Source organism: Pseudomonas piscis, from assembly GCF_009380155.1.
GTDB lineage: Bacteria > Pseudomonadota > Gammaproteobacteria > Pseudomonadales > Pseudomonadaceae > Aquipseudomonas > Aquipseudomonas piscis.
In genome coordinates this window covers 53,132-109,432 of the sequence record NZ_WHUV01000009.1, presented here as the reverse complement: position 1 = coordinate 109,432, position 56,301 = coordinate 53,132, and the positions used below count along the sequence as shown (strand labels likewise).

Genomic DNA, 56,301 nt, shown 5'->3' with positions numbered 1-56,301 from the left:
GCCAACATCGGCAGCGGCGTGCTGGCCTTTCTCAGCACCAGCATGCAGAACGCCGCCGGGCGCCAGGTAGCCCTGGGCAGCTTGCTGTACAAGCTGATCGGCCTGCTGCTGATCATCCCGGTTCTCGATCCGCTGGCCCACTGGATGGACAGCCTGGATTTCAGTGCCCAGGAAGTGGTGATCGGCTTCCACCTGCTCTACAACACCGCCCGTTGCCTGCTGCTGTTGCCCAGTGTCAGCCCCATGGCGCGGCTCTGCGCCTGGCTGCTGCCCGAGCGCGCCCAGGAGAATGGCCGGGCACGGCCGCGCCACCTGGACCCCACTGCCCTGGTCACGCCCAGCCTTGCCCTGGCCAACGCCGCCCGGGAAACCCTGCGCATCGGCGACCTGGTGGACAGCATGCTCGAAGCCATGGGCGACGTATTGCGCGGCAAGCAGACCGCCATCACCCAGGAATTGCGGGCCTTGAGCGACGACGTCGAGGCGCTGTACAGCGCCATCAAGCTGTACCTGGCACAGATGCCCCGCGAAGACCTCAGCGACCAGGACAGCCGGCGCTGGGCGGAAATCATCGAACTGGCGATCAACCTCAAGCTGGCCAGCGACCTGATCGAGCGCATGTTGCGCAAGGTCCAGCAGCAGAAAACCTCCCAGCGCCGCTCGTTCTCCGAGGTCGGCCTGGAGGAACTGACCGGCCTGCACGCCCAGCTGATCGCCAACCTGCGCCTGGGGCTCTCGGTATTCCTCAGTGCCGATCCGGAGAGCGCCCGGCAACTGCTGCGCGAGAAGCGCCGTTTCCGCGCCCAGGAACGGCGCCTGGCCCACGCCCACGTCAGCCGCCTGCAACGCAAGATCGTCCAGAGCATCGAGACCAGCTCCCTGCACCTGGAACTGATCGCCGACATGAAGCGCCTCAACTCGCTGTTCTGCAGCAGCGCCTATGTCGTGCTGGAAACCTCGGATACCGGGGCCCTGGAAGTCGAGGACATGAGCGACATCACCCACTCGCCCTGAACGTCCAGGGTCATGTGCAGTCTCTACAACTTACGCACGCCGTAAGGAAGTTCTTGTTATGCGTTGTCTGTTACTCGCCTGCCTGCTGCTGGGCAGTGCACAAGGATGGGCCCTGGATCGCTTCCAGGTCGAAGACTACACCCTGCCCAATGGCTTGCAGGTGCTGCTCAAGCCTGGCAGCGAACGCGGCCACGTGGCGATCCGCCTGGTAGTCGGCGTGGGCCTGGATGACTTCCCCTGCACCGACAAGGAACTGCCGCACCTGCTCGAGCACCTGTTGTTCAGCGGCATCGACGCCAGCGGCGAGGGTGGCCTGGAAGAACGCATGCAAGCCCTGGGCGGCGAATGGAACGCCTATACCAGCAATGCCGATACCACCTTCGTGATCGAGGCCCCGGCGCGCAACCAGCGCAAGGTCCTCGACCTGCTGCTGTCGCTACTGACCCACACCCGCCTGGACGACAAGGCCCTGGCCAGCGCCAAGCGCGTGGTGGAGCGTGAAGACGGCGGCCATTACTCGCACCTGCAACGCTGGCTCGACCGCCAGGACCTGGGCCACAAGGCCAGCAACCAGCTGGCGGTGGAGCTGGGGCTCAAGTGCGCCGAGCGAGCCGAAGTCAGCCACCTGACCCTGGCCCGGCTGGAGCAGGTGCGCAAGGACTGGTACGCCCCCAACAACATGAGCCTGATCGTGGTGGGCGAACTGGATCGCCTGCTGCCCGCCTATCTGGAGCGCACCTACGGCGCCCTGGAGCCGGTGGAACCCAGTGAACACCCGCAGCTGCCACAAATGCAGGGCCATGCCGCAGCGGCGCGCAGCCTGATCCGTGGCTGGGTGGGCCAGAGTGCCCAATTGCACTGGCTGTTCCCCGAGCCGGTGCTGGAGCAACAGCACAGCGAAACCTTCGACCTGCTCAAGGACTACCTGGACTGGGCCCTGTACCGCCAGCTGCGCCTGGAGCATGAACTGTCCTACGGCCCCTGGAGCGATCGCGAAGTCTTCGGTGGTGTCGGGTTCCTCAGCCTCAACGCCGACCTGGAGCGCGATGACCTGGACGAAGCACGGCAGGTAGTCGAGCAGTTGCGGGCACATTTGCTGAAGGACGGCCTGGACCCCGCCGCCTTCGCCCGCCTGAAGCAGGCCGCCATCGATCGCCAGGCCTGGGCGGTGCAGGGCAATAGCGCCCTGGCGGACTACTACTGGAGCGCCCTGGGGGATCTCGACGATGGGCGTTTCAGCGATCCGGCCAAGGCCCTGCGCGCCGTGACCCTGGCCCAGGCCAACCAGGCCCTGCACCAACTGCTTGAACAGCCGGGCTACCTGCGGATCGAAAAACCCCTGTTGAGCGACGAGCAAGTGCTCTGGCTGCTGGGCGGGCTGCTGATCCTGGCGGTGCTGGGCGGCGTGGGCGCGGGCCTGCTGCGCCGGCGCACCAGCTGACCCTGGCAGGGCGCTGCATGACAGCCCGAAAACCGGTACCGCCATGCCCATCGGCCGGGCCGACCCGCTTCCCATCCGGGAGCGGGTGGACTCCCTCGCCACGGGCAGCCGCCAACGTTATCCTGTCGCGCTTTTTCCCACCCTGACCGTGACCTGCTGCCGATGCCCGACTGGAACCGACACATACAGCGCCTGCTGGAACTGATCAAGCGCTACCCCGGGGTCATCGCACTCGGCGGCTTCATCTCGGGGGTCTGCAGCTTCATCCTGGTGGACCGGCAACAGGGCCTGGCCTCATGGATCGCTATCATCATGCTGGTGAGCTGGGTCTGGCTGATGCTGGAAAACAGCCTGACCCAGCTGTTCGCCCAGGTTTTCAAGCGCGAGATCCCGCAGCCGCTGCTGCGCTATGCCACGCAGATGATCCACCAGGAAAGCCTGTTCTTCGTCCTGCCGTTCTTTTTCATCACCACCAGCTGGAACAGCGGCCAACTGGCGTTCACCGGGCTACTGGGCGCCGCGGCCCTGGTGTCCATCACCGACCCGCTGTACTACAAGTGGCTGGCCCCTCGCCGCTGGCTGTTCCTGGCCCTGCATACGCTGACGTTGTTCGCCGTGCTGCTGACGGCGCTGCCGCTGATCCTGCACCTGACCACCGCCCAGAGCTTCAAGCTGGCCCTGGGCACCGCCATGTTGCTGTCCTTCCCGAGCCTGGCCTCGATCCTGCCGATCCGCAGCGTACGCAGCGCCCTGACCGTGCTGTGCATCACCCTGGCCATCGGCGGCACCGGCTGGCTGCTGCGCTCCTGGGTGCCACCGGCCACCCTGTGGCTGACCGAGGACGCCATCAGTACCCAGCTCCAGGACCGTACTCCAGGCGCCAGCCTGGAAACCCTCAGCGCCAGCCAAGTGCGTGGCAATGGCCTGTACGCCTACACCGCGATCAACGCGCCGCGGGGCCTGGACGAGCGCATCTACCATGTCTGGCAGTTCAACGGCAGCGAGGTGGACCGCATCGCCCTGGACATCCACGGCGGGCGTAAGGAGGGTTACCGCGCCTGGTCCCACAAGCAGAACTTCCCGGCCAACCCCGCCGGCAAATGGCAGGTCCGGGTCGTCACCGAGGACGGCCAGGTGATCGGCGTGCTGCGCTTCCAGATCGACGATCCAGATCAACAGGCGGCCAAGCCCGGCGAGGCAAAGTAATGTGGATCGTGCTATTACGTAGCACTGCAAAATGGCCATACAAGCTTGGAGCTTATGACTACCAGCGTGACGCCCGGCACCGCTCAACTGGATCTTGCCCACTCTCCGGCGCAATTGCGCATCCACGGCGACTGGACGCTGGCGCACTACAGCGACCTGAAGCGCCTCAGCCAATCCCTGGCCGGGCGCTACGATAGCGACACCCACATCGACCTCAATGGCCTCGGCGCCCTGGACACCGCCGGCGCCTCGCTATTGGTGGAGCTGCTGGGTGCCGAGCGCCTGGGACGCAGCGCCGAGCATCCCGATTGCACCCTGTCCGCCGCCGACCGTGCCCTGCTGCAAACCGTCTACAGCTCGCTGAACGACTTCTGCGTGCCGGTCAAGCAACCGGAAATCCCGGTGGGCATACAACTGCTCTCGCGCATCGGCGGCTCGGTCTACACCGTCTGGCACGACACCTTGAAGGTCCTGGGCTTCATCGGCCTGATCCTCGAGACCCTGGCCCGCGGCCTGTTGCATCCCAGGCGCTGGCGCATCACCCCGGTGGTGGCGCATATCGAGCAGACCGGCCTGGACGCCGCGCCCATCGTCGCCTTGCTGACCTTCCTGGTGGGGGCGGTGGTGGCCTTCCTCGGCGCCACGGTGCTGGCTGGATTCGGCGCCAGCATCTTCACCGTGGACCTGGTGGCGTTTTCCTTCCTGCGCGAATTCGGCGTGCTGCTGACCGCCATCCTCATGGCCGGGCGTACCGCCAGCGCCTTCACCGCGCAGATCGGCTCGATGAAGGCCAACGAGGAAATCGACGCGATTCGCACCCTGGGCCTGGACCCCATGGAATTGCTGGTGCTGCCCCGGGTCCTGGCGCTACTGGTGGCGCTGCCGATGCTGACCTTCCTGGCGATGCTCTCGGGCATCATCGGCGGCGGGGTGGTCTGCGCGCTGTCGCTGGACATCTCACCGGCGATGTTCCTCTCGCTGTTGCATTCGGATATCGGCGTGAAACACTTTCTCCTGGGCCTGGTGAAGGCCCCGATATTCGCCTTCCTGATCGCCGCCATCGGCTGCCTGGAAGGCTTCAAGGTCAGTGGCAGCGCCGAGTCGGTAGGCGCACACACCACTTCCGCGGTGGTGCAGTCGATCTTCGTGGTGATCGTCATCGACGCCGTGGCCGCGCTGTTCTTCATGGAGATGGGCTGGTGAGCCGCCCGCCGCGCGCGCCCGCCGAGGCGGTGATCGAGGTTCGCGGGCTGTGCAACCGCTTCGGCCAGCAGAGCGTGCACGAGAACCTCGACCTGGACGTGTACAAGGGCGAGATCCTCGGCGTGGTCGGTGGCTCGGGCAGCGGCAAGTCGGTCTTGCTGCGCAGTATCGTCGGCCTGCGCCAGCCCAGCGAGGGTTCGGTACGGGTATTCGGCCAGGACCTGCCGAGCTTGCCGGAGCGACAGCGCTCGCTGGTGGAGCGACGTTTCGGCGTGCTGTTCCAGAAGGGCGCGCTGTTCACCTCGCTGACGGTGACCGAGAACGTCGCCCTGCCGCTGATCGAACATGCCGGCCTGTCACGCGCCGACGCCGAGCACCTGGCGGCGGTGAAGCTGGCCCTGGCCGGCCTGCCGCTGTCGGCGGCCGACAAGTACCCCGCGTCGCTGTCCGGCGGCATGATCAAGCGCGCGGCCCTGGCCCGCGCCCTGGCCCTGGACCCGGACATCCTGTTTCTCGACGAGCCCACCGCCGGCCTCGACCCGGTGGGCGCCGCCGCCTTCGACCAACTGATCCTGACCCTGCGCGATGCCCTGGGCCTGAGCGTGTTCCTGGTCACCCATGACCTGGATACCCTCTACACCATCACCGACCGGGTGGCGGTACTGGCGCAGAAGAAGGTGCTGGTGGCCGATGCCATCGATATCGTCGCCGAGACTGCGGACGCCTGGATCCACGAATACTTCCACGGCCCCCGGGGCCGCGCGGCGTACCAGGCCGCGACACCGACCAACGAGGGATGATATGGAAACCCGAGCCCATCACGTACTGATCGGCCTGTTCACGGTGATCTTGGTGGCCGGCGCCTTGCTGTTCGGCCTGTGGCTGGCCAAGTCCAGCGTCGACAGCGCCTTCCAGGACTACGAGATCGTCTTCAACGAAGCGGTCAGCGGCCTGTCCCGGGGCAGCTCGGTACAGTACAGCGGGATCAAGGTCGGCGACGTGGTCAACCTGCGCCTGGATCCCAAGGACCCGCGCCGGGTGCTGGCGCAGATCCGCCTGGGCGGCGACACGCCGATCAAGGAAGACACCCAAGCCAAACTGGCGCTGACCGGCATCACCGGCACCTCGATCATCCAGCTCAGCGGCGGCACCCCGCAAAGCCCGCCGCTCAAGGGCAAGAACGGCCACCTGCCGAGCATCACCGCCTCGCCATCGCCCATCGCCCGGCTGCTGAACAACAGCGACGACCTGATGACCGGGGTCAACCTGCTGCTGCACAACGCCAACCAGCTGTTCTCCCCGGAGAACGTGGACCGGGTCGGCAGTACCCTGGATAACCTGCAGAAGACCACCGCCAGCATCGCCGAGCAGCGCAACGACTTGCGCCAGCTGATGCAGCAACTGGGGATCATCACCAAGCAGACCAGCGCCATGCTCGAGCAGACCACCGCGCTGATGCGCAACGCCAACGGCCTGCTCAACGACCAGGGCCGGCAGATGTTCGGCAGCGCCCAGCAGGCCATGCGCTCCCTGGAGCAAAGCAGCGCCACCCTCAACCAGCTGCTGAACGACAACCAGGACTCGCTGAGCAACGGCATGCAGGGCCTCAATGGCCTGGCACCGGCCGTGCGCGAATTGCGCGAGACCATGAGCTCGCTGCGGGCCATCACCCGCCGCCTGGAAGCCAACCCCGGTGGTTACCTGCTGGGTAACGAGAAGAACAAGGAGTTCACGCCATGATGCGTGCCAGCCGCCTGTTTGCCCCCCTGGCCCTGGGGACCGTCCTGGCCCTTGGTGGCTGCTCGATCCTGCCCCAGAGCGAGCCGCTGGATATCTACCGCTTGCCGGTGGGCCAGGCCAGCACCCCGGGCAAGGCCCTGCCGTGGTCGCTGCAACTGCTCAAGCCCCAGGCCAGCGATGCCCTGAACAGTGCGCGGATCGCGGTGATCCCCCAGGGCGACCTGCTCAGCAGCTACAAGGCCTCCCGCTGGACCGACCCGGCGCCGATCCTGCTGCGCAACCGGCTGCTGGACGGGTTCCAGCGCGATGGCCGGGTCCAGCTGTTGAGCACCGACGACAGCAACTTGCAGACCGACCTGGCCCTGGGCGGCGACCTGCAAGCGTTCCAGACCGAATACCAGGGCAAGGCCGCCCAGGTGGTGATACGCCTGGATGCGCGGTTGATCCGTGGTGCTGACCAGAAGATCCTCGCCAGCCGACGCTTCGAGGTACGCCAGCCGCTGGCCGAGACCCAGGTGCCGGCAGTGGTGACCGGGTTCGGCCAGGCCAGCGACGTGCTGGCCCGCCAGGTGGTGGACTGGGCCGTGGGGCAGGGCAACCAGGTGGAGAAACGCTGAGGTCCGTTGCGCCGGCAGGCCGGCGCAGGATCAGCCGAAGAACCAGTAGCAGACAGCGATCGCCGCAACCACGCCGGCAAACTCCGCCAGCAGGGCGCAGCCCACGGCGTGCCGGACCCGCTGGATACCCACCGCACCGAAATACACCGCCAGCACATAGAAGGTGGTTTCGGTGCTGCCCTGGATAGTCGCCGCCGCCAGCGCCGGGAAGCTGTCCACACCCTGGCTCTTCATGGTTTCGATCAGCATCGCCCGGGCTGCACTGCCGGAGAACGGCTTGACCATGGCGGTGGGCAGGGCATCGACGAAGCGCGTATCCCAACCGGCCCAGGCCACCAGGTGGCGGATCCCGTCGAGACCGAAGTCCAGGGCGCCGGAAGCCCGCAGCACGCCGATGGCGCACAGCATGGCCACCAGGTACGGCAGCAGGTTCTTGGCGACGTCGAACCCCTCCTTGGCACCCTCGACGAAAGCCTCGTAGACCTTGACCTTGCGTAGCGCGCCGACCACCAGGAACAGCATGATCAGGCCGAACAGCGTCAGGTTGCCGAGGATCGACGACAGCGATGCCAGGGCCGCCGCCGACAAGCTCGCCAACAGCGCCATGAAGGCCCCCAGGGCCAGGGCACCGGGAACCAGGTAGGCCAGTACCACCGGATCCCACAACCGCAGGCGTTGCATCACCGCCACCGACAGCAGGCCCACCAGGGTCGAGGCGCTGGTGGCCAGCAGGATCGGCAGGAATACCAGGGTCGGGTCCGCCGCGCCTTGCTGGGCGCGGTACATGAAGATAGTTACCGGCAACAGGGTCAGGGACGATGCGTTGAGCACCAGGAACAGGATTTGCGCGTTGCTCGCGGTGGTGGCGCTGGGGTTGAGCTCTTGCAGGGCGCGCATGGCCTTGAGGCCGATGGGCGTGGCGGCATTGTCCAGGCCCAGGCCGTTGGCGGCGAAGTTCAGGGTGATCAGGCCCAGGGCCGGATGGCCCGGCGGCACTTCCGGCATCAGGCGCTTGAACAGCGGGCCGAGGACCTTGGCCAGCCATTCGACGATGCCGGCCTTCTCGGCGATCCGCAGGAAGCCCAGCCACAGGGTCAGGGTACCGAACAGCAGCACCATGACCTCCACCGACAGCTTGGCCATGGCGAAGATGCTTTCCACCATGGCGGCGAAGATCCCGGCGTTGCCCCCCACCAGCCACTGCGCCAGGGCGGAAACGGTTGCAACGATAAAGAAGCCAAGCCACAGGCCATTGAGCATCGGTCATATCCCTCGGAAGATGCCGCGAATGATAGCGGGGGCTGCAGAAACGACAAACCCCGGATCGACCGGGGTTTGTCTGTTGCGCGGGCCCACCAGGGTGGCGGGCGGGCGTCAGGCGGCTCAGCCCTTGGAGATCTCGCCGGCTGGCAGCTTCTCCTTGCTGCGCCAGTGCGGCAGGGAGTTCCAGTAGCGCTGGCCCTTGGCGTCGTCGTACATGCCTTCCCAGCGAGCAATCACCAGCACCGCCAGGGCGTTGCCGATCACGTTCAGGGCGGTACGCGCCATGTCCATCACGCGGTCGACACCGGCGATGAAGGCCAGGCCTTCCAGCGGGATGCCGACGCTGCCCAGGGTGGCCAGCAGGACCACGAAGGACACGCCCGGAACCCCGGCGATACCCTTGGAAGTGACCATCAGGGTCAGGACCAGCAGCAGTTGCTGGCTGATGGACAGGTCGATGCCGTACAGCTGGGCGATGAAGATCGCCGCGATGCTCTGGTACAGGGTCGAGCCGTCGAGGTTGAAGGAGTAGCCGGTAGGCACCACGAAGCTGCAGATCGCCTTCGGCGCGCCGTAGGCTTCCATCTTCTCGATCACTCGCGGCAGCACGGTTTCCGAACTGGCGGTGGAGTAGGCGAGCACCAGCTCATCCTTGAAGATGCGCATCAGCTTGATCACCGAGAAGCCGAACAGGCGTGCGACCAGCCCCAGGACCACGAAGGCGAAGAAAGCGATGGCCACGTAGACCAGGATCACCAGCTTGGCCAAAGGCAGCAGCGAGGCGAAACCGAAGTTGGCGACAGTCACCGCGATCAGTGCGAATACGCCGATGGGGGCGTAGTTCATGATCATGTGGGTGACTTTGAACATGGTTTCCGAAACGCCCTGGAACATCTTCACCAGCGGCTCGCGCAGGTCGGCCTGCAGGCTCGACAGGCCCAGGCCGAACAGCACCGAGAAGAAGATGATCGGCAGCATCTCGCCACGGGCCATGGCCGCGAAGATGTTCGACGGAATCAGGTTGAGGATGGTCTCGATGAAGGCGTGTTCATGCTGCACTTCGGCCGCGGTGGCCTGGTACTTGGAGATGTCCACGGTGCCCAGGGTGCTCATGTCGATGCCTGCGCCCGGATGGAACAGGTTGGCCAGCAGCAGGCCGACGACGATGGCGATGGTGGTCACGATCTCGAAGTAGATGATGGTCTTGAGGCCGATGCGGCCCAGCTTCTTGGCGTCGCCGACACCGGCGATGCCGACCACCAGCGAGGAGATGACGATCGGGATCACGATCATCTTGATCAAGCGGATAAAGATATCGCCCGCAGGTTGCAGGACGTTGCTGATCCACCAGGCTTTTTCAGCGCTGAAATGATTGAGCAGTGCGCCGATCGCAATACCCAGGACCAGACCGATGAGGATCTGCCAGGCGAGGCTTAATTTGGCCTTCTTCATATCATTACCCTTACTTCAGTTGGACTCGGGCAGATGCGCGAACTGCAACGCTCAATGGCGGAAAAGTCTGTGCATCGGCCCCCGTATAAGGTCATCCCGAGCGAGCAATGACGGCTCTCTGCAGGCGAAAAAAGGCGCAACTATTCCGATGCAAGGGTGGCGCGTCTAATGCCGTAAACGCCTACCCTATGCCGAATCGGCATGAGTTTTTCGAAACAAAACGAGCGTCCCAACCGGTTCGAATACGACATTTCGGCAGGCCAGAATGCCGTGAAACGGCCATTTCAGGCGGCGTGCAGGCTTGTCGGAAGGGTCAGGAAAAGGTCTAAAAAAATTTAGGAATGTTCTGTTTCGGGTGCCCTTGAACCTTCCGGATTTCCCGGAAAGTTTCTCGATATACGGTCGCAGAGAAACACCAGGTAACGTTTGACCGGAGTCAAAGGAAGATTTTTCAGTTCGCACTGTGGGTTTTCTTGCCAAGGGCTCTAGATCGGGTCTTTTTCCTGTCCAAGCACGCCGCAAGCTCATCAGGTCGATGCCGACCTGGGAGCTTGCGCCGTCGCTTTTTCCTGACCCGGCCCTCGCGGAGGCACTCCCTGTACCCCTAGGTCACTCCGATCTCTGGTGGATCAGAACGTCCCGGCCCCCTGGTCATGCACGTGCCCTCCTCGGGTCGTGCAACAGCCGAAAGCGCACCTGGCCCTTTCGTCTATTCGCCTGACCCGGACTCAATACCAGTTCGGGTCCTTTCTCAGCTGCTCTTTAAGCAATTCCTGCATACCGGGCTCGGGCTTGCCGAGAAACCGGTAGTTGGCATGCCGGGTGGGCGACTTGTCGGCGGGCAGCCCCGCAGGCACTTCCACCAGCAATGCATAGGCATGCTTTTTATCGAAACCGAAGGCCACGATCAGGCGCTGGTTGCGGCAACTCTGGGCGGTTTCGCACAGGGGGCCCACCAGGTACTTGTCGCCATCCTCCTGCACTGCATTCATTTGCTCGGCCTCGCCCGACAGGTTCATCACCCATTCGGGCAGGCGCTCTTCCTTCTGCACGACGTCTTGCCAGGTCTTGCGGAACTGTGGATCCGAGTTCAGCAGTTGGTTGGCGCGTGCCTGGCCGTCGTTGGCTGCGCTCGCCAGGGTACTGGCGCCCAGCAGCACGACAGCGGCCAGAGTCTTGTAGGAGAACCCCATGGTCAGCCCCGGCCGCGACGGCCAAAGAAGAACGAAGCGATGAACATCACCAGGAACACCACGAAGAGGATCTTGGCGATTCCGGTGGCCGTACCCGCGATACCACCGAAGCCCAACACGGCAGCGACGATGGCGATGATCAGGAATGTGATTGCCCAACTCAGCATGATGATTCTCCTTACTCTTCTTTATTGGAAACGCTACCTGCATGGACAGTCGACGCCGCCGCAAGGCCGGCACGACCGCGGTGCCCAGGCCGTCTAGAACACCCAGCGCTCCTCGCGGGGCGACTCAAGCACCGGTTGTGCCTGGTCGACGGTCATCAATTGTGCAAGGGGTGCTTCGGTGAACTGGCCGCTCACCGGGGCGAAATGGGTCTGGGTCATGTGCTGGACCGCTACACGGGGAGCGGGCGCTTCGCTGTCTTGCCAGCGCTGCAATTGCTGCCCGGCGATCAGGGTGACCAGCAGGGCAAGGCTGGCGAACAAGCCTTGTTGCAAGTGCAGCGGCGCGATACGCATTTGGGCGAGACGTTGGCGATTCATCCTGAAATACCTCCCACAGCGGTTGAGATGTTGTTATGCGATGTGGGAGAGGTATTGCAGGCTGCATGCCAGCTTTGTAACAAATAAAAAAACCAACAAAATCATATAGTTATGAAAACTCATCGAAACCTGACGAGACGCATCCTGCACGATGCCCGCTTGCCGGGCCGTGCGAAATGCACGATCGCCTTGTGCAGGATCGAACACCTTCTGACTTGTGGTGGGAACTTTGCCGAACGGCGAGCAGCCTGATACAGACCGGCATCTGAGCGGAACCGCCCCATTATTGAAAACATCATGTGTTTCAGTGGGTTAGCTATTCGTCTCGGAGAGATCTAACCTGCAAGCCGCAGAATGGATCAGAATCAACCTTGCAACTTGCCCGATTTTTCCGGGACTAAATAAGATCGTCTATATAAGGAGCCCAGGAAAAATGGAGTCAGCGCCGGAAAATCAAGGCCGCATCCTGTTGGTGGATGATGAATCCGCCATCCTTCGCACCTTCCGTTACTGCCTGGAAGATGAGGGTTATACCGTCGCCACCGCCAACAGCGCGGCCCAGGCGGATACCTTGTTGCAGCGCCAGGTGTTCGACCTGTGCTTCCTCGACCTGCGCCTGGGTGAAGACAACGGTCTCGACGTCCTGGCCCAGATGCGCGTCCAGGCTCCCTGGATGCGGGTGGTGATCGTCACCGCACACTCCGCCGTGGACACCGCAGTGGATGCGATCCAGGCCGGCGCCGCCGACTACCTGGTCAAGCCCTGCAGCCCCGATCAATTGCGCCTGGCCACCGCCAAGCAGCTGGAGGTACGCCAGCTCTCGGCGCGCCTGGAAGCCCTGGAAGGCGAAGTGCGCAAACCCAGCGACGGCCTGGACTCCCACAGCCCAGCCATGAAGGTGGTGTTGGAAACCGCACGCCAGGTGGCCAGCACCGACGCCAACATCCTCATCCTCGGCGAGTCCGGCACCGGCAAGGGCGAGCTGGCCCGGGCCATCCATGGCTGGAGCAAACGCGCGAAGAAGTCCTGCGTGACCATCAACTGCCCGTCGCTGACCGCCGAACTGATGGAAAGCGAGCTGTTCGGCCACAGCCGGGGCGCTTTCACCGGCGCCAGCGAAAGCACCCTGGGCCGGGTCAACCAGGCCGACGGCGGGACCTTGTTCCTCGACGAGATCGGCGACTTCCCGCTGACCCTGCAACCCAAGCTGCTGCGCTTCATCCAGGACAAGGAATACGAGCGTGTCGGCGATCCGGTGACCCGTCGGGCCGATGTTCGCATCCTCGCCGCCACCAACCTCAACCTGGAAGACATGGTGCGCGATGGGCGCTTTCGCGAAGACCTGCTGTACCGCCTGAACGTCATCACCTTGCACCTGCCGCCCCTGCGTGAACGCAGCGAGGACATCCTGACCCTGGCCGATCGTTTCCTCGCGCGCTTCGTCAAGGAGTACTCGCGGCCAGCCCGCGGCTTCAGCGACGAAGCCCGGGAAGCGCTGCTCAACTACCGCTGGCCGGGCAACATCCGCGAACTGCGCAACGTGGTGGAACGCGCGAGCATCATCTGTCCCCAGGAGCGGGTGGAAATCAGCCACCTGGGCATGGCCGAGCAGCCCACCAACAACGCCCCGCGGATCGGCGCCGCGCTGAGCCTGGATGAACTGGAGAAGGCCCACATCGGCGCGGTACTGGCCACCAGCGACACCCTGGACCAGGCCGCCAAGACCCTGGGCATCGATGCTTCGACGCTGTATCGCAAACGCAAGCAGTACAACCTGTGAACGGGACCCCATGAAGCTCGCGATAAAACTGCGGACCCGGCTGTTTCTCAGCATCTCCGCCCTGATCACCGTGGCCTTGCTCGGCCTGGTGCTGGGGCTGGTCAGCGTGATGCAGATGGCCAGTACCCAGGAATCGCTGATCCGCAACAACTTCATCACCCTGGACCTGGGGCTCAAGCTGCGCCAGACCCTCGGCGACCAGCTGATCCTCATGCTCAGCAACAAGCCCGATCCGGCGGCTCTGCAAGCCTCCCGGCAGCACTACCTGGAATTGCTCGACCAGGGCATCGCCCATGAACAGCAACAAAAGGGACAGAGTGGCTTCCAGCAGGCGCGCAGCGACTACGTCAGCTTCTTCGAGGCTTTCGAACACAGCACCTCCAGCCTGAGCAACAACAACGAGCTGACCGAGCGCTTCAATACCCTGCGCGGGGGCCTGATCAACGAACACAAGCGCGCCCTGGACAACATCAGCGAAGTGGAGCACCAGACCCGTGGCCGGGCGCTGCTGGTGGCCGGCCTGCTGGGGCTGGTAGGCCTGGCGGTGCTGATCATCGGTTTCATTACCGCCCACTCCATCGCCCGGCGCTTCGGCGGCCCGATCGAGGCCCTGGCCAAGGCGGCGGACAAGATCAGCCAAGGCAATTTCGACGTTACCCTGCCGATCTCCGGCCCGGCGGAAATGAACCTGCTGACCCGGCGCTTCGGGATCATGGCCGAAGTCCTGCGCCAGCATCAGGCAACCAATGTCGATGAACTGCTGGCCGGCCAGCAACGCCTGCAGGCCGTGCTCGACAGCATCGACGACGGCTTGCTGATGATCGACCGCCAGGGCCGGCTGGAGCACCTCAACCCGGTGGCCCAGCGCCAGCTCGGCTGGGACCAGGAGCGCCTTGGCCAAGGCCTGGGAAGCGCCTTGCAACGCCCGGAGCTGGACGAGCAGCTGCAACTGGTGCTGCGCGGCGGCAACCTGGAGCGGGCACCGGAGGACCTGGATATCGAGGTCGACGGCGAAGCCCGCCTGCTGACCTACAGCCTGACTCCGGTGTGCCATACCCAGGGGCATATCCTCGGAGCGGTGATGGTGCTGCACGATGTCACCGAGCAGCGAGCCTTCGAGCGTGTGCGCAGCGAGTTCGTGCTACGCGCCTCCCATGAGCTGCGTACCCCGGTCACCGGCATGCACATGGCCTTCGGACTGCTCCAGGAGCGCCTGCATTTTGCCGAGGAGTCCCGGGAAACCGACCTGCTCAATACCGTCAACGAAGAAATGCAGCGCCTGATGCAACTGATCAACGACCTGCTGAACTTCTCCCGCTACCAGAACGGCCTGCAAAAGCTGACCCTCGCGCCCTGCTCCCTGGACGAATTGCTGGAACAGACCCAGGGGCGCTTCAGCGAGCAGGCGCAACAACAGGACATCGCGCTGCTGCTGGAGATCCAGGCGCCGCTGCCGCGCCTGCATGCCGACCGCCCGCAACTGGAACGGGTACTGGACAACCTGGTGGACAACGCCTTGCGCCACACCGCCCGCGGTGGGCAGATCCGCCTGCAGGCCCGACGCCACGGCGAACGGGTGATCGTCAGCGTCGAGGACAACGGCGAAGGCATCGCCTATGGCCAGCAGGGGCGGATCTTCGAACCTTTCGTCCAGGTGGGACGCAAGAAGGGCGGCGCCGGCCTGGGGCTGGCGTTGTGCAAGGAAATCGTCCAGCTCCATGGCGGGCGCATGGGCGTTTACTCGCGGCCCGGGCAGGGCACCCAGTTCTACCTGGCCCTGCCGCTCTAGGGTTCAGGCTTCATCGTCCAGGCGCCTGGCCACCAGGCGTCGGCCACGGGTAATCAACTCGGTGAACTGCAAGGCGCTCAGGGCATGGGCGAACAGCCAGCCTTGGCCGAAGTTGACGCCTTCGCTGCTCAGCAACACGGCCTGGTCCTCGCATTCGATGCCTTCGGCGATCACCTTGAGCTTCAGGGCATGGGCCATGCGGATGATGTGCGGGGCCACGCCGCTGCTGGCGGCATCGTGACCGAGGGCGTCGACGAACGCCTTGTCGATCTTCAGGCAATCCACCGGCAAGTTCTGCAAGTAGGCCAGGCTGCAGTATCCCGTGCCGAAGTCATCGATCAGCACCTTGTGCCCGACATCCCGCAGGGCTTGCAGGTTGTTGCGCGCCACTACCACGTCGATCAGCCCACGCTCGGTCACCTCGAAGGCGATCTGCCGCGCCGCGACCCGGTGCAACGCCAGCAGCCTGGCCATGACCCGGCCGACACGCGGCACCATCACGTCACAGGCCGCCAGGTTGACCGAGATATACAGTTGCGGATTGGCCCGCAGCACATGTCCCAGTTGCTCCAGCAGGCGTTGCAGGACGAAATCGGTGATCTGGCGGATCTGCCCGGTGTTCTCCGCCAGGGGGATGAACAGTTCGGGACTGGTCAAGGTGCCGTCCGGACGCCGCCAGCGCAGCAGAGCCTCGGCCCCCACGCACAACCGGCTGTTGAGATCGAAGATCGGCTGGTACAGCACCTGCAGTTCGTTACGACGCAAGGCCCCCTGCAATTCGGCACCCAGGGACTGGCGCTGGCGCGCCAACTGATACACCAGGGCGCCGATGAACAGCGCCAGCAGCAGGCTGGTCGGCAGCAGCCACCACCAGCCATCGAGCAACTCGGCCTGCATGCTGGCCCGTGGCGTGATCAGCACCAGTTGGTATTCGGGATTGCGGGTCGGCATGCGGTACACCAACAAGTCGCGGGTCACCTGCAACGGCCGGCTGCGATCATCCTGCCAGGGTTGCTCCGGCGGCCAGGAACGGGCTTGGCCCAGTACCGGTATGGCCCGGGCGCCGTGGTCGACCACCACCATCAGGCTGCCGCCGGACGGCAGGTCGACCACGTCGCTCAGGTGCCCGCGCGAGGTGGCCACGCGGAAATTGCCCCGGCCGAGCATCAGCGCCGCCAGGTTTTCGTTGGGCTGGGCCGAGGTATTGAGCCAGTAGCTGTAGGTGGGCCCGCGGATATCCGCCGGTCGGGGAGAAGTCGCAAGGTTTTGCCGGGGCCAGTTGGAGCAGGTCTGGTCGGCATCCATGTAGGCCGCTTCATAGATGAAGCGATAGTTGAAGCTGACCTGTTGCAGCACCGCAACCATGTCCGCGCTGCACCCGCGCAGCGGCTGCCCCTCAAGAGTATCCAGGCCCTCGCGCAGTTGCCGGAAGAGCTGCTCCAGGCGCTCCAGGAAGCGCCGGCCCTGGGCGTTCATCTGCTCGCTTTCGCGCTGCTGGACCTCGTGCATGGCCACCCCAACGCTGCCCAGCATCAGCACCGCCGCGCTCAGGACAGCCGCCAGCATCGCCAGCAACCAGGGGCGATGGAACCAGGTGCGCGGGGTCTCGCGGGCGGCCGGCATCATGGAACATCCGAAGGATTACCAATGAGTTATAGCAACTGATTGGGCAATCGGCGCGGACCGTCCGGCGGCGTCATTATTTTGTCTGGTTGAGGACCTGCAAGATCGCCGCGCTCTCGGCGTCCGGGGTGCCATCGAAACGACCTGGCCGGTAGTGCATCTGGAAGGCCGCCAGGACATGCCGGGTGGCCACGTCCAGCTCGCCGGTCTGCGGGGTGGCGTAACCCAGGCGCGCCAACTGTTGCTGGAACCAGCTGATGCTCGGCAGGCTGGCTCCATAGAACGCTTGCTGGCGTGCCACGGCCTGGGCATCGGGCCACAGGCCCAGGCCCGCCTCGGCCAGGCGCTTCCAGGGAAACAGCGGGCCCGGGTCGAGCTTGCGCAGCGGCGCGATATCACTGTGGCCGATGATGTGCCGCGGGGAAATGTTGTTGCGCTTGCTGATGTCCTTGAGCAGCACGATCAGGTTCTGGATCTGCGCCTCGCTGTAGGGGTACCACAGGCGCCCATTGGGGCCATCGCGAAAGCCCGGGTTGACGATCTCGATGCCGATGGAGCTGGAGTTGAGCCAGGTCCGGCCTTGCCACTGGCTCTCGCCGGCATGCCAGGCGCGGTATTGCTCGTCCACCAGCTTGTAGATGGTGGCGGACTTGTCGTCGCCGATCAGGTAGTGGCTGCTGACCTGGCCATGGGTCAGCAGGGCCAGGGAGCGCTCCATGGACGCCGAGGTGTAGTGGACGATGATGAACTGGGCACGCTGGTCGTAGTTGACTGAGGGATGGCTGGTGTCGATACGCGGGCCGCTGGCGCAGCCGGCGAGCATCAACAGGGAGCAGAAGGCAAGGGCAAGGAATTTCATGGCTGGGAACAGTACGCTTGGGACATTAATGCAACAGTGTAACGTACTGCTCCGCCTATCATGGGCAAAACTGCGACGCCGGGGCCGGCAGGCAACTGGCGTCTCAGCCGGCCTCGACCCGGTTGCGACCGGCATCCTTGGCCCGGTACAACGCCTGATCGGCTCTTTTGATCACCAGATCGCTGCGATCTCCGGCCTTGAAGGCGCTCAAGCCAATGGAAACCGTGACCGTCACCGGCTCACCCTTGAAGTGAAACGGGCAGGCCTCGATCGCCGCACGCAGGGTTTCCACCAGACGCGTTCCCGCTGCCCATGGAGTGTCGGGCATCAGCAGGACAAACTCCTCGCCGCCGAAACGGGCGATGAAGTCGGTACCACGCAGGCGCTTGCGCAGCACGTTGGCGATGATCTTGAGCACCTTGTCGCCCGCCAGGTGGCCATAGCTGTCGTTGATCCGCTTGAAGTGATCCAGGTCGAGCATTGCCAGCAACAGGCTATTGCCATGGCGTTGCCATTGGCTCACCTCATGCTCCAGGCGCTCGCTCCAGGCCGCACGGTTGGGCAGGCCAGTCAGCGGGTCGACCAGGGCCTTCTGCCGCTGCTCTTCCAGGTGCTCGCGATAACCCTGGGCTTCCTGCTCCATGCTCGACACACGTGCCGCCAGGCTTTGCAGGCGGGTGGCCATGTCCTTCTCGCGCTCGTCGCGTTGCTTCTGGTGCTGGTCCATGGTGCCCAGCAGGCCTTCCAGATGGCTTTCCAGAACTTGCTTGAGGTCATCCAGGTCCGCCGCTTCCTGCATGCTGCTTTGCAGGCCATCGACTTGCTCGCGGATCTGCGAGTCCATGGCCCGTGCTGCCGAGCTGATGTCCGCATGCCCGTCGCTGGCAGCCTGCAGGTTGCTCTGGAAGGCCTCCAGGCGCTCGTTGAGCTGCTTGAGGTAATCCTCGAACTCATGCTGGCCGGAGTCGGTGATGGCCAGCATCAACACCGCCAGATCATCGAGGATCGGCAGCAGTTCGTACCAGTTCAACCCATGTTGCAGGCGATCACGCATGGCCTCGGCCTGGGGCCGGTGCCGCTCCGGCAGGCTCAGGTCATCGAGCAGGCCCAGCAGGGTGTGCTCGATGTGCTTGGCCACCGAGCTATAGGACGGCTCGGGGGAGTCCGGCAGGGCATAGAGCACGTCCTGCTCTGGCTGCTCGGGATCGATGGCCGCCAGGGCCTCGGCCATGGCCACCGGCAACGGCAGGCTGTCGAGCAACGCCGCTGCGGGAATGGGCAGCAGCTCATCGGGATTGCTGGCCTCGGGTATGCCGGCTTGAGCCTCGGCTACCGGCTCAGGCGCCACCTCGATTGCCGGTGCCACGGGTGCTGCATCCGCTTCAGGTTCCTGGGCCAGGGCCTGGGGTTCCACTGCTTGTTGTGGTGCGGCCTCTTCCCGAACCAGGACCGGAGGCACAAAGGCCGCCACCGCAGGCTGGGCCGCAACCTCGGCGTCAGTATCGGCAACTGGCTCTGGCTTGGACTCGACACTCGCGACAGGCTCGAAGGCAGGCTCGGGCAGGATATCTACCGGCGCCGGTTCCGCTGCCGCGACGGCGGGGACCTGGGTAGCGCTAATGGTTGCAGGTGCAGCAGAAGTGGGAGCTGGCGTTGGCTCATGCTCCGGAGCCATGTCATCCACAGCGTCTTGAAGCTGAGGCTGCTGCTCCGGTGCTGGAACGGGTAGCGGCGGCGCCACGGCTTCGCTCGCGGGAGCGGTTTCCCCATTGGCATCTCGCGTCCCGAACAAACGTTGCAACAGGCTCGGGCGCCCCGGCTCCACCGGGTTTTCCAACTGGCTCAGGGCCTTGCCCTGCAGGGCGCTCAACTCGCCCAGCAACAATGGGATCTCCCGCGCCTGGCCCACCCGGCCATCCAGTTGCTTGGCGAAAGCCTTGAGCGGGCGGCTGACTTCACGGGGCAGGGGCAGGGTCTGCAACTGGGCGACCAGGGCCGTCAGGGCGCTGCTCATCTGGTCGATGCGGGTTTCCCGGCGCTGCTCGGAATCCAGCACGGCTTTTTCCAGGCGCGGAATCAAGGCCGCAAGGCCGGCGTCCATGTCATCGGTGCGCACGACCTCGCGCATTTCCTTCATGCACTGGTCGACCGCGCGATCGGTGCCCTCAGCCGCCAGGGTGCTGCGCACCAGGCCACGGCGCAGCAAGTCGAGGCGGGCAGCCCAACGGCGCTCGAGCTTTTCCTGTTGCTCGATGCTCTTGAGGTATTTCTCTTTCCAGCGTTGGGCGTCGTCGCTCATTCATCGGTTCCGCGAGGGGCAGGACTCAACGCGGGCAATGCATCGGCCGTGAGCGAACCCGGCAGACGAATCTCTACCGCGACCGGCAGGTGATCGGAAATGGGTTGGGCCAGGACTTCGACACGCTCCAGCGCCAGGCCAGAGCTGAGCAGGATGTGGTCCAGGCAGCGTTGCGGACGCCAGCTAGGGAAGGTCGCCTGCAATTGCGGCGCCAGCAGGCCGAGGTCACGCAGCGGGGAATGTTCCAGCAGGTCGCTGGCGTGGGTATTCATGTCCCCCATCAGCACCTGGTGCTTGTAGCCACCGATCAACTCGCGGATATACGCCAGTTGCCGGGTCCTGGCCCGGGCGCCGAGCGCCAGGTGCATCATCACCACCACCAGCGCTTCCGGACCTTCGCCAAAACGCAGGAGGATCGCACCGCGACCCTTGGGGCCCGGCAGGGGGTGGTCTTCGATGGCCCAGGGACGCATGCGGCTGAGCACACCGTTGCTGTGCTGGGCCAGGCGTCCGAGGTTGCGATTGAGTTGTTGGTACCAGTAGGGAAAGGCACCCAGCTGGGCCAGGTGCTCCACCTGGTTGACGTAGCCCGAACGCAGGCTGCCGCCATCGACCTCCTGCAGGGCCACCAGGTCGAAATCCGCCAGCAGGCTGCCGATCTTCTGCAGGTTGTCCGCCCGGCCGTTGTGGGGCAGCAGGTGCTGCCAGCCGCGGGTGAGGTAATGCCGATAGCGTTCGGTACTGATGCCGACCTGGATGTTGAAACTGAGTAAGCGCAGGCGGCTGTCAGCCGGCAGGCCGGTCGACGCTAAATGGTGTTCGTTGACCTGCGGATCATGCAGGCCAACGATACGTTCCGAGCCCCAGCGCGGCATGGCGGCGGCGCTTACTTGGCTGCGCGCTCTTTGGCGATCAGCTGGTCGGCCACGCTCAGCGCGCCTTCAGGACCACCGGAGGTGCCCAGGTCGAAGCGATACTTGCCGTTGACCACCATGGTCGGTACGCCGCTGATCTGGTAGGCCTGGGCCTTCTTCTTGGCGTCCTCGACCTTGCCCTTCACGGCGAAGGAGTTGTAGGTGCTGAGGAACTTGTCCTTGTCGACGCCTTCGCCAGCCAGGAAGTCGGCCATCTCTTCAGGAGTCGCGAGTTTCTTGCCGCCGTGGATGGCCTCGAAAACGGCCTTGTGCACGTCGTGCTCGACACCCATGGCTTCCAGGGTGATGAACAGCTGGCCGTGAACGTTCCAGATGCCACCGAACATGGCCGGGATCCGTACGAAGTTGACGTCGGCCGGGAGCTTCTCGACCCATGGGTTGATGGTGGGTTCGAAGGCGTAGCAGTGTGGGCAGCCGTACCAGAACAGCTCCACCACTTCGATCTTGCCAGGCACGGCAACCGGAACGGCGCTGCTCAACTCGACATATTGTTTACCGGCTTCAAGCGGCTCGGCGGCTTGAGCGGTCACGCCAAACAGGCTGGCGGTAACGAGAGCGGCGCTGAGGATCAGATTACGCATGCTTTACTCCTGGACGATTTAGGCGCCTCGCGCGACCTGATTTCAGACAGATCATGGCGGGCTTGAGTTCGCTAGTGTAGCGGCTGGCACCATAAAAAAGGGCGGCCTGAGCCACCCTTTATGCTTGCACCGTCAGATTAATCGATCATTAACGTTGCCGTGGCCATGCACCTGCCGGCAACTGATCGCAGCGGCCTCAGTGCAGGCCCTGAATGTAGCTGGACACGGCTTCGATGTCCTTGTTGCTCAGCTTGCTGGCAATGCTGCGCATGACCATGGTGTCGCCGTCGTTGGTACGGGCGCCTTCACGGAAGTCGGTCAGCTGCTTGGCTACGTATTGAGCGTGCTGGCCGCCCAGGTGCGGGAAGCCGGCAGCTGCGTTACCCGCGCCATTGGGCGAGTGGCAACCGGTGCAGGCAGGCATGCCCTGGTCCAGCTTGCCGCCACGGAACAGCTCTTCGCCACGGGCCACGACCTTGGGATCGGCGGCGCCGACACTGCCTTTCTGGCTGGCGAAGTAGGCGGCGATGTCGGCCAGGTCCTGATCGCTCAGGTTGGTCAGCAGGCCGGTCATTTCCAGTACTTGGCGCTTGCCGGACTTGATATCGTGCAGCTGCTTGTCCAGGTACTTTTCCCCCTGACCCGCCAGCTTGGGAAAGTTTGGCGCCATGCTGTTCCCATCAGGACCGTGGCATGCGCCACAGACTGCGGCTTTCGCCTGACCGGCAGCAGCGTCGCCTGCGGCATGGGCAACACCAGTGATGCCCAGGGTCAACAGCAGACTCACGAGTAATTTGTTCATCAGCTAATCCAACTACGGCTAAGGGTTAAGAGTTATGGACCGGGATCACTCGCTCATCCAGTGGATGATGGCTCGGTAATCCTCGGCACTGCAGTCCATGCACAAACCACGCGGCGGCATCGCCTTGAAACCCTGGGTCACGTGTTGCACCAGCGTCTCCATACCTTGCGCCAGCCTCGGCGCCCAAGCTTCCTGGTCGCCCTTGCGGGGCGCCGTGGGTAGTTGGCCGGAATGACATGCCCCACAAACACGGTTGTACACAGCTTCCGGATCCTGTGTAGCCTGCACGCTGTAAAGCGGCATCAAGAGACCGGTAGCCAGCAGCCATTTCGTCATAAAACGACCTTTTCAGGGTTGAGAGCGTGCTGCGTTCTAATGCGCATACAAGGTTTATCGCTCTCGTGAGCTTCATCCTACGCTGGGACAAAGCGCACACAAAATCTGCGGCATTATATACTGGCGTTACTGAAACGGAAACGACACCGCTCGCCGCACCCACCCTCGGCATCGCCCCTATTCGGAAATCCCATGCAACTGAAGAACCCCATCCTCGGTCTGTGCCAACAGTCCACTTTCATGCTCAGCGCCGCCAAGGTCGACCAGTGTCCCGATGACGCCGGCTTCGAAGTGGCCTTCGCCGGGCGCTCCAACGCCGGCAAGTCCAGCGCCCTGAACACCCTGACCCACGCCAGCCTGGCACGCACCTCGAAGACCCCGGGGCGCACGCAGCTGTTGAACTTCTTCAAGCTAGACGACGATCGCCGCTTGGTCGACCTGCCGGGCTACGGCTACGCCAAGGTGCCGATCCCGCTCAAGCAGCACTGGCAGCGTCACCTCGAGGCCTACCTGGGCAGCCGCGAGAGCCTCAAGGGGCTGATCCTGATGATGGATATCCGGCACCCCATGACCGACTTCGACACCCTGATGCTGGATTGGGCCGTAGCCAGCGGCATGCCGATGCATATCCTGCTGACCAAGGCCGACAAGCTGACCTACGGCGCAGCCAAGAACACCCTGCTCAAGGTCCAGTCGCAGATCCGCAAGGGCTGGGGCGACGCCATCACCATCCAGTTGTTCTCCGCGCCCAAGCGCATGGGCCTGGAAGAGGCCTACACCGTGCTCGCCAGGTGGCTGGAGTTGGCCGACAAGGGTGCCGAGATCGAGGCCTGAGGGACGTAGGGGAAATTGCCTGGGGGATGATCAAGCAGGGCAAAAGTGCAGTGAAAAAGCGGAGTTTAGGGGCCTAAATGAGCATTTCCCGCCGCTTTTTAACGCAGCATGGTCGCCACACAGGCAATTTTCAGGCAAAAAAAACCCCGGACTTCATATGGGGAGGGGGAAGTTCGGGGTTCAAGTTCTAGACCGCTAGGGCGGGGTCCAGATATCTGCCAACACTTAACACAACATAGGAGCATTGAAGGGCTTCACCAGCCATTCAGTAACTCTGAGTGGGCGTTGCTCGATTTAGTTCCGGCCGCGAACAAAAACTATTGGCGATAAGTGCTGAAATTTTTCGTGCTAATGGCGTTTCAGGCATTTTTGCCGCGACACTATGCCGCGGCAAAAATCGGTGAAAAGTCCCCTTAATGGGCCTCATCCCAGTTATTTCCCACCCCGACCTCTACCAATAGCGGTACATCCAGGGTCGCGGCGCCACTCATGTAACCGCGAATTTCCTCACGCACCTGGTCCACCAGGTCCTCGCGGACTTCCAGGACCAGTTCGTCGTGCACCTGGAGGATGACCCTGGCATCCAGGCCAGAGGCCTGCAGCCAGTTGTCCACCGCCACCATGGCCTTCTTGATGATGTCCGCGGCGGTGCCTTGCATCGGCGCGTTGATCGCGGTGCGCTCGGCGCCCGCCCGTTCCTGGGGCTTGTTGGAGTTGATCTCCGGCAGGTACAGGCGACGGCCGAAGATGGTCTCCACGTAACCCTGGTCGGCCGCCTGGGCGCGAGTGCGGTCCATGTACTCGCGCACCCCCGGATAGCGGGCGAAGTAGGTGTCGATATAGGCCTTGGCTTGCTTGGTCTCAACGCCGATGTCCTTGCCCAGCTTTTGCGCGCCCATGCCGTAGATCAGGCCGAAGTTGATGGCCTTGGCACTGCGGCGCTGCTCGGAAGTAACTTCCCCGAGCTCGACCTTGAACACTTCCGCGGCCGTGGCGGTATGCACGTCCTGGTTGTTGCGAAAAGCGTTGAGCAGGCCTTCGTCCTGGGACAGGTGGGCCATGATCCGCAGCTCGATCTGCGAGTAGTCCGCCGCCAGCAGCTTATACCCGGCCGGAGCGACGAAGGCCTGGCGGATACGCCGGCCCTCGGCGGTGCGTACCGGGATGTTCTGCAGGTTCGGGTCGCTGGACGACAGGCGCCCGGTGGAAGCCACCGCCTGGTGATAGGAGGTGTGGATCCGCCCGGTACGCGGGTTGATCTGCTCCGGCAGGCGGTCGGTGTAGGTGCTCTTGAGCTTGCTCATGGAGCGGTACTGCATCAGCACCCGGGGTAGCGGGTAGTCGTCCTCGGCCAGCTTGGCCAGGACCTCTTCGGCGGTGGATGGCTGGCCCTTGGCGGTCTTCTTCAGCACCGGCAGGCCCAGCTTGTCATAGAGGATGCTGCCCAACTGCTTGGGCGAGCCCAGGTTGAACTCCTCGCCGGCGATCGCGAAGGCCTCACGCTCCAGGGCCACCATCTTGTCGCCCAGCTCGATGCTCTGCACGCCCAGCAGCTTGTCATCCACCAGCGCGCCCTGGCGTTCGATGCGCGCCAACACCGGCACCAGCGGCATCTCGATATCGGTCAGCACGCTGGCCAGGCTCGGAATGGCGCTGAGTTTTTCGAACAGGGCCTGGTGCAGGCGCAGGGTCACGTCGGCGTCTTCGGCGGCGTAGGGGCCGGCCTGCTCCAGCGGGATCTGGTCGAACGTCAGCTGCTTGGCGCCCTTGCCGGCAATGTCCTGGAAACTCACCGTGGTGTGATCCAGGTACTTCTGCGCCAGGCTGTCCATGTCATGGCGGGTGGCGGTGGAATTGAGCACATAGGACTCGAGCATGGTATCGAAGGCCACGCCGCGCATGCTGATGCCATTGGCCGGGTCGCCACCGATGGCGCAGTTGGCCAGGATGTTCATGTCGAACTTGGCGTGCTGGCCCACCTTGAGCAGCTTCGGGTCTTCCAGCAACGGCTTCAGGGCCAGCAGCACCGCGTCGCGATCCAGCTGCTGCGGTGCATCGAGGTAGCTATGGGCCAGGGGGACATAGGCCGCCTCGCCCGCCTGGACCGCGAAGGACAGGCCCACCAGTTGCGCCTGCTGTGCATCGATGCCGGTGGTCTCGGTGTCGAAGGCGATCAGCTTGGCGCCCTTGAGCTTGTGCAGCCAGGCATCGAAACGCGCCTGCTCGAGGATGGTTTCGTACTGCAATTCCAGCGGCGCCTGCTCGGCCGCGGGTTGCTCAGCAGCGACCGGAGCCGCAGCCAAATCGAGTTCGACACGCTTGGCATCACGCTGCAGCTCGTCGAGCCAGCTCTTGAACTCCATCAGGCTGTAGAGCTCTGCCAGCTTCTCGCGGTCCGGCTCGCGCAGGTGCAGGTCATCCAGCCCCACCTCCAGCGGTACGTCGACCTTGATGGTAGCCAGCTGGTAGGAAAGGAACGCCATTTCCTTGTGCTCTTCAAGCTTGGCCGGCAAGGTCTTGGCCCCGCGAATCGGCAGGGTAGGCACGATATCGAGTTGCTCGTAGAGCTCCTTGAGGCCGCCGTTGACCCCCACCAGCAAGCCCGAGGCGGTCTTCGGACCGATGCCCGGGACGCCAGGAATGTTGTCGGAGGAGTCGCCCATCAGCGCCAGGTAATCGATGATCTGCTCGGGAGCGACACCGAATTTCTCCTTCACGCCCTCCACGTCCATGCTGCTACCGGACATGGTGTTGACCAGGGTAATGTGCCCATCCACCAACTGCGCCATGTCCTTGTCGCCGGTGGAAATGACCACCGGCCGGGACGCCGCCGAACTGCTGCGGGCCAGGGTGCCGATCACGTCGTCGGCCTCCACGCCCTCGACGCACAGCAGCGGGAAGCCCAGGGCGATCACGCTGGCGTGCAGGGGTTCGATCTGCACCCGCATGTCGTCCGGCATGCTCGGACGGTTGGCCTTGTACTCGGCGTACATTTCATCGCGGAAGGTTCCGCCCTTGGCGTCGAACACCACGGCGAAGGGGCTTTGCGGATACTGTTTGCGCAAGCTCTTGAGCATGTTCAGCACGCCCTTGACCGCGCCGGTCGGCATGCCTTTGGAGGTGGTCAGCGGCGGCAGCGCATGAAAGGCGCGGTATAGGTAGGACGAACCGTCCACCAGGATGAGGGGGGCTTGGCTCATGAGTAGGATCAACCTTTTGGGCGGGTCCGGCGCTAGAATAGCGGGACCGTTGACGACAAAGGGACAAGGTTATCATGCGCACACTAAATCGCTTGCTGCTGGCCGGCTTGATTGCAGTCTCCTCCATGGCAGCGATCGCCGCGGAAGACGCCCCTTCGGCCGACCCGGAAGTAACCATTCGCACGGAAGGCGACAAGACCATCCAGGAATACCGGCAAAATGGCTTCCTGTATGCGATCAAGGTCACGCCAAAAGGTGGCAAGCCCTACTTCCTGGTGCGCGCCGATGGCTCCGACGGCAACTTCATCCGTTCGGACCAGCCGGATATGCTGATCCCATCGTGGAAAATCTTCGAGTGGTAAGCCACTCCCATTTCAACTCAATGGCGCCGTCTCGATAGCGGCGCCGGTACTGGCAGTTCTCAACCATGTCTGTGTTCACCCCCCTGGCTCGGCCCGAGCTGGAAACCTTTCTCGCCCCGTACGGGCTCGGCCGCCTGCTTGACTTCCAGGGGATTGCCGCTGGTAGCGAAAACACCAACTTCTTCATCAGCCTGGAACAGGGCGAGTTCGTCCTGACCCTGGTCGAGCGCGGTCCGGTCCAGGAAATGCCGTTCTTCATCGAACTGCTGGACGTGCTGCACGAAGCCGACCTGCCGGTGCCCTACGCACTGCGCACCACCGACGGCATCGCCCTGCGGGAACTGGCGGGCAAGCCGGCGTTGCTGCAACCGCGCCTGGCCGGCAAGCACATCAAGCAGGCCAACGCCCAGCACTGCGTCCAGGTCGGCGAGCTGCTGGGCCACCTGCACGTGGCCACCAAGGACAACATGATCAAGCGCAAGACCGATCGTGGCCTGGACTGGATGCAGAAAGAGGGCGCCAAGCTGCTGCCGCGCCTGGACAGTACCGCCCAGGACCTGCTGCAACGTGCGCTGCAAGAGATCGTCGAACAGAGGGCCAGGATCCTCGCCCTGCCGCGGGCCAACATCCACGCCGACCTGTTCCGCGACAACGCCATGTTCGAAGGCACCCACCTGACCGGCCTGATCGACTTCTACAACGCCTGCTCGGGACCGATGCTGTATGACGTGGCCATCGCCCTGAACGACTGGTGCTCCGATGCCCAAGGGGTACTCGACGGCCAGCGTGCCCGGGCCCTGCTGGGTGCCTATGCGGCCCTGCGGCCATTCACCGCCGCCGAGGCCGAGCTGTGGCCAACCATCCTGCGGGTGGCCTGTGTGCGCTTCTGGCTGTCGCGCCTGATCGCCGCCGAGACCTTCGCCGGCCAGGACGTACTGATCCACGATCCAATGGAGTTCCAGCGCTACCTGGCCCAGCGCCAGCAGGTCAGCGTGGCCCTGCCGTTCGCCCTCTGAAACGCTTCGCGGGCCAGCCGCCCCTGCCATGAACGAGCAGGAGCGGACTGGCCCGCGAAGGATGAAGCCTGTGCAGGAAACCCGGTTACAGCTGCTCCAGGCAACCGGCCAGGTCGTTGCCGAGTTTCTCCAGCACCTGTTCATAGCCTGTCGCGGAGGCCGGGGTATAGCCACCCAGGGCATCCAGCTCGGCCAGCTTCACCGGCAGCCCGGCCACCAGGGTTTCTGCCAGGCGCGGACGCAGGGGCGGCTCGCTGAACACGCAAGTCTTGCCCACCTGCTGCAAGCGTGCGCGCATGGCCGCGACGTGCTGGGCCCCCGGTTGCACCTCGGCAGCGACGCTGAACACCCCGGTGTGCTTGAGGCCATAGGCGTCTTCGAAATAGTCGAAGGCTTCATGGAAGACGAAATACGGCTTGCCGGCGATGCCAGCCAGGCGCGCCTTCAAGCGGGTATCCAGGGCGTCCAGGCGCTCGCTGAAGGCTTTCAGGTTGTCTTGGTAGCGCGCGGCGTTGGCCGGGTCGGCGGCGCTCAGGTCGGCCGCCATGCGAGTGGCAATCACCCGGGCGTTGACCGGCGACAACCAGAGGTGGGCGTCCAGGGTGCCAGGGCGATGATCGTGGTCATGCTCGTCGGCCTCCTCGGCGTGGGCCTCCTCGGCGTGGGAGTGGCTGTCTTCGGCAAAACGCCGCAGCTTCATGCCTGGTAGGTCCTGTACCGCCACCGAGGGCAGGCTGCGGCCCTTCAAGACACGCGGCAGGAAGCCTTCCATGTCCGGGCCGATCCAGTACAAGAGATCCACGCTCTGCACCTTGCGCACATCGGACGGGCGCAACGCATAGTTGTGCGGCGAGGCTCCCGGCGGCAGCAACACCTCGGGAATCGCCACGCCGTCCTGCACGGCCGCGGCGATCAATTGCAGCGGCTTGATGCTGGTCAACACCCGGACCTCGGCCTGGGCCGAACCGATCGCGAACAAGCTGAAGGTAAAAGCGACAAAAAGACGAAAAAGTCGGGGCACGATGGACACTCGAAGAGACGATAACGGGTAACATAATAACGTCTCTCACCAACCTCGTCGCCGCTCATGCCTAAAACACCCCTCGCCAGCCGACCACACGACCACTCTCACTGCGTGCACAACGCACTGTCTGAGGCCGATGCCCTGTGCACGCGGCAGGGACTGCGCCTGACCGCCCTACGCCGGCGGGTGCTGGAGCTGGTCTGGCAAAGCCACAAGCCCCTGGGCGCCTATGACATCCTGGCGGTACTCAGCGAGCAGGATGGCCGCCGCGCCGCGCCGCCGACCGTCTATCGGGCGTTGGACTTCCTCCTGGAAAACGGCCTGGTACACCGCATCGCCTCGCTCAACGCCTTCGTCGGCTGCAACCATCCGGAACACGCGCACCAAGGCCAGTTCCTGATCTGCCGCGAATGCCACGCGGCCATCGAGCTCGAGCAGAAATCCATCAGCGACGCGATCATCGGCAGCGCCCGCGAGGTCGGCTTCGTGGTCGAAGGCCAGACCGTGGAAGTGGTCGGACTCTGCTCGGGCTGCCAGGGGGCTTGATGAGCACTGCATTGATCCGCCTCGAACAGGTCGGGGTGACCTTTGCCGGGCAGCCGGTGCTGGACAACATCCAGCTCAGCGTCGAACCCGGGCAGATCGTCACCCTGATCGGCCCCAATGGCGCCGGCAAAACCACCCTGGTGCGCGCCGTGCTCGGCCTGCTCAAGCCCGATACCGGCAGCGTCTGGCGCAAGCCCCGGCTGCGGGTGGGCTACATGCCGCAAAAGCTCCATGTCGACCCGACCCTGCCGCTGTCAGTGCTGCGCTTCCTGCGCCTGGTACCCGGGGTAGACCGCGCCCGGGCCCTGGCGGCACTCAAGGAAGTGGGCGCCGAGCAGGTGATCGACAGCCCGGTGCAAAGCATTTCCGGCGGCGAGATGCAGCGCGTGCTGCTGGCCCGGGCGCTGCTGCGCGAGCCTGAGCTGCTGGTCCTCGACGAGCCGGTTCAGGGTGTCGACGTGGCCGGCCAGGCCGAGCTCTACAGCCTGATCACCCGCCTGCGCGACCGCCATGGCTGCGGCGTGCTAATGGTCTCCCACGACCTGCACCTGGTGATGAGCACCACCGACCAGGTGGTCTGCCTCAACCGCCATGTCTGCTGCTCCGGGCACCCGGAGCAGGTCAGTGGCGATCCGGCCTTCGTCGAGCTGTTCGGCAAGAACGCACCGAGCCTGGCGATCTACCACCATCATCATGACCACGCCCACGACCTGCACGGCTCGGTGGTGGTCCAGCCCCATGTCCATGGAGAAAACTGCAAGCATGGCTGATTTCCTGCTGTATGCCCTGCTCGCAGGTTTGTCCCTGGCACTGGTCGCCGGCCCCCTGGGCTCCTTCGTGGTCTGGCGGCGCATGGCCTATTTCGGCGACACCCTGTCCCATGCCGCGCTACTGGGCGTCGCCCTGGGGTTCCTGCTGGATGTCAGCCCGGCGGTGGCGGTCACCGTCGGCTGCCTGTTGCTGGCGGTGCTGCTGGTCACCCTGCAACAGCGCCAGCCCCTGGCATCCGACACGCTGCTGGGAATTCTTGCACCCAGCACCCTGTCCCTGGGCCTGGTGGTACTAAGCTTCATGCATGAGGTGCGCATCGACCTGATGGCCTACCTGTTCGGCGACTTGCTGGCGATCAGTCCCGGCGACCTGGCGTGGATCCTCGGCGGCAGCGCCGCTGTACTGTTGCTGCTGGTGGCGCTGTGGCGGCCATTGCTGGCCATCACCGTGCACGAGGAGCTGGCCAAGGTCGAAGGGCTGCCGGTGGCCTCGCTGCGCATGACCTTGATGCTGCTGATCGCGGTGGTGATCGCCGTGGCGATGAAGATCGTCGGGGTGCTGCTGATCACCTCCCTGCTGATCATCCCGGCCGCTGCGGCACAGCGTCACGCCCGCTCGCCGGAGCAGATGGCCCTTGGCGCCAGCCTGCTGGGCATGCTGGCCGTGGGCGGCGGGCTGGCATTGTCCTGGTTCAAGGACACCCCGGCCGGGCCGTCGATCGTGGTCACGGCGGCCGCACTGTTTCTGCTGAGTTTTGTTCTGCCCCGTCGAGGGGTGTAGACTTGCTCGCTTTTTGCGCAATTAGAGAGTCGCAGGAATGAAGCCGTTCGCCTCCCGTTATCTGCTCCTTGTCGCATTTTCCCTGCTGCTGGGAGCCTGCCAAAGCACGCCACCGGCGGCCACCGAGGTCCCCGATGCGCGGGCCACGGCCATCGCACAGCTGCAACAAAGCATCGCCAGCAACGAACTGGCGACCGCCGAGGACCAGCTCGCCGCGATGCAGGGGCAAACACCGGACGATCCGCAATTGGTGCAGTACCAGCGCCAGTTGGCCGAGGCCTATCTGCAACGCAGCCAGATCGTCCTGCAAAAAGGCGATGTGAATGCCGCGGCCACTGCCTTGAGCCGTGCCCGGGCGCTGATGCCCAAGGCGCCGGCGCTGACCGGCGGGGTCAACAGCGCCATCGCTCACGCCCGCAAAGCCGAGCTGGACAAGGCCGAAGCCGCGCTGAAGGCTGCTGAAGCACGCCCTGCCGCCAAGTTGATCGACCCCTCGGCGCCCAGCACCACCATCGCCCTGAACGTCACCGACATTCGCAAGCTGCGCCGGCAGCTCGATGCCTTGGCCGCGGATGTGGTGAATTACCAGTGCGATGTGACCATCCAGGTACCGCGCCGCGAAGACTACCCCTGGCTCTCGACCCTGCTGGGCAAGCGGGTGAAGAAGCTCGACCCCGACTTCCAGCAGAAGATCAGCCGGCAGATCGTGCGCCATGTGCCGGCGCAAATGGTCCTGACCCCACGCCAGGCGCAATGACCGTGGCCGGCAGCCCGCAGACTGCCGGCAACCACCTCAGGCCGGGATCGCCCTGGCCCTGGGTTCGCGACTCCACACCCGATGCTGGGCGATAGCGGCGAAGAACGCTTTCAGGGCCTTGGCATCGCCACCGACGATCAAGCCCTCGTCCACCTCCAGCCCAAGTACCTGCAACAACTCCCGGGCTTCGCCATGCAAGGCGATGGCCTTCAGGTGCCGATAGGCCTCGAGCAGGTAGTGCAGGGCGATCCCATCGCCCGCCAGGGCCTTGATCGACTGGGCGCCACCCGGCACGAACACGGCGTCAAATGCCACCGACGGCAAACCCTCCATCGACGCATCCACTGCCAATGCCTTGCCTTGGGCCGTCGTCACCGCAGCCGAGGTCGGCCCCAACAGCTTGGCATGGGCACCTTCGGCCTTGAGCGCCTTTTGCAGTGCGGCGATTGCCGCGCCGTCGACGCCATTGGCCACCAGCACCGCGACCTTGCGAGTCTTGATATCCCCCGACAACAGGTTGGCCTGGCTCAGGGCAGGCGAGCGCGACAGCGACACCTTGCGCTCGGCCACAGTGCCCTTGGCCGGAGCCTTCAGGCCGAGGTTCTCGGCCACGCGCTTGGCCAGCCGCAGGTCGATATTGGCCAGGATCTGCTGCACCTGCCGCTCGCGGATCTGCGGCCGATCGACCTTGCCCAGCTCGAAGCTGTAGGCGGCGATGATGTGCTCCTGTTCATGCTTGCTCATGCTGTTGTAGAACAGCCGCGCCTGGGAGAAGTGGTCGCTGAAGGACTCGCTGCGCTGGCGGATCTTGTGCGCATCGATGCGCTCGTTGTAGCTCTCGAAACCGCCGTTCTCCGGTGCCGGCGGGGTCTCCCTGGGCCAGCCGCCGTCAATCGAGTTGGGCTCGTAGGAAGCCCGCCCCTTGTCGATGGTGGAGCGATGCATGGCGTCGCGCTGGCTGTTGTGGAACGGCGCTACCGGCCGGTTGATCGGCAGCTCGTGGAAGTTGGGCCCGCCCAGGCGGCTGATCTGGGTATCGGTGTAGGAAAACAGCCGGCCCTGCAGCAATGGGTCATTGGAAAAGTCGATGCCGGGCACGATATGCCCAGGACAGAACGCCACCTGCTCGGTCTCGGCGAAGAAGTTGTCCGGGTTGCGATTGAGCACCATCTTGCCCAGCGGCGTGATGGGCACCAGCTCTTCAGGAATCAGCTTGGTCGGATCGAGGATGTCGAACTCGAACTTGTGCTCGTCTTCCTCGGCGATGACCTGCACGCCCAGCTCCCATTCCGGGTAGTCGCCGATCTCGATGGCCTCCCAGAGATCACGGCGGTGGAAATCGGTGTCCTTGCCCGCCAGCTTCTGCGCCTCGTCCCAGAGCAGCGAGCAAGTGCCCACCGATGGATGCCAGTGGAACTTGACGAAGTGCGAGCGTCCTTCGGCGTTGATCAAGCGGAAGCTGTGCACGCCAAAACCCTGCATGCTGCGCAGGCTCTTGGGAATCGCCCGGTCGGACATGGCCCAGATGACCATGTGCGCCGACTCCGGCACCAGCGAGACGAAGTCCCAGAAGGTGTCGTGGGCCGAACCGCCGGTGGGCATCTCGTTGTGCGGCTCGGGCTTCACCGCATGCACGAAGTCGGGGAACTTGATCGCGTCCTGGATGAAGAACACCGGCATGTTGTTGCCCACCAGGTCGAAGTTGCCCTCGTCGGTGAAGAACTTCACCGCAAAGCCGCGCACGTCACGCACGGTATCGCCGGAGCCTCTCGGCCCCTGGACCGTGGAAAAGCGCACGAACACGGGTGTTTTTTTTCCCGGACCACGCAGGAAACCGGCCTTGGTCAGCGCCGAATGGTCGACATAACTCTGGAAATAACCATGGGCGCCAGTGCCTCGGGCATGGACGATGCGCTCGGGAATCCGCTCGTGGTCGAAGTGGGTGATCTTCTCCCGCATGATGAAGTCTTCGAGCAGCGAAGGGCCGCGAGCACCGGCTTTCAGGGTGTTCTGGTTATCGGCGATCTTCACTCCCTGGTTGGTGCGCAGGGCCTGCCCGGTGGCATCGCTGCGAAACCGCTCCAGGCTCTCGAGCTTGGCGTTGCTGTTGCCCCGGTCCAGGGTGTCGGTCCCCGCGGCCTGGCTGTTCGGGCTGGTGGTTTTCTTGGTACTCATCAGACACATACTCCTCGTTGGCGAAATCCCTGGCGTGCCTGGGCTTCGCGGGCGGATGCGCCGAGGCACGGCACCTGGGCGCTTTCGAGTGGCTTAGGTAGTGACTGGGGAGTCGCCGCGAGCGTTCCTTTTTTATGACCTTTGATCGCGTTATTGCCAAATGGCAGGATGATTACGAAATAAATGCTAAGAACCTCTATACGGACAGGCTAAAATGCGCGCCCGGCTAACCGCTGACCCCTTTCTAACGCGCCTCACAAGGTTCGCTACGTGATCGAGTTTCAAAACGTCCATAAAACCTACCGGGTCGCCGGTAGGGATATTCCCGCGCTGCACCCGACCAGTCTTCGGGTCGAGGCTGGCCAGGTCTTCGGCCTGATCGGTCACTCCGGCGCGGGCAAGAGCACCCTGCTACGCCTGATCAACCGCCTGGAAAACCCCAGCGGCGGCAGGATCATCGTCGACAACGAGGAAATCACCGCGCTGGACGCCGGCGGCCTGCGCCGCTTCCGCCAGCAGGTCGGGATGATCTTCCAGCACTTCAACCTGCTGGCCTCCAAGACCGTGGCCGATAACGTGGCCCTGCCGCTGCAGCTCTCCGGCGAGCTGTCGCGGACCGAGATCGACCAGCGCGTCACCGAACTGCTGGCCCGCGTGGGCCTGGCCGACCATGCCCGCAAGTACCCGGCGCAGCTGTCCGGCGGCCAGAAGCAGCGCGTCGGCATCGCCCGCGCCCTGGCCACCAAGCCCAAGATCCTGCTGTGCGACGAGGCCACCAGCGCCCTGGACCCACAGACCACGGCCTCGGTCCTGCAACTGCTGGCCGAGATCAACCGCGAGCTGAAGCTGACCATCGTCCTGATCACCCACGAGATGGACGTGATCCGTCGCGTCTGCGACCAGGTGGCGGTGATGGACGCCGGCATGATCGTCGAGCAAGGCGATGTGGCCCAGGTGTTCCTGCATCCCAAGCACCCGACCACCAAGCGCTTCGTCCAGGAAGACGAACAGATCGACGAGAACGAACAGCGCGATGACTTCGCCCATGTACCGGGACGCATCGTGCGCCTGACCTTCCAGGGCGAGTCCACCTATGCACCGCTGCTGGGCACCGTGGCCCGGGAGACGGGGGTCGACTACAGCATTCTCGCCGGACGCATCGACCGCATCAAAGACACCCCTTACGGGCAATTGACCCTGGCCATCTCCGGCGGCGACATGGAAGCGGCCTTCGCCCGCTTCGCCGCGGCGGACGTCCACATGGAGGTGCTGCGCTAATGGAAGGACTACTGAGTTACTTCGACAATATCGACTGGGTCGACATCGGCATCGCCACCAGCGACACCATGATCATGCTCAGCACATCCCTGTTTTTCACCGTACTGGTGGGCTTGCCGCTGGGGGTCCTGCTGTTCCTGTGCAGCCCCAAGCAGCTGCTGGAACAGAAAGCCGTGTATTCGGTGCTGGGCTTCGTGGTCAACGCCATACGCTCGTTGCCATTCATCATCCTGCTGATTGTGATGATCCCCACCACCATCCTGATCACCGGCACCTCCCTGGGAGTGGCTGGTGCGATCCCGCCGCTGGTGGTGGGGGCCTCGACCTTCTTCGCCCGCCTGGTGGAAACCGCACTGCGCGAAGTGGACCGGGGCATCATCGAGGCGACCCAGGCCATGGGCGCCACGACCCGGCAGATCATCATGAACGCCCTGCTGCCAGAAGCCCGTCCGGGCATCATCGCGGCCATCACCGTCACCGCCATCGCCCTGGTCGGCTATACCGCCATGGCCGGCGTGGTGGGTGCGGGGGGCCTGGGCGACCTGGCCATTCGTTATGGCTACCAGCGTTTCCAGGATGATGTGATGTCGGTCACCGTGGTGCTGCTGATCGTGCTGGTTCAGGTTCTGCAGATCATCGGCGATAAGCTGGTAGTGCACTTTTCCCGTAAATAAACGCAATCGCCGGCTGGCCGGCAGGCGCCCGGGGTCGGGCGACTTACAAGGAGCTTGTTCGATGAAAAAACTACTCGTCGCTTTCGCAGCCGTGGCCGCGTTCTCCGCGCATGCCGCCCAAACCCTGACCGTGGCCGCCACGCCGGTGCCCCACGCCGAGATCCTGGAGTTCGTAAAACCGGCCCTGGCCAAGGAAGGCGTGGACCTGAAGGTCAAGGTCTTCACCGACTACGTGCAGCCCAACGTGCAGGTGGCCGAGAAGCGCCTGGACGCCAACTTCTTCCAGCACCAGCCGTACCTGGATGAGTTCAACAAGGCCAAGGGCACCCAGCTGGTGAGCGTCGCCGGCGTGCACGTCGAACCCCTGGGCGCCTACTCGAGCAAATACAAGCAACTGTCGGAGCTGCCCAACGGCGCCACCGTGGTCGTGCCCAACGACGCCACCAACGGCGGCCGCGCCCTGTTGCTGCTGGACAAGGCCGGCGTGATCAAGCTCAAGGACGCCAACAACATCCTGGCCACCGTCAAGGACATCAGCGAGAACACCAAGGGCCTGAAATTCCGCGAGCTGGAAGCCGCCACCATCCCGCGCGTGCTGACCCAGGTCGACCTGGCCCTGATCAACACCAACTATGCCCTGGAAGCCAAGCTGGATCCGGCCAAGGACGCCCTGGTGATCGAAGGCAAGGACTCGCCTTACGTGAACATCCTGGTGGCCCGTGCTGACGACAAGGACTCGGACGCCATGAAGAAGCTGGTTGCCGCCCTGCACAGCCCAGAGGTGAAGAAGTTCATCGAAGAGAAGTACAAGGGCGCGATCGTGCCGGCGTTCTGATCGACTCGCAGAAACAGCAACGGGGCGCCTTGGGGCGCCCCGTTGCGTTTCAGGCATTGCACCGGCGGCGTGTAGCCGCATCCTGAAGTCCCGGCACGCTTCGTGTAGCCGCTGCCGAAGGCTGCGTACGGCCTCGCAGAGAACGCGACCTGGCGATCCTGAAGGCGCTGCGCGCCTTGGCGCAGCCTGCGGCAGCGGCTACAGGGCAAGCATTACTTGCGTTGCACCATCGCCGGTAGTTGGGCCACCAGCTTCTGGTTGTTCAATGGCGCGCGGATGAAGCCACGCTGGTTGCCGTCCGGGCCGATCACCGCCAGGTTGCCGCTGTGGTCCACGGTGTAATTGGGCTTGCTGGTGTCGGCGGGAATGAAGGGAATGCTCACGGCATTGGCGAGCTTCTGCAGGTCTTCCACCGAAGAGGCGGTCAGGCCCTTGAAGTCCTTGTCGAAGTAACCCAGGTACTGCTTGAGCTGCTGTGGGGTATCGCGGTTGGGGTCGACGCTGACCAGCACCACCTGCATCTGGTCCACCACCTCCTTGGGCAGTTCGCTCTTGATCTGGCGCAGCTGGGCCAGGGTGGTGGGGCAGATATCCGGGCAGAAGGTGTAGCCGAAGAACAGCAGCGACCACTTGCCCTTGAGCTCGTCCACCACCACTGGCTGGCCATCCTGGTCGAGCATCTTCACCGCAGGCAGGGTGCGGCTCTGGGGCAGCATGATGATACCGGCGTCGATCAGCGCGGTAGGGTCGCCCTGGCCTTTGCCGGACAGGACTTTGTTGACGGTCAGCCCCAGGATCAGGGCTACCACGGCAACGAGGATGAAGACGGTTTTCTGGGTTCTGGTCATAGGTTCAACAGTAGGTAGTGGTCTACGAGCAAGGCGATGAACAGCAGGAACAAGTAGTAGATAGAGTACTTGAAGGTATCGATCGCCGCGTGTGGTCGAGTGCCACGGTACAGCACCCACGCCCATTGCAGGAAGCGCCCGCCCAGGATCAGGGCACAGGCCAGGTACAGCACGCCGCTCATGTGGATCACGAAGGGCAGCAGGCTCACCGCCAGCAGGGCGAAGGTGTAGAGCAGGATATGCACCTTGGTGTACTGCTCGCCGTGGGTCACCGGCAGCATCGGGATATCGGCCTTGGCGTATTCCTCCTTGCGATGGATGGCCAGGGCCCAGAAATGCGGTGGGGTCCAGGCGAAGATGATCAACACCAGCAGCAGCGGCTCGGCACTCAGGTGGCCAGTGGCGGCAACCCAGCCCAGCAGCGGCGGGGCGGCGCCCGCCAAACCGCCGATGACGATGTTCTGCGGCGTCGCGCGCTTGAGAAAGCCGGTGTAGACCACCGCGTAGCCCAGCAGCGAGGCGAGGGTCAGCCAGGCCGTGAGCGGGTTGGTGAAGGCCAGCAGCAACGCCTGCCCGGCCAGGGCCAAAAGCAGGGCGAAGGCCAGGGCGGCCCGGGGCGAGACCCGGCCCTCGGCCAGTGGACGCTTGTGGGTGCGGGCCATCTGCGCATCGATGCGCCGGTCCACCACGTGGTTGACTGCCGCCGCGCCTCCCGCGCACAGGCCGATGCCCAGGTTGCCGAACACCAGCACGGTCCAGGGCACCCCGGCCCGGGTGGCGAGGAACATGCCCACCAGGGAGGTGATCAGCATCAGCACCACCACCTTGGGCTTGGTCAGTTCCAGGTAATCGCGCCATAGCGCCTGGGGGTGCTGGCGGGTGCCGATCAGAGTCGCCATGGCATCTCTCCTTTGATAGTGACAAGACCAGACACCGGCTTGCGTGGGCTGAGCCGCCAGCCCAGGGGCCGGCGCTCGCGGACCTGCACCAGGCTGGTCCGGGCGTGATAGTTGACCAGTACCAGGGTCAGCAACAAGGCAGCGCCGCCGGCGTTGTGAGCCACGGCCACCGGCAGCGGCAAGTGCAGCAGGACGTTGCTCACGCCCAGGCCGACCTGGGTCGCCAGCGCCACCAGTACCAAGGCGGCCAGACGGCTCATGCCCACCTGGCGCAACTGCCAGGCCAGCCCCAGCAGCACCAGGCTCACCAGTACCGCGCCCAGGCGGTGGGTCATGTGGATCGCGGTACGGGCGTCGCTATCCAGCTGCCCGCCCAGGTAATTGGGGCCAATGTGCTGGGTCAGGTGGAAGCCATTGGCGAAATCCATCTGCGGCCACCATTGCCCATGGCAAGTGGGCAGGTCGATACACGCCACCGCCGCATAGTTGGAGCTGACCCAGCCGCCCAGGGCGATCTGCCCGATCACCAGCACCAGGGCGGCCGTGGCCCAGTGCTGCAGGCGCCGCGGCACGATCAGCGCCGGCAGCACCCCGGACAAGCGCAGGGTCAGCAGGAACAGCAGGCTCAGGGTGGCGAAGCCGCCGAGCAAATGCGCGGTCACCACCTGGGGCCAGAGCTTGAGGGTCACGGTCCACATGCCGAAGGCGGCCTGGGCGAACACCACCGCCAGAAGGAACAGCGGCAGCTTAAGCGGCTGCCCGGGATAACGCCGATGGGTCCAGGAACGCGCGGCCAGGAGCACGATCAACAGCCCCAGGGTGCCGGCGAAATAACGGTGGATCATCTCGTTCCAGCCCTTGTGCGCCTCCACCGGCGCCTCGGGAAAGTGCAGCTCGGCATGGGCCAGCTGGGCCTCGCTCTTCGGCACGCTGATGAAGCCGTAGCAACCGGGCCAGTCGGGACAACCGAGGCCGGCATGGGTCAGCCGGGTATAGGCCCCCAGCAGCACCACGATCAACGCCAGCAGGGTGGCGAACAAGGCAAGGCGAAATCCAGGTTTGGCCATGTCGATGCCCTCATCCGATGTTCGACAGTTTCAGCAGGTGGCGCAGGTCGTCGAGCAGGTCCTTGCCCTTGACCCCGGCGTCATAGCGCAGCACCAGGTTGCTGTGGGGGTCGACGATCCACAGCTGCGGCGCCTGGGAGTCCCTGGCGCCCTTGGCGAAGGTCGCCAGGTCCAGCGGGTAGCGCTGCAATTGCGGGTACTCGCGCTGCAACCTGGCCTCGAACCCGGCGTCCAGTGGCTGGGCACTGGCCAGGGCATGGCTGGCCCGCGAGGCATCGCGGCCCAGGGCCACCTGGAGCTGGCGCGCCAGGTACACCAGTTGCTGGCAATCCTCAAGGCAGCCCCGGGGCGCGGTGACCAGGATCTGCCACCGGTTGTCCTCGGCGAAAACCCCGATCTGCGCGCGAGTCTGGCCATTGCCGATCATCTCGCCGTGGTAGCTGCGGCTGTCCGGCACCCAGAACTGCAGCTTGTACATGCAGGTGGCGAGGATCATCGGGCCGATCACCATCAGCACGATCAGCACCAGTTGCCAGCGACCGCGCCGCCGGCTGGGCATCCGGGTTTCAGAGATGTTGGGTGGATTCATGGCCGTTCCCATGGCGTTTCTCCCTTGCGTTGTGCCAGCCGAAGTAGCCGTAGAGGAGCAGCAGCGCCACGGCCATGGCGAACCATTGCGCCGCGTAGGCCTGGTGCTTTTCCGGGCCCATGGCGACCACGGGCCACTGTGTGAGATAGGCGCCGGGGCCGGATTCCTGGCGCACCTCATGGGCAAAACCTGTGCGGCCCAGCTCAGCCCACAGCTTGTCCGGCGCCACCGCCGTCACCAGCCGGGGCCAACTGGCCCCCGCCGGATCGGCATGCAGTTGGAACGCCGCCCCCGGTGCGACATAGACCCAGGCCTCGAGGTCCAGGCTCTGCGAAGGGGTGTCGAAACGCGGCGGCGTGCGCCGGTCGGGCCAGGGCAGCCAGCCACGGTTGACCAGCAACCAGCGGCCGCTGGCCTGGTCCAGGAAGGGTTGCAGCAGCTCGACCCCGACCTTGCCCTCGTGCATGCGGTTATCCAGCAGCAGGCTGTGCTCGCCATCAAAATGCCCGTGCAAGCGCACGCGCGCGAAGGCCGGGTCCGGCGCCTCCAGCAGCTCGAACAACGGCACCGGCGCGGCCGTCCGGCGTTCGGCATAGCTGTCCAGCAACTGGCGCTTCTGCTCGCCACGCCCCAGTTGCCAGAACCCCAGCCAGACCAGCACCGGCAGCAACGCAAGCACCACCAGGGTCGGCACCAGGCCCGGGCGAAAGCCCTTCATGACCGCGCCGCAAGCTTGAGAAATCCACTCGCTATACTGACTTGCATCGCGCTTCCCCCCGGAGTCCAGCATGCTCAAAGCAGCCATCGTCCTGATGCTGATTGCCACGGTTATCAGCCTGTTCAGCGGCCTGTTCTTTCTGGTCAAGGACGACAGTCAATCCAAGCGCCTGCTGACCTCGCTGAGTATTCGGGTGTGCCTGGCCGTGATCACCGTGGGCTTGATCGCCTGGGGTTTCTTCAGCGGCCAGCTAGTGTCCCATTCCCCCTGGTAAGGCTGTTCAGAGCACGTAGACGAAAACGAACAGGCCGATCCACACCACGTCGACGAAGTGCCAATACCAGCTGGCGGCCTCGAAGCCGAACTGGTGCTCGGCATCGAAATGCCCACGCATCACCCGCATCAGCATCACGAACAGGATCAGCGTGCCGATGGTCACGTGGGCGCCGTGAAAGCCGGTGAGCATGAAGAAGGTCGCGCCGTAGATCCCCGAGCCCAGGGTCAGGCCCAGCTCGTGGTAGGCATGGATGTACTCCTGGGCCTGGAAACCCAGGAAGGCACAGCCCAGCACCACGGTCAGCGCCAGCCACAGCTTCAGCGCCCCGCGATGGCCCTTCTTCAGGGCGTGGTGGGCAATGGTCACGGTGACGCTGGAACTCACCAGCAACACGGTGTTGAGCAGCGGCAGGCCCCAGGGGCTGATGGTGCCCTTGGGCGATGGAAACAGCTTCGGATCGGGGTTCTCGAGCAGCGGCCAGACGAACTGGAAATTCGGCCACAGGGTGTGGGCGATGCCCTTGTGCCCCTCGCCGCCAAGCCAGGGCCCGGACAGGTGCCGCACGTAGAACAGGGCGCCGAAGAAGGCCAGGAAGAACATCACCTCGGAAAAGATGAACCAGCTCATGCCCCAGCGAAACGAGCGATCGAGCTGGGCACTGTACAGGCCTGCGCGGCTCTCCTTGATCACCGCGCCGAACCAGCCGAACAGCATGTAGGCCAGTAGCAGGCCGCCGACGAAGAAGATCAGCGGGCCGTGGGATTCCGGGCGCGCCGCCTTGAGGTCGTTGAACCAGGTCGCAAGGCCCGCCACGGTGATGAACATGCCCAGCGTGGCGACGATCGGCCACTTGCTCTGGGCGGGAACGTAATAGTGCTCATGAGTCGCCATTGATTGTTCTCCTTATCGGGCACGCCAGGGCGCCTAGCCGCCAGTCTTGGCGGCGACCGCCACCGGGGGATGACGCGCGGTGATATCGAACAGCGTGTAAGCCAGCGTCAGGTGCTTCACATCCTTGGGCATGTCGCGATCGACGATGAAACGCACCGGCATCTCGATCTGCTCACCGGGTTGCAGTACCTGCTGGGTAAAGCAGAAGCACTCGGTCTTGTGGAAATACACCGCCGCGCTGCTGGGCGAGATGCTCGGGATCGCCTGGGCGCTCATCGGGTGGTCGCTGGGGTTGCGGGCGATGAAGATCATCTCGTTCACCGCCCCCGGGTGGACCACGATGTCATCGGACTTGGGGTAGAAATCCCAGACCATGTCGATGGCGTTGGTGGACAGGAACTGCACCCGCACCTGACGCGAGGCATCGACCTGCTGCTGTTGTGCATCCTGGTACTGCCCGCCGGTCTTGCCATTGATCCCCAGGGCCTTGCACATCACGTCGTAGATCGGCACCAGGGCGAAACCGAAGACGAACATCGCCACCACCACCAGCAACAGGCGCGTGACCAGCTTCTTCAACGAGATCTCAGCCATCCCGATACCCTCCTGCAACAAGTCGGGCGGCGCGCGGCGCCGCCCTGGAGAACAGGCCCGCGCCCGCGCGGGTCATTTCACTTCCGGCGGTGTGACGAAGGTGTGGTAGGGCGCTGGCGACGGAATGCTCCACTCCAGCCCCTCGGCGCCTTCCCAGGGCTTGGCCGGGGCCGGCGCGCCGCCGCGAATGCACTTGATGACGATGAACAGGAAGAAGATCTGCGTCGCACCGAAGGTGAAGGCACCGATGGACGACACCATGTTGAAATCGGCGAACTGCAGGTTGTAGTCCGGGATCCGGCGCGGCATGCCGGCCAGGCCGACGAAGTGCATGGGGAAGAACGCCATGTTCATGCCGATGAAGGACAGCCAGAAATGCAACTTGCCCAGGGTCTCGTCGTACATGTGCCCGGTCCACTTGGGCAGCCAGTAGTAGGCCGAGGCGAAGATGCCGAAAATCGCCCCGGGCACCAGTACGTAGTGGAAGTGCGCCACCACGAAGTAGGTGTCCTGGTACTGGAAGTCCGCCGGGGCGATGGCCAGCATCAACCCGGAGAAACCGCCGATGGTGAACAGGATGACGAAGGCCACGGCGAACAGCATCGGCGTCTCGAAGGTCAGCGCGCCTTGCCACATGGTGCTCACCCAGTTGAACACCTTGACCCCCGTGGGCACGGCGATCAGCAAGGTGGCGTACATGAAGAACAGCTCGCCCACCAGCGGGATGCCCACCACGAACATGTGGTGCGCCCAGACGATGAACGACAGGAAGGCGATGGCTCCGGTGGCGTAGACCATCGAGGTGTAGCCGAACAGCGGCTTGCGGCTGAAGGTGGGGATGATCGAGCTGACCGCGCCGAAGGCCGGCAGGATCATGATGTACACCTCGGGATGGCCGAAGAACCAGAACACATGCTGGAACAGGACCGGATCGCCACCGCCGGCGGCGCTGAAGAAGCTGGTGCCGAAGTGGATGTCCATCAGCATCATGGTCACCACGCCCGCCAGCACCGGCATCACCGCGATCAGCAGGAACGCGGTGATCAGCCAGGTCCAGACGAACAGCGGCATTTTCATCAGGGTCATGCCCGGGGCGCGCAGGTTGAGAATGGTGGCGATCACGTTGATCGCCCCCATGATCGAGCTGATGCCCATCAGGTGGATGGCGAAGATGAAGAAGGTCACGCTCTCCGGCGCGTAGGTGGTCGACAGCGGCGCGTAGAAGGTCCAGCCGAAGTTCGGTCCGCCCCCAGCCATGAACAGGGTCGAGAGCAGCAGCAGGAAGGCCGCCGGCAGCAGCCAGAAGCTGAAGTTGTTCATCCGCGGCAGGGCCATGTCCGGCGCGCCGATCATCAGCGGGATCATCCAGTTGGCCAGGCCGACGAAGGCCGGCATCACCGCGCCGAAGACCATCACCAGGCCATGCATGGTGGTCATCTGGTTGAAGAACGCCGGCTCGACGATCTGCAGGCCGGGCTGGAACAGCTCGGCGCGGATCACCATGGCGAAGGTGCCGCCCACCAGGAACATGGTGAAGCTGAACCACAGGTAGAGGGTGCCGATGTCCTTGTGGTTGGTGGTCAGCACCCAGCGCATCAGGCCCTTGGCCGGCCCGTGGGCATGGTCATCATGGCCGGCATGGCCGTGGTCATCGATCACAGCACTCATGTCCTGTCTCCTGCACGCGAATGGACTGGACGATCGGCGGCGGCGCGCCGCGACCGGTTGCGCAGATACCCAAGAAGCCGGCTCATTTGCTTTCCGCCTGTTTCAGCGCCAGGACATCCTTGGGCGTCACCATGTCACCCTTGTTGTTGCCCCAGGCGTTGCGTTCGTAGGTGACCACGGCGGCGATATCGACTTCCGACAGCTGCTTGCCGAAGGCGGCCATGGCGGTGCCCGGCTTGCCGTGGAACACCAGGCTCAGGTGAGCCTCCTTGGGTCCGGTGGCGATCTTCGAGCCCTTGAGCGCCGGGAACATCGGCGGCAGGCCCTGGCCCTCGGCCTGGTGACAGGCCACGCAGGTGGTGTGGTAGATCTTGTCGCCACGGGCCACCAGTTCGTCGAGGGTCCATTCCTTGCTGGTCAGCTCCTTGAGCTTGGCGGCCTCGGCCTTGCGCTCGCCCATCCAGGCGTCGTAGTCGGCCTGGGACTTGACCTCCACCACGATCGGCATGAAGCCGTGGTCCTTGCCGCACAGCTCGGCGCACTGGCCACGGTAGATGCCGGGCTTGTCGACCCGGGTCCAGGCTTCGTTGACGAAGCCGGGAATGGCATCGCGCTTGACCGCGAAGGCCGGCACCCACCAGGAATGGATGACGTCGGCGGCGGTCACCAGGAACCGCACCTTGGCGCCCACCGGCAGCACCAGCGGCTGGTCGACCTCCAGCAGGTAGTGCTCGCCCTTGGCGCTCTTGTTGTGGATCTGCTCGGCGGGGGTGGCCAGGTTGCTGAAGAACTCCACATCCTGGCCCAGGTATTTGTAGTGCCACTTCCACTGGTAGCCGGTGATCTGCACATCCACATCCGGCTCGCTGGTGTCGTACATCTTGATCAGGGTCGCGGTGGCCGGCACGGCCATGGCCACCAGGATCAGGAAAGGGATGATGGTCCAGAGGATTTCCACCGTGGTGCTTTCGTGGAACCTGGCCGGGACCTGGCCGGTAGAGCGACGGTGAACGATCATCGACCAGAACATCGCGCCGAAGACGATGACGCCGATCACCACACAGATCCAGAAGATGGTCATGTGCAGGTCGAATACCGCGTGGCTTATCTCGGTAGCCCCAGGCGCCATATTCACCGTCCAGGCGGCTTGCGCCTGGCTGAATATCGTCCACAACAGGAGGCCCATCCAGACTTGTGGATGTCGCTTCATTGCGGGTTCCCCTTATCGTTCTTGTTATCCCGCCGGCTATACACCTGCGGCAAGGGAGCGACTGCCTAGACTACGAACTTAGACCATCGAGCCTCGCTGCAATTGCAGTCGGGCATCATCAGCTAACTTCATACATTGGCGAGTATAGCCAGCGACTCTCACCTCGCAACGCAATGGCGTAAACCTGCTGAAACACCCCATGGAGGCTTTGCAGGCCACGGTAATCAAGGGATTGACGAAAAAGAGGGGGTGCGACGATATAACGCACCCGACTAAGTAATAAGTGAATATTACAAATATGTCTTAAACACTTTGATGAGCAGGCTAACTTATGTTCTCCCCCGAGGGATGGTCGCTAATGGGCGGCAGGCCGTCATCCCACCTCGGTTGTCCCGATCGACCGCCCTTGTTCCTGGAGCTTTCATGAACACCGCCGCATTACGCGAGCAGATCCTATTGGCTCAACAGCACGAAGCCAGCACGGGCCACCTGGCCCGCCAACTGGAAGCGCAGCTCCCTCACCTGCACCCCGCCATCCTGCTGCCCGAAGTCGACGCACAAGGCGTCATGACCCGTTTCGTCAGCGCATACATCGATCAGGTGCCAGACCTTCTGGACGCCGCCAACGCCGTTGCCCGTGAAGCGGGCATCGAATCGCAGATCAAGCCGGTGCTCAAGATCGCCGAGCAGTTCTTCCTCCAGCCGCCGGCCATCATGGCCGGGCATGTCGGCCTCGACGGCCTGCTGGACGAAGCCTACCTGGCCCTGCGCCTGGTAGAGGAAGTCAACGACCTGTACATCAAGCATTTCGGCCGTCCACTGATCCCCCTGGACATGACGGTCGCCAATCTCATCGCCCATCAGCTGATCGGCGAGACCTTTGCCAACCAACTGGACGAAGCCGTGCATCACGCGGTCGACGCCATGCTCGACGAAGACAGCTTCGCCCTGGAGTCAGTGGAAACCTACCGCGACCGCCTCGGCAGCCCCGACACCGAGGCAGCCTGGAAACGCTGGCCGTGCCTGTCACGCCAGCTGGGCGTGGAACTGGAACTCGACCAGCCCGCCGCCTGACCCACTCCTCGCCGGCAAGGCCCACCGTGGGCCTTGTGGCGAAGGGCCTGGCGCCAGGCCCATGCTTCACTCGCGTACCGCCACGCCCATCCCGCCGACACCGCTCAAGCGTCCCTCCAGGCGCCGTTTCAGGCCCCGGGACTCGATCACCAGCCGCGAGCCCTTGGCAGCGCTGGCCCGCTCCCATTCCTCCAGCAACTCCAGGCACGCATGGTCGATGTAGCCCAGGTGGTTGAGCGGCACATGCAAGGTCGTCCCCGCCGGCACCGTGGCCAGGACCTGGCTCAACGCGGGCACCTTGAGGAAGGTCGCCGTCCCCACCAGGCGCAGTTCCATCTGTCCCGCCTGGGGCAGGTCGACCAGGCTGATCTTCAGGCGCGCGGCCTGGAACGCCAGCTTGAGCAAGGTCAGGGCGAAACCCACCAGCACACCGGTCAACAGATCGCTGAAGACGATCGCCAGGGCCGTCACCGCATAGGTGAACATCGGCATCCGCCCGTAGCGTCCCAAACCACGGAAGGCCTTGAGATCCACCAGCTTGAAGCCGGTGTAGACCAGCACGCCGGCCAGGCTCGCCACCGGGATGCGCTGCAGTACGCTGGACAGCAGCAGGACGAACCCCAACAGCCACAGGCCGTGGAAGATGGTCGAGTAGCGCGTGCGGGCACCGGCCTGGACGTTGGCCGAACTGCGCACTATCACCCCGGTCATCGGCAAGGCGCCCAGCAGGCCGCAGAGCATGTTGCCGGTGCCCTGGGCCGACAGCTCGCGGTCGAAGTCCGAGCGCTGGCCGTTGTGCATGCGATCCACAGCAGCAGCCGAGAGCAGCGTCTCGGCACTGGCGATGAAGGCCAGGGCCACGGCCGCTACCAGCAGGGCCGGGTCCGCCAGGTGCAGCAGGTCGCCAGGACGCAACCAGTCGATGGCCTCGGCCATGCTCGCCGGCACCTCGACCCGGTTCACCGGCAGCGCCAGCAGCAGGCTGGCCAGGGTCGCCAAGCCCACCCCGAGCAGCGCCCCGGGGACGAAACGCAGCGCCTGGGGCCGCCACTTGTCCCAGCCCCACATCACCGCGATGGTCGCCAGCCCCAGCAGCCCGGCCTGCCAGCCCAGGCCATCGAGGGCCCGGGACAGCGCGGCGGGAAAGCCGGCGAGGTTATCCAGCCCCGAGGCCTGGGGCGCGGCATCCACCAGCACATGGACCTGGGACAACACGATCAGCACCCCGATACCCGCCAGCATGCCGTATACCACTGCCGGCGCCGTGACCCGGAACCAGCACCCCAGGCGCAGACGCCCGGCCAACCACTGCAACAGCCCGGCCAGCAACAGGACCGGCCCGAGCATGGCTACCCCATGCAGGCGCACCAACTCGAAGACCAGCACCGCCAGCCCCGCGGCCGGGCCGCTGACCTGCAATGGCGATCCTGCCAGCCAACCCACCACCAGGCCGCCGATGATCCCGGTGATCAGGCCCTTGGCCGGCGGCAGGCCCGAGGCGATGGCGATCCCCATGCACAGGGGCAGGGCCACCAGAAACACCACCACCGAAGCCAACAGCTCCCGTGGCAGGACACTTTTAAGCTGTGCTGCACGCATGACAACTCTCCCGACATTTTCTTCAGGCGTGGCAAGGCCGGACTGCTCCCAAGCAGCCCAGGCCAAGACCTCACAAGGAATTGAGGTGGATTCAGAAACGCGCTTTGGGCGTCGCCACGGGAATCGGATGGCTACCGTCGAGCGGCAGGAAACAGCTCTTGTCCGCGTCGTAGGCCTTGATCGAGCTGGTCTCGATGTCATAGACCCAGCCGTGGATGAACAACTGGCCGTTGGCCATGCGCGAGGCAACGGAAGGATGGGTACGCAAGTGCTGCAATTGGGCGATGACGTTCTCTTCGGTCAGGACATGCATGCTCGAAGGCTCGTCGGCGCACGAGCAATTGTCCTGGACCATGGTCCGGGCCACTTCGGCGTGGCGCAGCCAGGCCCTGACCGTGGGCATCTTTTCCAGGCTCTGCGGGTTGAGCACGGCGCGCATGGCCCCGCAGTCCGAATGCCCGCAAACGATGATGTGGTGCACGCCCAGGGCCATTACCGCGTATTCGATCGCCGTGGATACACCACCGTTCATCTGCCCGTAGGGCGGCACCACGTTGCCCACGTTGCGGGTCACGAACAGGTCGCCAGGGGAACTTTGGGTGATGAGTTCGGGAACGATCCGCGAATCGGCACAGGCGATGAACATCGCCCTTGGCCGCTGGGCCGTGGCGAGTTTCTTGAACAACTCTTGCTGCTGCGGAAAGACTTCATGATGAAAATGCAAAAAACCGTCGACTATATGCTGCAGCGCTGCATCGGCGGTCTCGGCGGAACCGTTGGTAGGGGCTGGAGCCGACGCAGCCAGCGGCTGTTTATCCTTGTCACTCATGATTGATTCTCTCTGTCGGATTTGGTGAATGTCCCAGAATGATCCGGCACGACGCCAACGGCTGATCAAAAAACGACCGAACCGTCGGAAGTGACATCCAAGTCACTTGATGAGCAAGGTAGCCGTGAAAACTTAACTCAAACTGAATGCAGCGCTCTAGAACGCCACTATGGGCCGCGAAACGATGGGCGGCACATCCGTTCGCAAAAGCCGCGGGCCTACAGCAACGACATCTGCCTGCCCGGCGGACAGAATGCCGAGCAGTCCAGGTCGAAACCGCCACGACGATCGAGCCCCAGACGCTTGAGTGCCTTGGCAAAACGCTGGGCCAGCAGGTCGGCGAACGGGCCCTCGCCGCGCATGCGGCTGCCGAAACGGCTGTCGTAGAGCTCGCCCCCGCGGCTCTGGCGGATCAGGCTCAGGACATGGGCCGCCCGCTGCGGGTAATGCGCCGCCAGCCATTCCTCGAACAGCGGCGCCACCTCAAGCGGCAGGCGCAGCATCATGTAGGCCGCGCTTTGCGCGCCGGCGGCCTGGGCTTCGGTCAGCAGGGCCTCCAACTCGCTGTCGTTGATCATCGGGATCATCGGCGAGCACAACACCCCCACCGGCACGCCCACTCCACGCAATACCCTGATCGCCCGCAGGCGGGCCTTGGGCGCTGCGGCCCGGGGCTCGAGGATGCGCTTGAGTTCATCGTCCAGGGTGGTGAGGCTGATCATCACCGCCACCAGCCGCTGCTGGGCCAGCTCGGCCAACAGGTCAAGATCACGCAGGATCAGCGAACCCTTGGTGACGATGGTCACCGGGTGCCGGTAGCGCAGCAGCACCTCCAGGGTGCGCCGGGTCAGCCGTTGTTCACGCTCGATGGGTTGGTAGGGATCGGTATTGGAACCCAGGTTGATCGGCGCGCACTGGTAGCCGGGTTTGGACAGCTGCTGCTCCAGCAGGGTGGCGGTATTGCTCTTGGCGATCAGCCGGGTTTCGAAGTCCAGCCCCGGCGACATGTCCCAGTAGGCATGGCTGGGCCGCGCATAGCAGTAGATGCAGCCGTGCTCGCAACCGCGATAGGGATTGATCGAGCGATCGAAGGGCAGGTCCGGCGAATTGTTGCGGGTGATGATCGACTTGGCGGTTTCCAAGCGCACCTCGGTGCCCTGGGTCAGCGGCACTTCCTGGTGCCAGCCATCATCCTCGGCCACCGAGCGGTTGGGGGCGAAACGGTTGTGCGGGTTGCTCGCGGTGCCGCGACCGCGGGGCGGCAGGGGGCTGGACATGGGGGCGCTCCATTACTGTATGCGCATACAGTAATGGAGCTGCGATAAGCTGCCTAGCGCCGTCGAGCAGAACGTTTCACGGGACCTCTCGCCGGCCCGGCTTCACTTCTTCAGGGTCAGCAAGATGCCCAGCGAGCCACTGACATCCTTGTAGTCCTTGAATGTCTTGGCCTCGGACGTGTTCGGCGCGATGGTCACGGGCGTCACTTTCTCGCCCTTCTTGGGGGCATAGCTGGAAAATGCCAGATCGCTCAACTTGCGCCAGCTTTCCATCAAGTCGATGTTGTAGCTTTTCACTGGCTGCCCCTCTGCCTCCTTGACAATGTTCTGCTGGATATCGCGACCGATGGAGTACTTGAAGCGTGAGCCTTCGATGAACATGGGGATGACGACCAGCAGTGCCTTCTTGGCGCCCTTGCCCTCTTTACCACCGCTGGGATCCAGCGCGAGCTTGTTGAGTGAACTGGTGAGCACCACCCATCCATAGTTGATGTCGGTCCGATCAACCTCCTTGGTTTCCAGTTGCTGGTAGCTCCCGCCAAAGCTCAACTTCACCTTCGGCTTGAGATCAGGGCCGGTCTGGTCCTTGAGCTCGTAGTAAGTAGCGCCAACCTTATAGCCGACCACATACAGGTCCCGTAGATTGATATAGAACCTGACGACCTCTTTCTGGTTGTCGTCCAGGAACCTCAGGCTGGCAAACTTGCCACTCGCGGCAACCTGGCTTTCCGTCACTGGGTTGAGCACACCCTTCCAGTCCAGCGCTTTGGCCAGTTGCTTCTGGACCAGCGTCAACGCGCTCTCGTACCCTTTGGCAGTGTCCGCGTTGTCCTTGGTCGGCATCGAACAGGCGATGTCCAGCGGCGCCTTGGTATCCGGCACGCTGCACACATCACTGGCAAATGCCCCCTGGGCCAGGAACATCAGCGCGCCCGCCAGCCACCACGTGCCTTTGCCTCTGGAACGCAGCGCAGCGCCCCGGGACAGTGAGCTTCCTGTTTCAACTTCAGAGCTATTCATGTTCGCCTCCATGGCGTGTTCGGTAAGATCGCAGCAGCCCTGGACACGACTGCCTGACTCGGCGGCGCAGCCATGCCGAGGGGGAACAGACCCCGCAGCACACTAATCAGGACACCCTGCAGGCCGGCAGCCGGAAAGGCTTCCCGAGCGGCAATCAAAGGAGCACGGCAATGCCCAGGACACCCGGCACACTGGAAAAGATCTTCTATGCGGCGCACGCCTACCTGCCGAGCTACGGGCAAGGCGCCGACCTGATCATCGTCAGGGCCGCGGATGGCCAGCTCTGGGGCCTGGCCTGCGAGTTCGACCTGTGCACCCGGGACATCCGGCAAGCCGCGGTGAGCGGCCTGCAGCCCTTCGATGCAGCCGAGGCGAAGTTCGCCGAGGCGCAATGGAGCCCTCACCACGACGACATCGGCCTGCTACCCGCGAGCTGGGAAGACCTGATGAACGCCGGATTGGCAGACTGCATCGCCGGCTACCAGCTACAAAGCCAGCTGGGGATCCAGCCATTCCCCGGGGGCTGAAGGCCCACGTCGAACCGGCGCCTGTTGCGGGCGCCGGTCCTGCCACTAGTGACGTGGAATCACGTTGCCCAGGTCGTCGTTGGAGGTGCTCTGCAGGCGCCCGTCACGCAGCCCTGCCACGTCCGCGGCCTTCACCGGCGCGCCCTGGTTGCCCCAGCTGCTGCGGATGAAGCTGACCACGTCGGCCACCTCCTGGTCCGACAACCGCCAGGCGAAGGGCGGCATGGTGAGGGTCGACGGCGCGCTGTGGGTGGCAGGCAGGGTGCCGCCCTTGAGCACGATGTTGATCAGCGAGGTGGCGTCCTCCGATTGCAGCACCGGGTTGCCGGCCAGCGCCGGGAACACCCGGGTGTAGCCATGGCCATCGGTACGGTGGCAGGCGGCGCAGTTGTCGATGTACACCGAGGCGCCCGGCTTGCTGTCGTCGCCTTTCCACAGGGCGTCGGCCACTTGCTTGTCGTACTGGTGCGGCTGGTCGGCGGGATCGTTGGCCGGCAGCGACTTGAGATAGCGGGCGATGGCCGTCAGGTCCTGGTCGCTCATGTACTGCATGCTGTGGACCACCACATCGCTCATGCCACCGAACACCGCGCTGCGATCGCTGCGACCGGTCTTGAGGAACTGCACCAGTTGCTCTTCGCTCCAGCTGCCCAGGCCGTCCTTGTGATCGCCACGCAGGCTCTTGGCGATCCAGCCCTCCAGCGGTGCGCTGCCGGACAGGAAGGCACTGCCTTCACTGGCGCTCAGGGCCTTCTCCTGCATGGTCAGCGCCCGTGGCGTATGGCAGGCGCCACAGTGGCCCAGGCCTTCCACCAGGTAGGAGCCACGACTTATCAACGGGTCGCTGTCGGCAGCCACGGCGGCTGGCGCCACGCTCGGGGCGAACATCCAGCGCCAGATCGACAACGGCCAGCGCATGCTCAGGGGCCAGGGAATGTCGCTGTCCTGGTTGTCCCGTACCACCGGCGCCACGCCGTGCATGAAGTAGGCGTAGAGCGCCTGCATGTCGGCGTCGTTGACCCGGGCGTAGGACGGGAAGGGCATGGCCGGGTACAGCGTGCTGCCGTTCTTGGCCACGCCATGGCGCACGGCCTGGTCGAAGTCCTCGAAGCTGTAGTCGCCGATACCGGTCTTGTCCGGAGTGATGTTGGTGGAATAGATCACCCCGATCGGGGTTTCCATCGGCAGGCCGCCGGCGAACGGCTTGCCGTCCTTGGCGGTGTGGCAGGCGACGCAGTCACCGGCACGGGCCAGGTATTCGCCCTGCTTGACCAGGGCCTGGTCGACCTCGGCGGCCTGGAGGGAGGCGCTGCCCAATAGCGCCAGGCTGGCGATAACGAGTGCTTTCATGGTCATCGCTCCTTATGCCTGGACCAGCGGGCCGGGGTTCTTCAGGTACTGCTCGCGGATCGCCCGCGCCGACCAGTAGGTCAGCGCCGCCACCAGCCCAGTGGGGTTGTAGCCCAGGCCCTGGGGAAAGGCCGAGGCTCCAGGCACGAACACGTTGTGCACGTCCCAGCTCTGCAAGTAGCGGTTCAGGGCGCTGGTCTTGGGGTCGGTACCCATGATCGCGCCACCGTTCAAGTGAGTGGTCTGGTAGGAGGCGGTGTTGAAGTGCTCACCGACCTGCTTGCCCAGCAGGGCGATGGCCTTGGGGTTCATCGCCTGGGCGATCTTGCCCATCTTCTCGACCATGAAACGGTTCATCTTGATGTCGTTTTCCTGCCAGTCGAAGGTCATCCGCAGCAGGGGCAAGCCGTAGGCATCGCGGTAGACCGGGTCCAGGTCGAGGTAGTTGCCCCGGTAGGACTGGTGCGCACCGTGGGCGTCCATGGACACCTGGTGGGTGTAGTAGTCGGCCGTGGCCTTCTTCCAGGCGCTGCCCCAGGCCGGGGTGCCTGGCGGGTTGGAAGTCCCGGCGATCGGCCGGCTGCCGGCCTGGTTGACCCAGAATGGCGAACCACCGACGAAGCCATGGGGGCCGTGGTCGAAGTTGTCGGCATTGAAGTCGTCCACCGCCACGCCGTTGCCACCGGCGCCGATGAAGTTGTTGGTGTGCACGTCCTTGTCGAAGTAGGCCTTGATGGTGGCCATGTTCTGGTAGGCGAAGTTCTTGCCCACCACGCCTTCACCGGTGATCGGGTCGTAGGGCTTGCCGATGCCCGAGAGCAGCATCAGGCGCACGTTGTGGAACTGGAAGGCGCCGAGGATCACCAGGTCCGCCGGTTGCTCGATCTCGCGCCCCTGGGCGTCGACGTAGGTGACGCCGGTGGCCAGGGTCTTGCTGCTGTCCAGATTGACCTTGAGCACATGGGAATTGGCCCGCAACTCGAAATTCGGCAGCGGCTTGAGGGCCGGCAGGATATTCACGTTGGGCGAGGCCTTGGAATACATGTAGCAAACGTAGCCACTGCAGAAACCGCAGAAGTTGCACGGCCCCATCTGCGCGCCATAGGGGTTGGTGTAGGGCCCCGAGGTATTGGCCGACGGCAGGTTGTAGGGCTTGTAGCCCACTTCATTGGCAGCTTTCTGGAACAGCTGGGCGGAATAGGTGTTCTTCTGCGATTCCAGCGGGAAGTGGTCCGAGCGATCCGGCGCGTAGGGGTTGCCGCCCTTGCCTTCGCCCACCAGCTGGCCCTTCACGGTCCAGGCCTGGCCCGAGGTGCCGAAGACCTTTTCCGCATAGTCGAAGAACGGCTCCAGCTCTTCGTAGGTGACGCCGAAGTCCTGGATGGTCATGTCCTTGGGGATGAAATTCTTGCCGTAGCGTTCTTCATAGTGGCTGCGCATGCGCAACTCGATGGGGTCGGCACGAAAATGCACGCCAGACCAATGCAGGCCGGCGCCGCCCACGCCATTGCCCGGCAGGAACGCGCCCAACTGGCGGTTGGGCAGGGCCACGTCGTTGACGCTGTGGCGGATGGTCACGGTTTCCTTGGAAATGTCCTGGAAGAGCTTCTTGCGCACGCTGTAGGTGAGCTCGTCGATCACCTGGGGATAGCTGCCGTCCGGGTAGGTGTCCTGCATCGGCCCGCGCTCCAGCGCCAGCACGTTGAGCCCCGCCTCGGTCAGTTCCTTGGCCATGATGGCGCCGGTCCAGCCAAACCCGACGATCACTGCGTCGACCTTCTTCATCACTGTCGCCATGCTCAAGCCCTCTCGCCGCGAATCGATACTGCCGGGAAGGGGTACTGCTCGTTACGCTCCACCCAATCCATGAAATCGGCGCGCGCGCCGGGGAAGCCGATCAGGGTCCAGCCCACCAGGCCCTTGTTGCCACCGTGGATCGGGTCGCTGAAGAAACCCTCCTTGGTGTTCTGCAACAGCAGGTTGAAGAACAGCTTGGCCGGAACCGTGTCGAACTGCGGCGTACCCGCCTCCAACTGCTTGAGCAGATCGTCTCGGGTAGCGCTGTCTTGAGCAGCAAATGCTTGGCCCTTGAGCTGCTTGCACCAGGCGTCCGTGGCGGCGATGCCCAGGCGATAGATCTCCTTGGGCACCAGCTTGCTCTGCCAGCCCATCTCTGGCGCGGCATCGGCCTTGAACGGGCCTTGCATGTACCACAGGGCACCGGCGGCGTAGGAGGTGTTCATCTGCCGGTCGATGTATTCCGGCACGCCAGCTTCCAGGGCACCCGGGCCCAGGTCGTCCGCCGGGATCAGGCGTTCCACCGCCGCCTTGATGAAAGCCCATTCCTCGGCGCTGAAGTAGCTGGGCTCATAGTGGCTGCCACTCGCCTGCTTGCTCGGCGCAGCGGGCTTGTCGGCGGCGACAGCCTCGGGAGCCACGGCCAGCATGCTGCTGCCCAGGCCGGTGCTGGCCACGGTGACTACCGGGATCAAGGTCAGGGATTTACGCAAAAACTCACGCCGCGGGTTGTCTCGATCTTGATCGGACATGGATGCACCTCATCAGGCATTGATGGATTTCAGCCGCGTCATGGCGCGACTTTGTGTTTTGGCAACGCAAAAAGCCGGGCAAAACCCGGTTTTATGAACACATCAGCAAACAATAGTTACAAATGATAGCAGCCTAAGTATCGAGATGAATCGTTTCAGTTCCAAAAAAAAGATCAGTTGCCTCAAAAAAGACAGGATCAGACCAGCTTCACGATTCTTTGACACAGGCCTCACGGGGCATTGACCGGCACAGACCGAGACTGCCGGCCATCGATCCCTCACCCGTGACCGTCCATGTCGAGAATTCGCTTGCTTCCCGCTCTTTGCCTGGCATTGCTGGCCCTGCTCGCTCCTTTGGCGCAGGCCGCCGACCGCCCCGAGCATT

General features: G+C 64.1%; 53 protein-coding genes and 1 pseudogene (2 of these 54 only partly in view). 23 read left to right on the top strand and 31 right to left on the bottom strand.

Features of this window, described 5'->3' with window-relative positions; translation table 11 throughout:
• The 7 genes from GDH07_RS31635 to GDH07_RS31605 form a co-directional block, all read left to right on the top strand.
• Window positions 1–1,014, top strand: the 3' portion of a protein-coding gene (locus GDH07_RS31635) for a Na/Pi cotransporter family protein (RefSeq protein ID WP_152899820.1). Its footprint begins 645 nt before the window's first position; only the last 1,014 of its 1,659 coding nucleotides appear in the window; the start codon falls outside the window, past its left edge; it ends in the stop codon at window positions 1,012–1,014.
• A gap of 58 nt (window positions 1,015–1,072) precedes the next feature.
• Window positions 1,073–2,455 carry a M16 family metallopeptidase gene (locus GDH07_RS31630; protein WP_152899819.1) on the top strand — a complete coding sequence of 461 codons (1,383 nt, stop codon included), beginning with the start codon at window positions 1,073–1,075 and terminating at the stop codon, window positions 2,453–2,455.
• A 162-nt stretch (window positions 2,456–2,617) separates the two neighbouring features.
• Complete coding sequence (locus tag GDH07_RS31625; RefSeq protein WP_152899818.1) at window positions 2,618–3,661, top strand: DUF5924 family protein; 1,044 nt, start codon at window positions 2,618–2,620, stop codon at window positions 3,659–3,661.
• A gap of 54 nt (window positions 3,662–3,715) precedes the next feature.
• Window positions 3,716–4,864, top strand: coding sequence for an ABC transporter permease (locus GDH07_RS31620; protein ID WP_152899817.1), 1,149 nt, complete (start codon window positions 3,716–3,718; stop codon window positions 4,862–4,864).
• On the top strand, window positions 4,861–5,664 hold the full coding sequence (locus tag GDH07_RS31615; RefSeq protein WP_022642725.1) for an ABC transporter ATP-binding protein: 804 nt from the start codon (window positions 4,861–4,863) through the stop codon (window positions 5,662–5,664). Before GDH07_RS31620 ends, GDH07_RS31615 begins: the two co-directional genes overlap by 4 nt.
• A 1-nt stretch (window position 5,665) precedes the next feature.
• The gene (locus GDH07_RS31610; protein WP_152899816.1) at window positions 5,666–6,604 is read left to right on the top strand and encodes an MlaD family protein; all 939 of its coding nucleotides are present in this window, start codon (window positions 5,666–5,668) and stop codon (window positions 6,602–6,604) included.
• Window positions 6,601–7,221 (top strand): ABC-type transport auxiliary lipoprotein family protein, encoded by a 621-nt coding sequence (locus GDH07_RS31605; protein ID WP_152899815.1) that lies wholly within the window; start codon window positions 6,601–6,603, stop codon window positions 7,219–7,221. The genes GDH07_RS31610 and GDH07_RS31605 overlap by 4 nt, the downstream gene beginning before the upstream one ends.
• Before the next feature lie 30 nt (window positions 7,222–7,251).
• Here the strand turns inward: GDH07_RS31605 and GDH07_RS31600 are convergent, their stop codons facing one another.
• The 5 genes from GDH07_RS31600 to GDH07_RS31580 form a co-directional block, all read right to left on the bottom strand.
• Window positions 7,252–8,481, bottom strand: a complete 1,230-nt coding sequence (locus GDH07_RS31600) for a nucleoside recognition domain-containing protein (protein WP_022642722.1) — start codon at window positions 8,479–8,481, stop codon at window positions 7,252–7,254.
• Window positions 8,482–8,604: 123 nt separating this feature from the next.
• Complete coding sequence (gene gltP / locus GDH07_RS31595; RefSeq protein ID WP_022642721.1) at window positions 8,605–9,936, bottom strand: glutamate/aspartate:proton symporter GltP; 1,332 nt, start codon at window positions 9,934–9,936, stop codon at window positions 8,605–8,607.
• A 728-nt stretch (window positions 9,937–10,664) separates the two neighbouring features.
• Window positions 10,665–11,129: an inhibitor of vertebrate lysozyme family protein gene (locus tag GDH07_RS31590; RefSeq protein WP_053137930.1), complete on the bottom strand. Its 465-nt coding sequence runs from the start codon at window positions 11,127–11,129 to the stop codon at window positions 10,665–10,667.
• A 2-nt stretch (window positions 11,130–11,131) separates the two neighbouring features.
• A complete protein-coding gene (locus GDH07_RS31585; RefSeq protein ID WP_003170804.1) occupies window positions 11,132–11,296 on the bottom strand; it encodes a DUF1328 domain-containing protein in 165 nt (54 codons plus the stop codon).
• A 93-nt stretch (window positions 11,297–11,389) separates the two neighbouring features.
• On the bottom strand, window positions 11,390–11,674 hold the full coding sequence (locus GDH07_RS31580; protein ID WP_031321043.1) for a hypothetical protein: 285 nt from the start codon (window positions 11,672–11,674) through the stop codon (window positions 11,390–11,392).
• A 433-nt stretch (window positions 11,675–12,107) separates the two neighbouring features.
• On the opposite strand from GDH07_RS31580, the gene algB reads away from it, so the two are divergent.
• Together algB and GDH07_RS31570 are read left to right on the top strand one after the other, a co-directional pair.
• The gene (gene algB / locus GDH07_RS31575) at window positions 12,108–13,454 is read left to right on the top strand and encodes a sigma-54-dependent response regulator transcription factor AlgB (RefSeq protein WP_022642717.1); all 1,347 of its coding nucleotides are present in this window, start codon (window positions 12,108–12,110) and stop codon (window positions 13,452–13,454) included.
• A gap of 10 nt (window positions 13,455–13,464) precedes the next feature.
• Window positions 13,465–15,243, top strand: coding sequence for a KinB sensor domain-containing domain (locus tag GDH07_RS31570; RefSeq protein WP_022642716.1), 1,779 nt, complete (start codon window positions 13,465–13,467; stop codon window positions 15,241–15,243).
• Between the two features lie 3 nt (window positions 15,244–15,246).
• Here the strand turns inward: GDH07_RS31570 and GDH07_RS31565 are convergent, their stop codons facing one another.
• The 7 genes from GDH07_RS31565 to GDH07_RS31535 form a co-directional block, all read right to left on the bottom strand.
• Window positions 15,247–16,866, bottom strand: a complete 1,620-nt coding sequence (locus GDH07_RS31565; protein ID WP_152899832.1) for an EAL domain-containing protein — start codon at window positions 16,864–16,866, stop codon at window positions 15,247–15,249.
• A 76-nt stretch (window positions 16,867–16,942) separates the two neighbouring features.
• Window positions 16,943–17,725, bottom strand: coding sequence for an N-acetylmuramoyl-L-alanine amidase (locus GDH07_RS31560; RefSeq protein ID WP_022642714.1), 783 nt, complete (start codon window positions 17,723–17,725; stop codon window positions 16,943–16,945).
• Window positions 17,726–17,828: 103 nt separating this feature from the next.
• A complete protein-coding gene (locus GDH07_RS31555; RefSeq protein ID WP_152899814.1) occupies window positions 17,829–20,024 on the bottom strand; it encodes a GGDEF domain-containing protein in 2,196 nt (731 codons plus the stop codon).
• Complete coding sequence (locus tag GDH07_RS31550) at window positions 20,021–20,899, bottom strand: endonuclease/exonuclease/phosphatase family protein (protein WP_022642283.1); 879 nt, start codon at window positions 20,897–20,899, stop codon at window positions 20,021–20,023. Before GDH07_RS31550 ends, GDH07_RS31555 begins: the two co-directional genes overlap by 4 nt.
• 11 nt (window positions 20,900–20,910) lie before the next feature.
• On the bottom strand, window positions 20,911–21,540 hold the full coding sequence (locus GDH07_RS31545; protein ID WP_022642282.1) for a thiol:disulfide interchange protein DsbA/DsbL: 630 nt from the start codon (window positions 21,538–21,540) through the stop codon (window positions 20,911–20,913).
• A gap of 196 nt (window positions 21,541–21,736) precedes the next feature.
• Window positions 21,737–22,342, bottom strand: coding sequence for a c-type cytochrome (locus GDH07_RS31540; protein WP_022642281.1), 606 nt, complete (start codon window positions 22,340–22,342; stop codon window positions 21,737–21,739).
• A gap of 45 nt (window positions 22,343–22,387) precedes the next feature.
• Window positions 22,388–22,678, bottom strand: a complete 291-nt coding sequence (locus GDH07_RS31535) for a c-type cytochrome (protein ID WP_031320879.1) — start codon at window positions 22,676–22,678, stop codon at window positions 22,388–22,390.
• Between the two features lie 192 nt (window positions 22,679–22,870).
• On the opposite strand from GDH07_RS31535, the gene yihA reads away from it, so the two are divergent.
• Window positions 22,871–23,512 (top strand): ribosome biogenesis GTP-binding protein YihA/YsxC, encoded by a 642-nt coding sequence (gene yihA / locus GDH07_RS31530; protein WP_085593920.1) that lies wholly within the window; start codon window positions 22,871–22,873, stop codon window positions 23,510–23,512.
• A gap of 413 nt (window positions 23,513–23,925) precedes the next feature.
• Here the strand turns inward: yihA and polA are convergent, their stop codons facing one another.
• Window positions 23,926–26,712 carry a DNA polymerase I gene (gene polA / locus GDH07_RS31525; protein ID WP_022642279.1) on the bottom strand — a complete coding sequence of 929 codons (2,787 nt, stop codon included), beginning with the start codon at window positions 26,710–26,712 and terminating at the stop codon, window positions 23,926–23,928.
• Window positions 26,713–26,786: 74 nt separating this feature from the next.
• Between polA and GDH07_RS31520 the strand changes: the two genes are divergently transcribed.
• Window positions 26,787–27,074, top strand: coding sequence for a DUF2782 domain-containing protein (locus GDH07_RS31520; protein ID WP_031320877.1), 288 nt, complete (start codon window positions 26,787–26,789; stop codon window positions 27,072–27,074).
• 65 nt (window positions 27,075–27,139) lie between these two features.
• A complete protein-coding gene (locus tag GDH07_RS31515) occupies window positions 27,140–28,090 on the top strand; it encodes a homoserine kinase (protein ID WP_152899813.1) in 951 nt (316 codons plus the stop codon).
• Window positions 28,091–28,175: 85 nt separating this feature from the next.
• Here GDH07_RS31515 and znuA read toward each other — a convergent pair whose 3' ends face one another.
• The gene (gene znuA / locus GDH07_RS31510) at window positions 28,176–29,111 is read right to left on the bottom strand and encodes a zinc ABC transporter substrate-binding protein ZnuA (RefSeq protein WP_343038367.1); all 936 of its coding nucleotides are present in this window, start codon (window positions 29,109–29,111) and stop codon (window positions 28,176–28,178) included.
• A gap of 66 nt (window positions 29,112–29,177) precedes the next feature.
• Between znuA and zur the strand changes: the two genes are divergently transcribed.
• The 4 genes from zur to GDH07_RS31490 are packed head-to-tail and all read left to right on the top strand — an operon-like array spanning window position 29,178 to window position 31,968.
• Window positions 29,178–29,660, top strand: a complete 483-nt coding sequence (zur, locus tag GDH07_RS31505) for a zinc uptake transcriptional repressor Zur (RefSeq protein WP_031320873.1) — start codon at window positions 29,178–29,180, stop codon at window positions 29,658–29,660.
• Window positions 29,660–30,430: a zinc ABC transporter ATP-binding protein ZnuC gene (gene znuC / locus GDH07_RS31500; RefSeq protein WP_022642274.1), complete on the top strand. Its 771-nt coding sequence runs from the start codon at window positions 29,660–29,662 to the stop codon at window positions 30,428–30,430. Before zur ends, znuC begins: the two co-directional genes overlap by 1 nt.
• Complete coding sequence (gene znuB / locus GDH07_RS31495; RefSeq protein ID WP_022642273.1) at window positions 30,423–31,211, top strand: zinc ABC transporter permease subunit ZnuB; 789 nt, start codon at window positions 30,423–30,425, stop codon at window positions 31,209–31,211. Before znuC ends, znuB begins: the two co-directional genes overlap by 8 nt.
• 37 nt (window positions 31,212–31,248) lie before the next feature.
• Complete coding sequence (locus GDH07_RS31490; RefSeq protein ID WP_022642272.1) at window positions 31,249–31,968, top strand: PA5502 family lipoprotein; 720 nt, start codon at window positions 31,249–31,251, stop codon at window positions 31,966–31,968.
• Window positions 31,969–32,004: 36 nt separating this feature from the next.
• Here the strand turns inward: GDH07_RS31490 and katE are convergent, their stop codons facing one another.
• The gene (gene katE / locus GDH07_RS31485; protein ID WP_343038369.1) at window positions 32,005–34,200 is read right to left on the bottom strand and encodes a catalase HPII; all 2,196 of its coding nucleotides are present in this window, start codon (window positions 34,198–34,200) and stop codon (window positions 32,005–32,007) included.
• A gap of 213 nt (window positions 34,201–34,413) precedes the next feature.
• Here katE and GDH07_RS31480 point away from each other — a divergent pair, with 213 nt between their 5' ends.
• From GDH07_RS31480 to GDH07_RS31470, 3 genes are all read left to right on the top strand, one after another.
• A complete protein-coding gene (locus tag GDH07_RS31480; RefSeq protein WP_022642270.1) occupies window positions 34,414–35,421 on the top strand; it encodes a methionine ABC transporter ATP-binding protein in 1,008 nt (335 codons plus the stop codon).
• On the top strand, window positions 35,421–36,095 hold the full coding sequence (locus GDH07_RS31475; RefSeq protein WP_022642269.1) for a methionine ABC transporter permease: 675 nt from the start codon (window positions 35,421–35,423) through the stop codon (window positions 36,093–36,095). Before GDH07_RS31480 ends, GDH07_RS31475 begins: the two co-directional genes overlap by 1 nt.
• Window positions 36,096–36,156: 61 nt before the next feature.
• Complete coding sequence (locus tag GDH07_RS31470; RefSeq protein ID WP_022642268.1) at window positions 36,157–36,930, top strand: MetQ/NlpA family ABC transporter substrate-binding protein; 774 nt, start codon at window positions 36,157–36,159, stop codon at window positions 36,928–36,930.
• Between the two features lie 212 nt (window positions 36,931–37,142).
• On the opposite strand, the gene GDH07_RS31465 is transcribed toward GDH07_RS31470, so the two are convergent.
• From GDH07_RS31465 to GDH07_RS31445, 5 genes and pseudogenes are all read right to left on the bottom strand, one after another.
• Complete coding sequence (locus GDH07_RS31465) at window positions 37,143–37,778, bottom strand: SCO family protein (protein ID WP_022642267.1); 636 nt, start codon at window positions 37,776–37,778, stop codon at window positions 37,143–37,145.
• A complete protein-coding gene (cyoE, locus tag GDH07_RS31460) occupies window positions 37,775–38,677 on the bottom strand; it encodes a heme o synthase (protein ID WP_085593933.1) in 903 nt (300 codons plus the stop codon). The genes GDH07_RS31465 and cyoE overlap by 4 nt, the downstream gene beginning before the upstream one ends.
• A gap of 63 nt (window positions 38,678–38,740) precedes the next feature.
• Window positions 38,741–39,744 (bottom strand): annotated as a pseudogene (locus tag GDH07_RS31455) (COX15/CtaA family protein); the annotation flags it as partial.
• Between the two features lie 10 nt (window positions 39,745–39,754).
• Window positions 39,755–40,345 (bottom strand): hypothetical protein, encoded by a 591-nt coding sequence (locus GDH07_RS31450; RefSeq protein ID WP_053137961.1) that lies wholly within the window; start codon window positions 40,343–40,345, stop codon window positions 39,755–39,757.
• A complete protein-coding gene (locus tag GDH07_RS31445) occupies window positions 40,311–41,051 on the bottom strand; it encodes an SURF1 family protein (protein ID WP_152899811.1) in 741 nt (246 codons plus the stop codon). The genes GDH07_RS31450 and GDH07_RS31445 overlap by 35 nt, the downstream gene beginning before the upstream one ends.
• A gap of 70 nt (window positions 41,052–41,121) precedes the next feature.
• Between GDH07_RS31445 and GDH07_RS31440 the strand changes: the two genes are divergently transcribed.
• Entirely contained in the window at window positions 41,122–41,325 is a 204-nt protein-coding gene (locus GDH07_RS31440) for a twin transmembrane helix small protein (protein WP_022642262.1), read from the top strand.
• 6 nt (window positions 41,326–41,331) lie between these two features.
• Here GDH07_RS31440 and GDH07_RS31435 read toward each other — a convergent pair whose 3' ends face one another.
• The 4 genes from GDH07_RS31435 to coxB form a co-directional block, all read right to left on the bottom strand.
• Entirely contained in the window at window positions 41,332–42,219 is an 888-nt protein-coding gene (locus tag GDH07_RS31435; protein WP_022642261.1) for a cytochrome c oxidase subunit 3, read from the bottom strand.
• Window positions 42,220–42,252: 33 nt separating this feature from the next.
• Entirely contained in the window at window positions 42,253–42,813 is a 561-nt protein-coding gene (locus GDH07_RS31430; RefSeq protein WP_085593941.1) for a cytochrome c oxidase assembly protein, read from the bottom strand.
• A gap of 72 nt (window positions 42,814–42,885) precedes the next feature.
• On the bottom strand, window positions 42,886–44,481 hold the full coding sequence (ctaD, locus tag GDH07_RS31425) for a cytochrome c oxidase subunit I (protein WP_022642259.1): 1,596 nt from the start codon (window positions 44,479–44,481) through the stop codon (window positions 42,886–42,888).
• A gap of 82 nt (window positions 44,482–44,563) precedes the next feature.
• On the bottom strand, window positions 44,564–45,691 hold the full coding sequence (coxB, locus tag GDH07_RS31420; RefSeq protein ID WP_031320870.1) for a cytochrome c oxidase subunit II: 1,128 nt from the start codon (window positions 45,689–45,691) through the stop codon (window positions 44,564–44,566).
• A gap of 423 nt (window positions 45,692–46,114) precedes the next feature.
• On the opposite strand from coxB, the gene GDH07_RS31415 reads away from it, so the two are divergent.
• Entirely contained in the window at window positions 46,115–46,765 is a 651-nt protein-coding gene (locus tag GDH07_RS31415) for a hypothetical protein (protein ID WP_022642257.1), read from the top strand.
• A 66-nt stretch (window positions 46,766–46,831) separates the two neighbouring features.
• On the opposite strand, the gene GDH07_RS31410 is transcribed toward GDH07_RS31415, so the two are convergent.
• The 4 genes from GDH07_RS31410 to GDH07_RS31395 all read right to left on the bottom strand — a co-directional run bounded on the left by GDH07_RS31410 (window position 46,832) and on the right by GDH07_RS31395 (window position 51,490).
• A complete protein-coding gene (locus tag GDH07_RS31410; RefSeq protein ID WP_053137899.1) occupies window positions 46,832–48,364 on the bottom strand; it encodes a SulP family inorganic anion transporter in 1,533 nt (510 codons plus the stop codon).
• 91 nt (window positions 48,365–48,455) lie between these two features.
• Window positions 48,456–49,193 carry a carbonic anhydrase gene (locus GDH07_RS31405; protein WP_022642256.1) on the bottom strand — a complete coding sequence of 246 codons (738 nt, stop codon included), beginning with the start codon at window positions 49,191–49,193 and terminating at the stop codon, window positions 48,456–48,458.
• 218 nt (window positions 49,194–49,411) lie between these two features.
• On the bottom strand, window positions 49,412–50,470 hold the full coding sequence (locus GDH07_RS31400) for a PA0069 family radical SAM protein (RefSeq protein WP_152899810.1): 1,059 nt from the start codon (window positions 50,468–50,470) through the stop codon (window positions 49,412–49,414).
• Window positions 50,471–50,572: 102 nt separating this feature from the next.
• Window positions 50,573–51,490 (bottom strand): ribosome-inactivating family protein, encoded by a 918-nt coding sequence (locus tag GDH07_RS31395; protein ID WP_178124136.1) that lies wholly within the window; start codon window positions 51,488–51,490, stop codon window positions 50,573–50,575.
• A gap of 170 nt (window positions 51,491–51,660) precedes the next feature.
• Between GDH07_RS31395 and GDH07_RS31390 the strand changes: the two genes are divergently transcribed.
• Window positions 51,661–52,017, top strand: a complete 357-nt coding sequence (locus tag GDH07_RS31390; protein WP_152899808.1) for a hypothetical protein — start codon at window positions 51,661–51,663, stop codon at window positions 52,015–52,017.
• Window positions 52,018–52,062: 45 nt separating this feature from the next.
• Here GDH07_RS31390 and GDH07_RS31385 read toward each other — a convergent pair whose 3' ends face one another.
• Genes GDH07_RS31385 through GDH07_RS31375 form a run of 3 tightly spaced genes read right to left on the bottom strand, consistent with a single transcriptional unit; the run spans window position 52,063 to window position 55,916 of the window.
• Entirely contained in the window at window positions 52,063–53,367 is a 1,305-nt protein-coding gene (locus GDH07_RS31385) for a c-type cytochrome (RefSeq protein WP_152899807.1), read from the bottom strand.
• 12 nt (window positions 53,368–53,379) lie between these two features.
• Window positions 53,380–55,164, bottom strand: a complete 1,785-nt coding sequence (locus GDH07_RS31380; protein ID WP_031320868.1) for a GMC family oxidoreductase — start codon at window positions 55,162–55,164, stop codon at window positions 53,380–53,382.
• A gap of 2 nt (window positions 55,165–55,166) precedes the next feature.
• Complete coding sequence (locus tag GDH07_RS31375) at window positions 55,167–55,916, bottom strand: gluconate 2-dehydrogenase subunit 3 family protein (RefSeq protein WP_022642250.1); 750 nt, start codon at window positions 55,914–55,916, stop codon at window positions 55,167–55,169.
• Window positions 55,917–56,210: 294 nt separating this feature from the next.
• On the opposite strand from GDH07_RS31375, the gene GDH07_RS31370 reads away from it, so the two are divergent.
• A protein-coding gene (locus GDH07_RS31370; RefSeq protein ID WP_152899806.1) for a phosphatase domain-containing protein crosses the window boundary here: on the top strand, window positions 56,211–56,301 show its 5' portion. Its footprint extends 551 nt past the window's final position; 91 of the gene's 642 nt are visible here — the first part of the coding sequence; its start codon is at window positions 56,211–56,213; the stop codon falls past the right edge of the window.

Bases quoted from the DNA above. Each gene is read 5' to 3' on its own strand.
- ctaD (WP_022642259.1), bottom strand. From the start codon at position 44,481: ATGAGTGCTGTGATCGATGACCACGGCCATGCCGGCCATGATGACCAT.
- cyoE (WP_085593933.1), bottom strand. From the start codon at position 38,677: ATGGCGACTCTGATCGGCACCCGCCAGCACCCCCAGGCGCTATGGCGC.
- GDH07_RS31560 (WP_022642714.1), bottom strand. From the start codon at position 17,725: ATGAAATTCCTTGCCCTTGCCTTCTGCTCCCTGTTGATGCTCGCCGGC.
- GDH07_RS31440 (WP_022642262.1), top strand. From the start codon at position 41,122: ATGCTCAAAGCAGCCATCGTCCTGATGCTGATTGCCACGGTTATCAGC.
- GDH07_RS31545 (WP_022642282.1), bottom strand. From the start codon at position 21,540: ATGCGTAATCTGATCCTCAGCGCCGCTCTCGTTACCGCCAGCCTGTTT.
- GDH07_RS31515 (WP_152899813.1), top strand. From the start codon at position 27,140: ATGTCTGTGTTCACCCCCCTGGCTCGGCCCGAGCTGGAAACCTTTCTC.
- GDH07_RS31570 (WP_022642716.1), top strand. From the start codon at position 13,465: ATGAAGCTCGCGATAAAACTGCGGACCCGGCTGTTTCTCAGCATCTCC.
- GDH07_RS31465 (WP_022642267.1), bottom strand. From the start codon at position 37,778: ATGACCAGAACCCAGAAAACCGTCTTCATCCTCGTTGCCGTGGTAGCC.
- GDH07_RS31410 (WP_053137899.1), bottom strand. From the start codon at position 48,364: ATGCGTGCAGCACAGCTTAAAAGTGTCCTGCCACGGGAGCTGTTGGCT.
- GDH07_RS31555 (WP_152899814.1), bottom strand. From the start codon at position 20,024: ATGAGCGACGACGCCCAACGCTGGAAAGAGAAATACCTCAAGAGCATC.
- GDH07_RS31625 (WP_152899818.1), top strand. From the start codon at position 2,618: ATGCCCGACTGGAACCGACACATACAGCGCCTGCTGGAACTGATCAAG.
- GDH07_RS31550 (WP_022642283.1), bottom strand. From the start codon at position 20,899: ATGCCGCGCTGGGGCTCGGAACGTATCGTTGGCCTGCATGATCCGCAG.
- GDH07_RS31395 (WP_178124136.1), bottom strand. From the start codon at position 51,490: ATGAATAGCTCTGAAGTTGAAACAGGAAGCTCACTGTCCCGGGGCGCT.
- GDH07_RS31445 (WP_152899811.1), bottom strand. From the start codon at position 41,051: ATGAAGGGCTTTCGCCCGGGCCTGGTGCCGACCCTGGTGGTGCTTGCG.
- znuB (WP_022642273.1), top strand. From the start codon at position 30,423: ATGGCTGATTTCCTGCTGTATGCCCTGCTCGCAGGTTTGTCCCTGGCA.
- GDH07_RS31565 (WP_152899832.1), bottom strand. From the start codon at position 16,866: ATGCCGGCCGCCCGCGAGACCCCGCGCACCTGGTTCCATCGCCCCTGG.
- GDH07_RS31405 (WP_022642256.1), bottom strand. From the start codon at position 49,193: ATGAGTGACAAGGATAAACAGCCGCTGGCTGCGTCGGCTCCAGCCCCT.
- GDH07_RS31415 (WP_022642257.1), top strand. From the start codon at position 46,115: ATGAACACCGCCGCATTACGCGAGCAGATCCTATTGGCTCAACAGCAC.
- GDH07_RS31475 (WP_022642269.1), top strand. From the start codon at position 35,421: ATGGAAGGACTACTGAGTTACTTCGACAATATCGACTGGGTCGACATC.
- GDH07_RS31590 (WP_053137930.1), bottom strand. From the start codon at position 11,129: ATGGGGTTCTCCTACAAGACTCTGGCCGCTGTCGTGCTGCTGGGCGCC.
- GDH07_RS31430 (WP_085593941.1), bottom strand. From the start codon at position 42,813: ATGGCTGAGATCTCGTTGAAGAAGCTGGTCACGCGCCTGTTGCTGGTG.
- algB (WP_022642717.1), top strand. From the start codon at position 12,108: ATGGAGTCAGCGCCGGAAAATCAAGGCCGCATCCTGTTGGTGGATGAT.
- GDH07_RS31390 (WP_152899808.1), top strand. From the start codon at position 51,661: ATGCCCAGGACACCCGGCACACTGGAAAAGATCTTCTATGCGGCGCAC.
- GDH07_RS31520 (WP_031320877.1), top strand. From the start codon at position 26,787: ATGCGCACACTAAATCGCTTGCTGCTGGCCGGCTTGATTGCAGTCTCC.
- GDH07_RS31605 (WP_152899815.1), top strand. From the start codon at position 6,601: ATGATGCGTGCCAGCCGCCTGTTTGCCCCCCTGGCCCTGGGGACCGTC.
- GDH07_RS31630 (WP_152899819.1), top strand. From the start codon at position 1,073: ATGCGTTGTCTGTTACTCGCCTGCCTGCTGCTGGGCAGTGCACAAGGA.
- coxB (WP_031320870.1), bottom strand. From the start codon at position 45,691: ATGAAGCGACATCCACAAGTCTGGATGGGCCTCCTGTTGTGGACGATA.
- GDH07_RS31380 (WP_031320868.1), bottom strand. From the start codon at position 55,164: ATGGCGACAGTGATGAAGAAGGTCGACGCAGTGATCGTCGGGTTTGGC.
- GDH07_RS31535 (WP_031320879.1), bottom strand. From the start codon at position 22,678: ATGACGAAATGGCTGCTGGCTACCGGTCTCTTGATGCCGCTTTACAGC.
- GDH07_RS31375 (WP_022642250.1), bottom strand. From the start codon at position 55,916: ATGTCCGATCAAGATCGAGACAACCCGCGGCGTGAGTTTTTGCGTAAA.
- znuC (WP_022642274.1), top strand. From the start codon at position 29,660: ATGAGCACTGCATTGATCCGCCTCGAACAGGTCGGGGTGACCTTTGCC.
- GDH07_RS31620 (WP_152899817.1), top strand. From the start codon at position 3,716: ATGACTACCAGCGTGACGCCCGGCACCGCTCAACTGGATCTTGCCCAC.
- gltP (WP_022642721.1), bottom strand. From the start codon at position 9,936: ATGAAGAAGGCCAAATTAAGCCTCGCCTGGCAGATCCTCATCGGTCTG.
- GDH07_RS31610 (WP_152899816.1), top strand. From the start codon at position 5,666: ATGGAAACCCGAGCCCATCACGTACTGATCGGCCTGTTCACGGTGATC.
- GDH07_RS31400 (WP_152899810.1), bottom strand. From the start codon at position 50,470: ATGTCCAGCCCCCTGCCGCCCCGCGGTCGCGGCACCGCGAGCAACCCG.
- GDH07_RS31490 (WP_022642272.1), top strand. From the start codon at position 31,249: ATGAAGCCGTTCGCCTCCCGTTATCTGCTCCTTGTCGCATTTTCCCTG.
- polA (WP_022642279.1), bottom strand. From the start codon at position 26,712: ATGAGCCAAGCCCCCCTCATCCTGGTGGACGGTTCGTCCTACCTATAC.
- GDH07_RS31585 (WP_003170804.1), bottom strand. From the start codon at position 11,296: ATGCTGAGTTGGGCAATCACATTCCTGATCATCGCCATCGTCGCTGCC.
- GDH07_RS31450 (WP_053137961.1), bottom strand. From the start codon at position 40,345: ATGGGAACGGCCATGAATCCACCCAACATCTCTGAAACCCGGATGCCC.
- GDH07_RS31580 (WP_031321043.1), bottom strand. From the start codon at position 11,674: ATGAATCGCCAACGTCTCGCCCAAATGCGTATCGCGCCGCTGCACTTG.
- GDH07_RS31435 (WP_022642261.1), bottom strand. From the start codon at position 42,219: ATGGCGACTCATGAGCACTATTACGTTCCCGCCCAGAGCAAGTGGCCG.
- yihA (WP_085593920.1), top strand. From the start codon at position 22,871: ATGCAACTGAAGAACCCCATCCTCGGTCTGTGCCAACAGTCCACTTTC.
- GDH07_RS31600 (WP_022642722.1), bottom strand. From the start codon at position 8,481: ATGCTCAATGGCCTGTGGCTTGGCTTCTTTATCGTTGCAACCGTTTCC.
- GDH07_RS31470 (WP_022642268.1), top strand. From the start codon at position 36,157: ATGAAAAAACTACTCGTCGCTTTCGCAGCCGTGGCCGCGTTCTCCGCG.
- GDH07_RS31385 (WP_152899807.1), bottom strand. From the start codon at position 53,367: ATGAAAGCACTCGTTATCGCCAGCCTGGCGCTATTGGGCAGCGCCTCC.
- GDH07_RS31540 (WP_022642281.1), bottom strand. From the start codon at position 22,342: ATGAACAAATTACTCGTGAGTCTGCTGTTGACCCTGGGCATCACTGGT.
- zur (WP_031320873.1), top strand. From the start codon at position 29,178: ATGCCTAAAACACCCCTCGCCAGCCGACCACACGACCACTCTCACTGC.